Here is a 57,671-nt window from a genome sequence, read left to right on the forward strand (position 1 = left end):
CCTTGTTCGGAGGCGTCAACCACAAAAACCCAGTAAAAATACCCTTCACGCCCACAAAAACCATAAGACGCTGATTACAAAGAAAAAGACAAAATAAAAATCGATTAACTTACAACCAGCGCCGGCGCGAAAAACCAAATGCAATACCCACCCCTATCACGCCCATGACCGCCAAGACCGCAAAATAGCCCCAGCGCCAATGCAATTCAGGCATGTAATCGAAATTCATGCCGTAAATGCCGGCAATCAGCGTTAGCGGCATAAAGATGATGGAGATAATGGTCAGCACCCGCATCTGCACATTCAAGCGGTTGGACTGGATAGAAAGGTATAAATCAAGCATGCCTGCCACCATATCGCGTGAAGCATCCAGCGACTCGAGTAAATGCAGGCAATGATCAAACGCATCCCGTAACCACAAGCGGGTCTCCGGCCTGAACTGCGGCAGATCACCACGCGTCATCTGGTTGAGCATATCGCGTAGCGGCAACAGGGCGCGGCGCAAACGCATGCCTTCATGCTTAAGCCGGTGAATACTGCGTAGTACACCACCACTCTTGTCCGCCAGCAGCTGGCGATCTATCGACTCCACCCGGTTACCGAAATCATCCAGCACGCCAAAGTAATCATCAATGACTGCGTCAATCAGGGTATAAGCCAAAAAATCGGCACCATGCAGCCGCAACATGGAGTCGGGCTTTTTCAGCCGCTCGCGCACGGCACCGAAGACACCCAGCGGGTGCGGCTGGAATGTCAGCACAAAGCCCTGCCCCACCACCATATACATGGGCTCGGACTGCAAACGGCGCTCTTCACCCGCCAGATAGTGAAATACGCGTGTCGCCAGAAACAAGTAGCTATCGTACTCTTCGACCTTCGGCCGCTGCCGCACACTGAGGATGTCTTCCTGCACCAAAGGATGCAGACCGAAGCGCTGACCGATGGCCTGCATCAAGCCGGGATTGGCCAGGCCGTACACATTCAGCCACAACACCTCCGCCTTGGCTTGATAGGCCAGGCCTTCCGCCACACTGGAAAACAGTGTCTCGTGACAGCCCTGCGGGCCATACTCGATCAGGGAAACCGTTACCTCCCCATGTGGCACCCCATCCGGAACGGCAGCCTGATCCTTCAGCGCGGGAGCATGCATGCTAACGCCTCACCAGTTCCAGCTTGAAGCCGATTTTTTGCCACTGTGCGACATCTTGCTCGAAGGCACTGGCCGTCAATGGGTGACCATCCAGCCATGCGCCATCCAACACCAGCGCAAAACCCCGCGCCCGTGCCTGCAAATCAAGTTGCGCAGGCAAATCCAGCACCACGCGCCGACGGTAAAACAACACCGCCAATCGCAGCGCCACTACGGCATACCAATGGTCAGGCTTTTCCACCAAGGCCTGCATCTTGCCCATATCCCCACGATGCCCCAACACCAGCGTCGCCAACTCAGACTGCTCTCGCCGGGAAAAACCGGGCATGTCGGCATTTTGTAGAATGTAAGCGGCATGCTTGTGATAAGCCGTATGCGCAATCGTCAAACCGATTTCATGCAGCCGCGCCGCCCAGCGCAACTGCCTGAGCGTATCCGGCTCACAATCCTCCCCCGACAATTGCCGGTAAAACTGCTCGGCCAAAAACTGGATCCTATCAGCCTGCGCCACATCGACATGGTAACGCCGGGCAAAGGCTGCCACGGTCAGCTCACGCTGGTCGTGATCGCGCTGCCGACCCATCAGGTCATACAGCACACCATCACGCAACGCCCCCTCGCCCACGCTCATGACTTCGATGCCCAACTCTTCGAAAATAGCCAGCATAATCGCCAGCCCGCCCGGCATCACCGGCGCCCGGTCAGGTTTAAGGCCATTGATCGCCAGTGCATTAATGCGACCCGCGCGAATAAATGCCTCGCTCAATTGCACCATGCCGCCGTGAGTAATATCGCGCACCGACCAGTCATTCAGCTCCAGCATATCGCGCAGCGAACGGGCGGTACCGGAAGTGCCGATAGCGAGTTGCCACTGATCCCGGGTGTAGATATGACTGATACGCTGAATTTCATTGCGCGCCCCCAGCACCGCCGAGCGCATGGCTGCGCGGGTGATGTTTCCGTCGGGGAAATAGCGCATGGTGTAGCTGACGCAACCCAGTGGCAGACTTTCAGTCACGCGGGCACTGAACTGGCTACCCAGGATAAATTCGGTAGAACCACCTCCGATATCGACCACCAACCTGGACTCCGGCGTATTGGGCATGGCATGTGCGGCCCCCAGATACACCAGACGAGCCTCTTCACGCCCGGCAATAATTTCGATCGGAAACCCCAGCAAGGCCTCCGCTTCACGCATGAATTCGGGCGCATTACGCGCCACGCGCAGGGCATTGGTCCCCACCACACGCACCTGAGCGGGCTCGAAGCCGCGCAGACGCTCGCCAAAGCGGGCAAGACAGGCCAAAGCCCGCTGCCGTGTCGCTTCATCCAGTACTTTATCCGCATTAAGCCCGGCCCCCAGCCGCACGGTCTCTTTTAAAGAGTCCAGCGTAAACAACTGGCGGTCAAGCACACGCGCAATTTGCAGACGAAAGCTGTTCGATCCCAGATCGGCGGCAGCCAGTACGGTATAGGGAGAATCGCTAGGGGAGAGAGGCAAAACAGCGTTCCAAAAGTGGCGAAAATAAAAAAGCGGTAACCATGTTACCGCTTTTTTTCAGCCTTTGGCGTATCTAGCCGGCCGTCAGGCCGATTTCACGCTTGATCTCTTCAATCGAGGTATGGCGTATATCCTTGCCTTTGACCAGATAAACCACATACTCGGAAATATTCTTCGAATGGTCGCCAATGCGCTCAATGGCCTTGGCAATAAACAGGGTATCGATGGACATGCTGATCGTGCGCGGATCTTCCATCATAAAGGTCATCAACTGGCGCAGCTCGGCAGTAAAGTCTTCATCCAGCCCCTTGTCCTCCTCTGCCAGCTCGAGTGCCGCGCTGGCATCCAGCCGGGCAAAAGCATCCAGCGCGCGGCGCAACATATTGACCGCCACCTCGGCCATCTTGCTGACCTCGCGAAAACGCGGCAGCTGGTAGCGCTCCGAGGTGTAGATGATCTTGCCCATGCGCGCTATTTTCTGCGCCTCATCGCCGATGCGTTCCAAATCGGTAATGGTCTTGATCACCGAAATCACCATGCGCAAATCGCTGGCGGCCGGCTGACGGCGGGCAATAATGTGCTGGCAGTCTTCATCAATCGCCACTTCCAGAGCATTGACCAGCGCATCATTCACAATCACTTTGTCAAAACGCTCGATATCGCCAGTAAGCAGCGCATCAATAGCGGAGAGGATCTGCTGCTCAACCAGCCCACCCATTTGCAACACACGGGTACGCACGGTCTCCAGCTCAAGGTCAAATTGCTTGGAAATATGATCAGACATGAAAGACTCGCAACGACAGATACAGAGGGCTGCATGCTAACAAGTCAACATGACAGCCCTATTACAGGAAATTAACGCAAGACCTCAACACCACTCTCGCGGGCCAGCAACAAAACATCGGCACGACGGCGGGCAAACAAGCCGCAAGTCACGACCCCGGCCAGATGATTGATCAGCTCTTCCATTTCAACCGGCTTGGCAATGTGCAGGCCATACACATCCAGGATGATGTTGCCGTTATCGGTGATGAAATCAGGGCGCAGTTCGGGATGGCCACCCAGTTTGACCAACTCGCGCGCCACAAAACTGCGCGCCATCGGAATCACCTCGATCGGCACCGGAAACTTGCCCAGCACATCTACATACTTGGAAGCGTCAGCAATGCAGATAAACTCCTGAGCGGCTGCGGCTACAATCTTTTCCCGCGTCAGCGCACCGCCACCACCCTTGATCATATGCAGGTAGTGGTTCACTTCGTCCGCACCATCGATGTAAACCGGGATCTCGTCCACGCTATTGAGATCAAACACCGGAATATGATGTGCCTTGAGGCGTGCCGTACTGGCTTCAGAGCTGGAGACCGCCCCCTTGATGCGACCCTTCATGGTCGCAGCCAATTCTTCGATAAAGATATTGACCGTACTGCCGGTACCGATACCGATGATGGCGTCCTCGGGCACGAATTCCAGCGCTTTTCTGGCCGCAGCCAATTTCAATTGATCAGGGGTAAGCATAGAAGGCTCCGTAGCGGGTTATCTAGTCACTTCAATTATTCCACACCCAGACATTTATGTCGTACTAATGTGCAGCCATCAGTAAACAAACCGCTTGCGCCTCTATGGCCTCACATCGTCCAAGATAGCCCAAAGTCTCGTTGGTCTTGCCCTTGATATTGACGGCACCGACATCAATGGCCAGATCCGCAGCAAGATTAGCGCGCATGGCATCGATATGCGGTGCCAGTTTCGGCTGCTGTGCAATCAGCGTGGCATCCACATTCACCACTTGCCAACCGGCTGCCCGCACGCGCGCCAGCGCCTCGCGCAGCAAAATCCGGCTATCCGCCCCCTTGAAGGAGGCATCGGTATCGGGAAACAAGCGACCGATATCACCCAGCGCCGCAGCACCCAGCACCGCGTCGGTTACCGCATGCAGCAAAGCATCGGCGTCGGAATGACCAAGCAAACCTTTATCATGCGGTATTTCCAGTCCGCCCAAAATCAAGGGCCGCCCCTCGACTAAACGGTGTACATCGTAACCCTGTCCGATACGGAACATTCAACCCTCCTTGCCAGCTGCGAGAATGGCACGCGCCAGCGCCAGATCAGCCGGATACGTAACCTTGAAGTTTTGCGCCTCGCCCTCGACAAGACGCGGCTGCAAGCCCAGCATTTCGATCGCCGAGGCTTCGTCCGTGATCGCCGCCTCAACGCCATTTTTCAGGGCGCGCAACAATTGCGCACAGCGGAACATCTGCGGGGTTTGCGCCAGCCACAAGCCTTCGCGCGGGATGGTCTTGCTGACATGGCCATCGGCCGTCGCCCGTTTCACCGTATCGGCCACCGGCAAAGCCAGCAAACCACCGATCTCGTCATCCGCCACGCGGGCAATCAGCCGCTCCACCATGGCGACCGTCAGACAACAGCGCGCAGCATCGTGCACCAGCACCCAATCCTCTCCGGCAGCGGCAAGCGCAGCCAGACCGTTGTGTACACTGGCTGCACGGCTAGAACCGCCGACCCGCAACACTTCCAGTTTGGGAATATCCCAGTCAAAGCTGTCAAACCAGTCGTCTTCCGGTGAAATCACCACCACGACCCGCGTCATGGCGGGCACGGCAGCCAGCACCGACAAGGTGTGCCACATCAGCGGCTTACCCAATAGCTGCAAATACTGCTTGGGACTGGGCGCACCAAAGCGGCTGCCCGATCCGGCGGCCGGCACCAGCGCAATATAAGCACTCATGCCTGCGCCTCCGCTTCCAGCTGACGCCAGACACATACCCCCTTGACCGACTTGTCCAGCGCATCCAGATACTGCGCATGTTCAGCCAGTTCATTCTCGCTGGCGCGCAAGACCGGAATGGGCTTGCGTTCATAGTTCAGCAACGCCAGCGTCTCAAGCCCGCTCTCCTCCTGCTCGACATCCATTGCCAGACTTTCCTGGCCACGCGTCATCCACAGATAGACTTCTGCCAGCAACTCGCAGTCGATCAGGGCACCGTGCACCGTCCGGTTGGAGCGGTCGACATCAAAACGGTCACACAAGGCATCCAGGCTATTGCGCTTGCCCGGGAACTGGTCGCGCGCCATCACCAGCGTATCGATCACACCGGCACATTGCGCTGCGGTCATCGGCAAGCCGGCACGCTCGAACTCGGCATTCATAAAGCCGATATCAAACGGGGCGTTGTGAATGATCAGCTCGCCATCGGCGATAAAGTCGGAGATTTCAGCCGCGACATCGGCAAAACGCGGCTTGCCCTCGAGGAACTCGAGCGAAATACCGTGCACGCGCTGTGCATCGGGGTCAATCGCCCGCTCCGGGTGCATATACAGATGCAAATGGCGCCCGGTCAGTTTGCGGTCGACCATTTCCAGCGCAGCAAATTCGATAATACGGTGCCCTTGCGACGGCTCAAGGCCGGTCGTCTCGGTGTCGAGAATAATCTGTCTCATGGGAAATTCCGGATGGCCGTGCTGTATCAGCCACGGCTTGTCTATCAGTGTGCTAGCGTCACGCCGCGATTGGCCAACTCGTCAGCCCGCTCGTTGAATTCATGGCCGGCGTGGCCTTTGACCCAGCGCCAGTCCACCGACAAATGCCGGTTGCGCTCGGCATCCAGCGCCTGCCACAGGTCGGCATTCTTGACCGGTGCCTTGGCGGCCGTTTTCCAGCCACGCAGCTTCCAGCCGTGTATCCACTCGGAAATGCCTTTTTGCACATATTGCGAATCGGTATACACCACGACATGGCAAGGCCGGGTCAGCGCCTTAAGCGCTTCGATCACGGCCAAGAGTTCCATGCGGTTATTGGTGGTCCCCAACTCGCCGCCACACAACTCTTTCTCCTTGCCCTTAAAGCGCAACAATGCGCCCCAGCCCCCGGGCCCGGGGTTGCCCTTGCAGGCACCATCAGAATAAATTTCAACCTTATCTTGCGTCATAGTGTCTCATCGTGAGGATTATCTACTGCATGGCGCCGGTCACCCAGCACCGCGAGATTGGCCACCGGCACGCGCGCTTGCCAGCGCGGCTTGATCAGACGCATACCGCGCTGGCGCTTGATCGCACTGATGCCATAGACCCCCGCGACCAAAGGCCAGCAACGATGACCGACCCGCTCCATAAATTGCCAGTGGGCCAGCCAGTCCTGCCGGTCAAGCGGCGGGGCATAGCACATGAATACGCTGTCGGACAGCTCGAAGCCCAATAATTCGAACCAGTCCTTCAAACGGGACAGGCGCAGAAAATTTCCGCTCCACGGCACTTTGCTGCGTCCTTGCAGCAGGCGACGCCCACCCCAAGCCGAGAACGGGTTAAAACCGGTCAACACCAGCCGCCCCTCAGGCACCAGCACCCGTTCGGCTTCGCGCAACACCTGATGCGGATGGGCGGTAAAATCCAGCGTATGCGGCAGTAGCAACAAATCCAGGCTGCGGGAGTCGATAGGCAATTGCGCGGCATCACAACGTACGGCAACGGATCCCGAGTCACCGACACAGGTGCGCCACGGCATACGGTTGGCGCGCAGAAAATCATGACCGGGCGCACCAAACTGCAGCGCACGAAAGCCGAACGCATCGGCAACCGCCGCGTCGAAATAGGCCTGTTCGCTCTGCAACAGATACTGCCCGAGCCCGCCCTCATCCAGCCAGCTTGAAAATGTGCTCATAACCGATTGCTTAAACCGCGTGAGTCGCGCGTGCCCCGCGGGCATGCATCAGGTCATTATATCCGAAGCTGCCGTGCGATCAGCCGCCCTGCGGCGGCGAAGCGACACCGGCGCATCAGATGGCTTGTCCCTGCAACCAGGCGCCGACCTTGGCCGCCGGCTGCTTTTGCAGCTTGCACAGCAAACGATGCGTCACCTCGGTCAGCCCATAGTGCTGCTGCAGATGTGAGGCCAGATAAAGCGCCAGATTGGCCGCCATTTCGGTGTCAGCCAAGGCGCGGTGGGCGCGGCCGGTGTCGGGCAGACCCAGATAGCGGTTAAGCGTACCCAGCTTATGATTGGGTGCTTGCGGCAGCAAACGGCGCGCCAGCAACATCGAGCAGGCGAAATCCTGCGTGCGGCTTAGCCCCAGCAGGCCCAATTCGTAATCCCAGAATTTTTTGTCGAACGAGGCATTGTGCGCCAGCAAGGGCGTAGAACCGACAAAGCGGGCCGCTTCCTGCATCACCTCGCGCGCAGGGGGTGCGCTTTTAAGCATCGCGTTGCTAATGCCGGTCAGGCGCTCGATATCAGACGGAATCCACACGCCGGCATTCATCAGGCTTTGGTAGCGATCCACCATCTTCCCGTTTTCGACCAGTATCACCGCGATTTCGGTTGCCCGGCAGCGGGAGCCAGGGGAGAGTCCGTTGGTTTCAAAGTCGATGACGGCAATACGTTCCATACTGTATGGGTATCCAGAAGCAAGGCAAGAGCCGGCACTATGCCGCCTCATGCAGTAAAAGGCAAAGACGCCACGCTTGCCAGCGTCCCGACTCCCGACCAAACTGCATCACCGCTAGCGCAAACGAAAGTACATCATGCCTCTGATCCGGTTAAGCGATCCCAACGCTCCTCTTTCGTCCGAGATCACCCCGCAGGCGGTGTATCTGGACCGTCGCCGCTTTCTGGCGACTGGTGCCGCCGGCGTAGCGGGCCTGCTCTTGCCCGAGGCGCACGCCGCCACGCTCAAGGCGCTGCCCAGCGCCTATTCGCTCAAGGAAAAGCCCAACTCGCTGGACGAGATCACCCACTACAACAATTTTTACGAATTCGGCAGCAGCAAGACCGACCCGGCCAAGTATGCAGGACAACTGGTGGTCGACCCGTGGACACTGAAAATCGGCGGCCATGTCGCCAAGCCGCTGACGCTGGACTATGACCAGCTATTTCGTATTGCGCCACTGGAAGAGCGTATCTACCGTCTGCGCTGCGTCGAGGGCTGGTCCATGGTGATTCCGTGGATAGGCGTGCCGCTGGCCAGCCTGCTCAAACAGGTGCAGCCAAGCAGCAAGGGGCGCTTCGTGCAGTTTGTCACACTGGAGCGCCCAAGCCAGATGCCGGGCCAGCGTACCGATTTGCTGCCGTGGCCTTATCGCGAAGGCTTGCGCATCGATGAAGCCATGAATCCGCTCACCTTGCTGGCCGTCGGCCTGTATGGCGAAACCCTGCCCAAGCAGAACGGCGCGCCCATCCGCCTGGTCGTGCCATGGAAGTATGGTTTTAAAAGCATCAAGTCCATCGTCGCCATCAATCTGGTCGAGCAGCAACCCACCACCACCTGGCAGCAGTTGGCGCCCAATGAATACGGTTTCTTTGCCAATGTGAACCCCGAAGTCGACCATCCGCGCTGGAGTCAGGCCAATGAGCGCCGCGTGGGCGAGTTTTCACGGCGCAAGACACTGATGTTCAACGGCTATGGCGAACAAGTGGCAGGGATGTATTCGAAACTGGATTTGAGGCGCTGGTTCTGATGGCCGCCCGCCCCTTGCCCTTCTGGGCCAAACCTTTGCTGTTTGCCTTGTGTGCGCTGCCGCTGCTACACGCCGCCTGGCGGGTTTACCAGGGCGAGGCCGCCGATCCGGCCGATTACCTGACGCGTGAAAGCGGCTGGTGGGCACTGACGCTCTTGCTGGCAACACTCACCATCACGCCGCTGGTCAAGCTGGGACACTGGCCGCAACTGATGCGCCTGCGCCGCATGCTGGGCCTGTATGCGTTTGCCTATGCCAGCGTGCATCTGGCCATTTATCTGCTGCTTAGCGGTGGCGACCTTGCCATCATCGGCGACGACATCATGAAAAGCCCGTATATCGTGGTCGGCTTTAGTGCCTGGCTGTTGCTGCTGCCGCTGGCCATCACCTCGACCGATGGCTGGATGCGCCGCCTCAAGCGTCGCTGGAGCCAGTTGCACCGGCTGATCTATCCGGCAAGCATGCTCGCCGTCATCCATTTCTGGTGGCTGACCAAGTCGGATATGCGCCAGCCGCTGCTGTTCGCCCTGTTGCTGGGTGTATTGCTTGTCTGGCGCGTATGGCGACGCCGCGTACCGGGGGCGCGCAGCGCTTAACCGGCGCGCACGCCGTTGGGCACGGCAAACTCGGGCTGGGCCAGCGCCGCCGGTAGCAAACCGTCGGCGTAGCCGATATCGAACATCATGCCTTCCGACATCACGCCGCACATCTTTTTCGGTGCCAGATTCACCACAAACAAAGCCTGCAGCCCGGTCAGTGCCGCCGGGTCAGCACGCTCTTGCTTGATGCCGCATAAAATGGTGCGCTGAAAATCGCCAAAATCGACGGACAACTGCACCAGTTTATCGGAGCCGGCCACATCACTCACCGCGCGAATCGTACCGCAACGGATATCGAGCTTGTCCAGATCGGCCAGCGTAATCAGGGGTTTGACGGCAGCACTCATGATCATGACCTCATCGGTAACAACGAATACCCCGACCTTAGCACGGCCTGCCACAAACAACCCGTTTGGTATATGCTGTGGCACAAAAAAACACGCCACACCAACGCAGCAGCACGCCAACAAAACACGGGGAATACGATGCACACCAGCATGATCAATTTTGAAATCCGCGACAGCATTGCCTGGCTGACACTCACCCGCCCGGCCGCCTTCAATGCCCTGAATACGGCGGGCATTATCGAACTGAGCGAAATCGCCAACCGCCTGTCGCACGACAAGAAGGTGCGGGCACTGGTGATCACCGGCAGCGGCGACAAGGCTTTTTGCGCCGGCGGCGATGTCAGCACTTTTGTCGAGCAATCGGCACGGGTGGGCGAATTACTGCAGGAAATGACCGACCCCTTGAATATCGCCGTTGCCCGGCTGATGCGGCTGGATATCCCGGTGATTGCCGCAGTCAACGGCGTGGCCGCCGGTGTAGGGCTGAGTCTGGTCGCGCTGGCCGATATCGCAATTTGCAGCGACAACGCGCGCTTTACCACTGCCTACACCCAGATCGGCTATACGCCGGATGGCGGCTCCAGCTGGCTGCTGCCGCGCCTGATCGGCCAGCGCCGCGCCATGGAGCTTTACCTGACCGGACGCACCCTCTCTGCCGCCGAAGCACTGGACTGGGGCCTGGTCAATCAGGTGGTCGCCGCAGACGCACTGGCCGACACCGTAGCCCATCTGGCACGCCGCCTGGCACAGGGGCCGACCCGCGCCTATGGCAAGGTCAAGGCCCTGCTGCTGGAAACACATCAAAATACGCTGGAAAACCATCTGGCACTGGAAGCACGCACCATCATCGCGCAAAGCCAGACCCTTGATGGCCATGAGGGCGTGCGCGCCTTTGTCGAAAAGCGCAAACCCGACTTTCGCGGCGAATAAAGCGTGAACGACAAGCATGATGTGCAACAGCAGCATCGCTCGCGTACGCTGCGCATCTTGCTTGCCGCCTGCGGCTGCCTGGCCTTGCTGTTAGGTCTGGCCGGCGTCTTTCTGCCTTTGCTGCCGACCACGCCCTTTGTCTTGCTGGCCGCCGCCTGTTTTGCCAAAAGCTCGCCGCGCCTGCACCGCGCGCTACTGGCGCACCAGCTGGCGGGCCCCATTATCCGCGAGTGGCAGACGCACCGCAGCATGCCCCCCGGCGTCAAACCCTGGGCGCTCACCCTGATCTGTCTGTCTTTCGGCAGCAGCATGCTGCTGGTGCCTGGCAACGGACACCGCCTGCTGCTGGCGATTATTGCCGCCATACTGCTTGGCTTTTTGCTAAGAATACCCGTACGCGCAAACGCCGAGCGCCCGCAAGCCGGACCGATTCTGCGCTTACTGGACAGCCATCTATTCGCGCTTGGGCGCGAAATGCGCATCAGCTACCTGCCCCCTTTGATGGTCTATGTCGCCGCCGGCATTCAGGGGCTGACCGGCATCGTCGGCACCTTTTTCGTCAAGGACTACCTCGGTCTGTCGGCCGAGTTTCTTGCGGCACTGGGCTTTTGGGCGGGCATCCCCTGGGCGTTGAAAATGCCGCTAGGCCATCTTGTCGACCTGATGTGGCGGCACAAAAACTGGCTGGTCTATCTGGGGGCGACGCTGATTGCCATCAGCCTGTCCATCATGGCGCTGCTGATCGGCCAGCGCGAAGCCATGGCGGCCATCATGCATGTCAATGCCTGGTATGTACTGGCCAGTTTGCTGGCGCCCATCGGTTATGTGCTGCAGGACGCGGTCGCCGATGCGATGACGGTCGAGGCCGTGCCGCACATCCATAGTGATGGCAGCCCTTGCCTACCCGAAGAAATACGCCGCATGCACACCACGATGCAGACGCTGGGACGGGTCGCCATTATCGGCGGCAGCATTTTGGTGGCGCTGGCCAATCTGTGGCTGTTTGACGGCAGTGCCGCGCTGGCACGCGCCGAACAGGCCGTGCTTTACCGCGATATTTACCTGATGGCGCTGGCCATTCCGCTCATTTCGGTCGCCGGTGTCCTGCTGGCAGGCCAGTTACAGCGCCAGCGGGTGAAAAAGCTGCGCCGGCACGGCCTGTCCGATCAGGCCATACGCGAACTGACGGCACACAGCAGCGGCTCCACCGAGATCAACTGGAAGCTACTGGGGGGCAGTGCGGCATTTGTGGCGTTTACCTTGCTGATGGGCATGTCGGAGGCGACCTACGGTCAAGAGGCCATTTTTACCGGTTCGCTACTGATTATTGTACTGCTGATGGCCCGCCTGACTCGCGCACTGGCACCAGAGGCAAGGCGCACACTGCTGGGCACTGCGCTGCTGATCTTTATGTTCCGGGCCGCCCCCGCCCCCGGTGCCGGCGTCACGTGGTGGAGCATAGACACGCTGGGCTTCGATGCCCACTTCTTTGCCACCTTGTCGCTGATTGGCAGCGTACTGACGCTGGCCGGCATGTTTGCCTTGCGCCGCTTTATGGCCGAGCGCTCGATGCAATACATTATTGTCTTTCTCACCCTGGCCCAGCTTCTGCTCTCGCTGCCGACGCTGGCGATGAGTCTGGGGCTGCACCAATGGACGGCAAGCTTAAGCGGCGGCATCATCGATGCCCGCTTTATTGCGCTGATCGACACCGCCTTGTCCTCGCCGCTGGGACAAATCGCCATGATTCCGATGCTGGCATGGATAGCCAACTCGGCGCCGGCCGAACTGAAAGCCACCTATTTTGCCGTGATGGCCTCGTTCACCAATCTCGCCCTATCGGCCAGCGAACTGGGCACCAAATACCTGAACCGTATCTTTACCCTGACACGCGAGGTACGCAACCCGGCCAATGGCACGCTGATCACGCCCGCCGACTATAGCGAACTGACCGCGCTACTCCTTGCCGCCATGCTGATCGGCGTACTGCTGCCGCTATTGGCAATTGCCACCACCCGCTGGCTGCGCCTGAAAACCGAGTAAGCTCCGGCAAAAACCGCTATGCCGGCTGATGGCGCGCGCGCGCATGCGGAAAGGTCAGCCAGTAGTAATAGAACTCCCGCGAGATCTGCAAAAAATCATCACCCCATGCCTGTACCCCTGGCTGCAGCAGCATGCCGTCCACCGCCATACGATAACTGTCCGCATGATGCGGCTGATCCCGCAGCAAAAATAGCAAAGGCTTGATCAGCGCCTCATACTGTTCCAGCAAACGGGCATCGACACCATTTTCATACAACTCGCCCAGATAGATTTCCAGCGCTGGCGGAAAATCAGCAAAGCCGCTTTGCACCATCTGGGCTTGCAACTCGGATAGCGAACCGGCCAGGGGTACGCTCGGGTGCAGCGTGGTAAAAAAATCGCCGCGCGCATTTTTGCGCGCCAAGCGCGCCACATCCCCCAGCCAGAAATAATAGTACTCGCGTACCGTCGCCAGCACGGCCGGATGCTCTGCCGCCGCGCAATGCGCAAGCAGCGCATCCACCGCCAGCCGGTAATGATCCGGCTGCAAAGGCAGGCCTTGCAAACGGGCATTTAATATCGTCAGCAGCACGCGGCGGCGCGCACACACGGCAGGCTCCGCGCCCTTGCCGGCCAGAAGCTGCAAATAGGCCTGCAGCGCGGCCGCCAGATACGCCTTATCCACTGCCTTCCCTTCCGCTCACACCCAGTGTCAGGCGCATATCCGTCCCCACCTGGCGCGCATCACGCCAAACCAGTTGTTGCTTATCCGCCAGACTTTGCAATTCGGGCCAGGCAAACAGGCCGCGCGCCGCATCACCGATCAGGCAAGGCGCCAGATACAAAACCAGCTCATCCACCAGAGCGGCCGCGATCAGGGCACCGCCCAAACCGGCGCCGGCTTCGACCATCAACTCGCCCACGCCGCGCGCCGCCAGCACCGCCATCAGCGCGGCAAGATCAACCCGCCCTTCCGCCCCCGGCAAGGCCAGAACTTCAACCCCATGCGCCAGCCACGGCTGATGGCGCGCCACATCGCATACCGCGGTCACCAGCAGGGTCGGCGCATCCGCCGCATAAATACGCGCCGCCGGCGAAGTTTGCAAAGACCCGTCCACCACCACGCGCAAGGGCTGGCGCGCGGTAGCAATTTCGCGCACCGTCAATTGCGGGTCATCGGCCAGTACCGTGCCGCTGCCGGTGAGAATGGCGCAGGAGCGCGCACGCAGCGCCTGCACATCATGACGTGCCTGTGGCCCGGTAATCCACTGGCTTTGCCCGTTCAATAGCGCCGTTTTGCCATCCAGCGAAGCCGCGGCCTTAAGCGTGACCCATGGCCGGGCACGGCTGACACGCGATACAAAGCCCTTGTTCAGCGCTGCCGCTTCGCTGGCCAGCAAACCAGAGGCGGTGTCGATACCGGCTGCCGCCAGCATGGCCAGGCCGCGCCCGGCCACCTCGTGATACGGATCGACCATGGCCGCCACCACGCGCGCAACACCGGCGTCGATCAAGGCCTGCGCGCAAGGCGGGGTGCGCCCGTAATGACTGCAAGGCTCCAGCGTGACATAGGCGGTGGCGCCACGCGCACGCGCCCCCGCTTCGCGCAAGGCAAATACCTCGGCATGGGGCTCGCCGGCCCGCACATGCCAGCCCTCGCCCACCACTTCCCCGTCTCGCACCAGCACGCAGCCCACGCGCGGATTGGGGGTGGTGCTATTCAACCCCAACGCAGCCAGGCGCAAGGCCTGCTGCATATGCAAATGATCGGCAGCGCTAAACGACATGACAGCTCCCGCGACCGGACTTAATCGGCCGACTTCTCGATTTCCTTGATGGCATCGGTAAACTCGGAGATATCCTGAAAGCTCTTGTAGACCGAGGCAAAACGCACATAAGCCACCTTGTCCAGCTTGGACAACTCGTTCATCACCATCTCGCCTATTGCACGCGAGTCAATCTCGCGCTCACCCAGTTGCAACAGCCGCTGGCAGATGCGGTCGATCGCGGCGTCCACCAGCGTGGTCGGCACCGGCCGTTTGTGCAGCGCGCGCAAAAAGCTGGTTCTCACCTTGGCCACATCAAATTCGGCACGATGGCCACCGCTTTTCACGACCTGCGGCATACGCACATCGGCGTTTTCAAAGGTAGTAAAGCGTTTTTCACACAAGAGACAACGGCGGCGGCGGCGGATGCTGGTGCCATCCTCGTTTACCCGCGAATCGATAACCTGGGTGTCGGCATGGCCGCAAAATGGACATTTCATGGTTCAACAACCCGCTTAATTGCAATACGCGAATCTTATCAGTTATATCGGCATGCCCCAATGCAGATCAGTCCGCATTGCATACAGCATGCAAAATGCCGCCCATGAAGGGCGGCAGCAGGACAGGCAAAAGCAAGTCGTCCGTTAATTCGGCCGTAAACGAGCGGTAAAGTGACGCAAGATGGGCGGTTCATATTCAAAATCCAGCCCGCGCACCGAATCTGCCCGCGCCAGCACATCGATCAGGCAATCGGCAATGTAATCCATATGGTCATTGGTGTAGACGCGGCGCGGAATGGTCAGTCGCATCAGCTCGAACGGCGACGCTTCCTGCTCGCCACTTTGCGGATTGCGCCCCAGAAGCAGCGAGCCGATCTCGACCGCACGGATGCCCCCTTCCAGATACAGCTCGCACGCCAGGGCATGCGCCGGAAACTGGCCAGCCGGAATATGCGGCAGCATCTTTTTTGCATCGACAAACACTGCATGCCCGCCGGTCGGCGTCTGGATAGGTACGCCCCCCGCAGCCAGCCGCGCCCCCAGATACGCCACCTGAGCGATACGGTAATCAAGATACGCCTGCTCCATACCCTCTTTCAGGCCGATGGCCATCGCCTCCATATCGCGCCCGGCGAGCCCCCCATAAGTGACAAAGCCCTCCATCGGCACACAGCGCACCTGCACCGCACGAAACAGATCGACATCATTTTTAAAGCAGCACAGCCCGCCGATATTCACCAGCGCGTCCTTTTTGGCCGACATGGTAAACATATCGCCGTAGCCGAACATCTCGCGCACGATGTCGGTCATGGCGACATCGCGATAAGCCGGATCGCGCGCGCGGATAAACCACGCATTCTCGGCAAAACGCGCGGCGTCTATCACCACCGGCACGCCGCGACTGCGGGCCAGGGCCGCGGCGTCACGGATATTGTCCATGGACATGGGCTGGCCGCCGGCGCTATTGCAGGTAATGGTAATGATCAGGCCGGCAGCATTATCGCCCGCCTCGTCCAGCACATGGGCCAGACGCGGCAAATCGAAGTTGCCCTTCCAGTCATACGGTGTCGTGGTGTCGAATGCGCGCGCATCCAGCACATTCAGCGCCCGCGCGCCGGCCATCTCCACATGCGCCTTGGTGGTGTCGAAGTGATAGTTGGAAACGAATAGCGGCGCAGCGCCACGGCAGCGCTTGACCAGCTCGGGAAACAGGATCTGCTCGGCACCACGCCCCTGATGGGTGGGAATGGTATGGGCGTAGCCGAACACCTCGGCGACCGTCGCCTGCAAATGCTTGAAGTTGCGGCTGCCGGCATAGGCTTCGTCGCCCATCATCAGGCCGGCCCACTGCCTGTCCGACATCGCGCCGGTGCCGGAGTCGGTCAACAAATCAATATAGACATCTTCCGCATCAAGCAGGAACGGATTCCAGCCTGCCTCGGCCAGTTTGGCACGGCGATAGTCGGGCGTGGTCTGGCGGATGGGCTCCACCATCTTGATACGGAAGGGTTCGGGAATGCGTCTGGCCATGCGTTTCTCCCTGCCGCACGGTTTGTGCGGTCAGTCTGTTTGTGTTTGGGTCAAGCGGGGCACGGCGCTCGCGCCGTCAAACGGGAGGAAACTCAGGCGCGCGGAAAATCATCGGCCAGCATCGGGTCTAGAGTGACCCAGCTAGGCGCGAGGTAAGCGGATGGCAAAGACAGGGAAGACGAAGCAACAGCGTTCATAACCCTTCCTTTTTGATTGGTATCTGCATGCGCAAAAAATAGCGGGCAAGCAAATATGACCAAGTAATCATGCCGGCAAACCGGCCGCTCTGTCAAAGAAAGCAAAGTACGGCAGGATGAATAGAGGGGGAAGTTGCAGGGAAAAGCAAAAATACCACTCGCCCCGCTTGCGCTGACTATGGCCACTCGCGCGCCGGGGGGGGTACGGGGCGGGCAAGCTATTGGATTGAGTGTGCAACAACGGATGGAAGGAGGGGGCAATGAAAAGTGCCCCCTCCTTACCTGAGCACTAGTTTTTGTAGCTTCTTGGGTTTTTTGTTAATGGCATTTTTGTAACGCTCAATATACTATACCCCCCTATCCTATTTTTAAGATAAGAGGTATGTGGTGAGTCACACCATGCGTGAGAAATCAAAGTTGTTAGCACGAGTTCGACGCATTCGTGGGCAGGTCGAAGCATTAGAGCGTGCCCTTGAGACGGATAAGAGCTGCACCGAAGTCTTGCACCAAATCGCCGCTGTGCGCGGGGCAATGACGGGCTTGATGATCGAAGTACTGGAAGGCCACATCCACACCCACATTGCCGACCCTGCGATCACCAGCGCAACAGAACGCCAACAAGGAGCCGATGAGCTCATCGGTGTCCTGCGTACTTACCTCAAGTGAGAACTCAATGCACACCGAACAGATGTCCAGATGGAAACACGATCATGTCTTTGACGGCGGTAACGCTGCAGCCGAACGTGGTACGCGGATGGTGATGTGGATTACGGCGACCACTATGTTGGTCGAAGTCAGTGCGGGCTGGTGGTTTAACTCGATGGCGCTGCTGGCGGATGGCTGGCATATGAGCTCACATGCGCTGGCCATCGGTTTATCTTCTATGGCGTACGCAGCTGCGCGGCGCTATGCGCACGACTCGCGCTTCGCTTTTGGCACATGGAAGATCGAGATTCTCGGTGGATTTGCCAGTGCGATCTTCTTGCTAGGCGTCGCGGCAATGATGGTGGTCGGCTCGGTCGAACGGATTTTTTCGCCTGAACCTATCCAATACCGTGAGGCCATTACGGTCGCGATACTCGGGCTGGCGGTGAATGTCCTTTGCGCGCTCATCTTGGGCCGTGCCCATCACCACGGTCACGGCCATGCGCACGGACACGGACACGGGCATGATCACCATGGTCACGACCATCACCACCACGACCTCAATCTAAAGTCGGCGTATATACACGTAATCGCCGATGCGGCAACTTCTGTACTCGCGATCGCCGCGCTGATCGGCGGCTGGCTGTATGGCTGGTCATGGCTGGATCCGCTGATGGGTATCGTAGGCGCGCTACTGGTTGCCATCTGGGCTAAAGGACTGATTCTCGAAACAGGCAAGGTGTTGCTTGACCGAGAGATGGATCATCCGGTGGTCAATGAAATCCGAGAGGAGATAGAAGTTAATACCGGGGCAGGTGTGTCGCGTGTCGTTGACCTGCATGTCTGGCGGGTCGGGCAGCAGTCCTATTGCTGTGCCTTGACCGTTGTCACGCCAGACCTAAGCTTGACTCCGTGCAAGGTGCGGGAGTGGATTTCCATACACGAGGAAGTCGTCCACTCAACGATCGAGATTCACTATGACCAGACAATGTTCAAACAGGAGCAACTAGGAGCTCAAGATGAGAAGCAACTCAAGCCTATCCAATAGACGATTCTTTGAGCGCTGAGCCAAATACACCCTCGTCAAGCAAGCTGCTGCCGCACGTAAAAAGCGCTGTCCTGATCCCATGCCCTGTCTGCCAGCATGGCACTAACACATGCTGGCATCAGCAAGACAGCCGGTATTACAGCAAGGATGATTGGGGATGGGTGGATTGAAACCGGTATAAGGCAGGGCAAATGGGCCTTGCCCTATCGAGTAGTCAATTGAAACGTATTTGTATTTTTTGCAAAGGCCGCCTGAATTTGGCGCGAAGCTGAAATAGGCGAAATAGCATACTGAATGCCATTTTAGAAACAGTAAAAACAAAAAAGCCCTGACAAGTCAGGGCTTTAAAGTAGGTACTGGCGGAGAGATAGGGATTCGAACCCTAGTGCGGCATACGCCGCCCACTGATTTCGAGTCAGGGCCGTTTAGCCTCTCCGGCATCTCTCCGCGATCAGTAGGGACGCATTATAAGCAAGCAGAATTGAAGGCGTCAACCATTTTTTCAAATTGGCTTTCAATTGTTTTTTATCGCACCTGACTCGACTTGCGCTCACGCCACAAGGTCACCCCGGCAAGCAAGCCCAAAGCCAGCGTCACCAAGCCCATGCCAAGCCCCTCGGCCAACGTCGGCACCTCACCCAGCGCCAGCCATGCCATCATGACTGCCACCGCAGGAACGGCCAGAATATTCAACCCGGCCATACCCGCTGACAAGCGCGTGAGCAGGCTCATCCATGCCAGCCAGCCCAACCCCCCCGCCAGCACGCCGGCAAACAAAGAGACCCATAGCAAGGGCCATGAAAACACCAGCGGCTGCGCCGGGAATAGCGGCAACAGGAGCAGCAAGGGCACGGCTCCCCACAGCATTTGCCAGAAGGTCAGCCCCAGCGTATCGACCTGATGCCGGGTTCTGAGTTTTTTGGCGATGATGGCCGCAACGGCCCAGACCAAGCCGCCACCAATGGCCAGCACATCGGATAGCCAGCCACCGGACAGATTCCACGGCTCGAGAATCGCCAGCAGGCCGACAAAAGCCAAGCCCACGGCCAGCCATTGCACTTTCAACAAACGCTCGCCCAGATAAACACGCGCAAGCAGCAGCGTCCAGAACGGCATGGTGTAGCACAACACCGACACCTTGCCCGCCCCGCCGGCAGCCAGCGCCAGATTAGTCAGCAGCACAAAGCCTGCGGTCTGGGTCAGCCCCAGCAAAAAAGTCGGCACAAAAGGCGGCGGACGCAGCGGGCGTTTACTTAACAGCAGAATGACACCCAGCGTCGCAATCGCCAGCACGGTACGCAAGAGGCCTAGTTGGGCGGCGCTGGCATACGCCAGCCCCAGCTTGGTGACAATCCAGTTACCGCCCCACACCAGCCACAAAAAGGCGAGAGTCAGCACACCGGACATCGAATAACGCTTGGACATGAATGAAATACACAATAAAAAGGACGGGCCATGCCCGTCCGGGGTTAAGCGGCCACCTAAGCTAAGGTGGCCGGCATCAATCAGACATCCAGATTCTTGGAGACGATTTCGTACACATCGCGCGACAATTCGGGCTGCGCCAGAATACGAGCAAGCTCGGTACGCATCAGCGCGCGCCGCTTGGGCTCGAGCTTTTGCATGCGGTTAAACACCTGAACCAGACGGCTGGCCACTTGCGGATTAAAAGCATCCACCGCCAGCACCTGATCAGCCATAAAGCGGTAAGCCGAACCATCGGCTGCATGAAATGCCGCCATATTACGCCCGAACGTACCCAGCAGGCTTCTGGCCTTATTCGGGTTCTTCAGCGAAAACGCAGGATGGGCCAAGGCCGCCTCGACCTGTTGCAGGGTGTCCGGCCGCTGCGCGCTGGCGATAAAGGCAAAATACTTGTCCATCACCAGGGCTTCCTGCCGCCACTGCCGGTCAAAAGCCTCCAGACACTCGCGTCGCGCCTCACTGTCATGATCACGCAAGGCGTTCAAGGCGCCGATCTGGTCCGACATATTGTCGGCCACCAGATACTGCGCCTTGGCGCTTTCCACCGGCCAGGCATCAGGCAGGCGGCACAACATGGCCAGTGCCAAATTTTTCAGCTGACGCTGGCCGGCGTCTTGCGGCCGGTAGCTACGTGTCTGGTTCAGCTTCAGCGTTTCATGCCACTCGCCGCGCAGCGACTTAGCCAGCTGCGTCAACACGCTCTCGCGCACCGCATGGATATGCGCAGGATCGGCCTCGTCCACCATCTCGAGAATATCCGCTTCGCTAGGCAAGCTCAGCATCAGCGCTTTAAATGCCGCATCCAGCGTCAGATCCGTCAGGATGGTCCGCATCGCCGCCACCAGGCTCTCAGGCAAGTGCAGTTCACGCCCGGCTAACGCATCGGCCAGCAGGCGCACGAACACCCGCTCGGACAGCTTTTGTCCGGCTTCCCAGCGGCAGAAGCTGTCGCTGTCGTTTGCCATCAAAAAAGCCAGTTCGTCGTCACGCCAGTTGTAGTCCAGCTTCACCGGCGCGGAAAAACCGCGCAACAGCGAAGGCACAGGCTCGCTGTCTATGCCGGTAAAACGGAAGCTCTGGCTTTGCGCCTTGATATCCAGCACCCGTGTGCCGGCCGTCGCAAGCGCCTCGCCCTCCAACTGCAAGGGCAGGTCCTGGCCATCGCGCCCTACCAGAGCCAGCGCCAGCGGAATATGCAAAGGCAAAGCATCCGCCTGCCCCGGCGTATGCTGCTTCACCGTCAGGCTGTATACCCGGTCGGCCGCATGATATTGACTGCTCACGCTCACCACCGGCGTACCGGCCTGGCTATACCACAGGGCAAACTGCTCCAGATCCACCCCGCTGGCGTCCGCCATGGCCGCGCGGAAGTCGTCACAGGTCACCGCCTGGCCATCATGGCGCTTGAAGTAAAGTGCCATGCCCTGCTGGAAACCCTCTTCACCCAATAGGGTGTGGTACATGCGTACCACTTCGGCGCCCTTCTCGTACACCGTCATGGTGTAGAAGTTGTTCATCTCGATATAAGACGCCGGGCGAATAGGGTGGGCAGTCGGGCCGGCATCTTCCGGAAACTGCAACGCGCGCAATGACTTCACATCCTCGATGCGTTTGACTGCGCGGCTCCCCAGATCGGCCGAGAATTCCTGATCGCGGAACACCGTCAGCCCTTCCTTGAGCGACAACTGGAACCAGTCGCGGCAGGTCACGCGGTTGCCGGTCCAGTTATGGAAATACTCGTGGCCGATCACCGCCTCGACACCCTCGAAGTCGGCATCGGTCGCAGTATCCTGACGCGCCAGCACATACTTGGTATTGAAGATGTTCAGGCCCTTGTTCTCCATCGCTCCCATATTGAAGTCGCCAACGGCCACGATCATATAGATGTCGAGATCGTACTCGAGCCCAAAGCGCTGCTCGTCCCACTGCATGGCGTGCTTAAGCGAAGCCATGGCGTAGTGTGATTTATCCAGATCGGCCGGTTCGGTCCACACTTCCAGCGCAACGGCACGGCCACTACGGGTAGTAAAGCTGTCTTTCAGTACCGACAGGCGACCGGCGACCAGAGCAAACAGATAGGCCGGCTTTTTATAAGGGTCAACCCACTTAACCCAGTGGCGCCTCTTGTCCAGCATGCCCTCGCCCACCTTATTGCCGTTAGACAAAAGCACGGGATAAGCCTGCTTGTCGGCGATGATGGTGGTGGTGAACTTGGCCATCACATCCGGCCGGTCAAGGTAGTAGGTAATCTTTCTAAAGCCCTCGGGCTCACACTGGGTAAACAGATTGCCGCCGGAAGCATACAAGCCCATCAGGCTGGTATTGGCAGCGGGTTCCAGTTCGGTTTCCACTTCAAGAATAAAACTGTCCGGCACATCAGTAATCGCCAACGTCTCGCCTTGCAGGCGATAGCGCGACGCATCCAGCCTGTCGCCATCCAGCATTAACGACACCAGCTTGGCAGAGCCGTCCAGCACCAGCGCCCCACCTTGCTCACCGCCCGCTTTGCGCCGCATCACCAGACGCGATTTAACACGCGTGGCCATTTCGCCCACATCAAAAGTCAGGTCGACCTTGTCGATCAAAAAATCCGGTACCCGATAATCGGCCAAATACTTGATATCTCTTTGTGTACTCACGCTTTGTCTCCCGCGCTGTTGACGCGCTTGTTATTCCAGCCAGCTGCCACCGTCGTTTTGCAACAGCAGGCGGCAAGTATCGGCAACCCCACCTTGCAGGGCAAGTTCGAATTCCATCAGTTCATCGCGTCGAAACGCATGGATAGAGACTTTGTCACCTGGGCGATAGCGCGATAGCGCCTTATCCAGATCACTCACCTTCAAGCCATCCAGTGCCAGCAGCACATCACCGGCCGACAGGCCGGCCGCTTGTGCCGCACCCCCATCCCAGACCTGCTGCAGGCGAACCCCCAAAGGATCGGACACGGATTTTACCCCGAGAACGGCACGCAAGGATGAGTCAGGCATGGTTTCCACCACCTCGCCACGATCGCTCGCCGACGCTGACGGCGTCAGCATCAGTGCAATCCCCGCGTCGGCCAACAACTCGGCCAGAGGCAATTCGGCAGTACTTCTGAGCGCCAGATCAAAGAACTGTTTCAGATCCAGGCCACTCACTTCGCTGGCCAGCGCTTCCCACTCCGTTTCGCCTACGCCCTGACCATCTTGCTGGTGGCGCCCCCATAAGGCGCGCATCACATCATCCAGCGAACAGCGCCCTGCCGTATCGCGCCGGATCAGCAAATCCAGCGCCAGTGCGACCAGCGCACCTTTGGCGTAATAACTGACGATGGCATTGGGGCTGTTTTCGTCTTGCCGGTAAAACTTGGTCCATGCATCAAAACTCGACGCTTCCAGTGTCTGCTTTAAGCGGCCACTGCCACGGGCAACAGCCGTTACGGTCTTGGCCAGCCCGCCCAAGTAACGCTTTTTATCAATCAGACCGCAACGCACCAGCGTCAGATCATCGTAATACGAGGTCACCCCTTCAAAAGCCCATAGCAGGCGGGTGTAATTTTCCCGGGTCAGATCATAAGGCGTAAAGGCGGCCGGCTTGATGCGCTTTACATTCCAGTTATGAAAGTACTCGTGACTGATCAAGCCCAGCAACTGCACATAACCGTCACTCAGGCTGTCATCACCCAGCAACGGCAAATCATCGCGCCCTGCCATCAGCGCAGTGCTATTGCGATGTTCCAGACCACCATACACATCGCTGCCAACAAATAGCATAAAAAGATAGTCGGCAAAGGGTGCCGGTGTGCCGAACAGGCGTATCTGATATTCACAGATCTGCTGCGTATCGCGCGCCAGCCGAGCAAGGTCGGCGTGATGGTGGCGGCCGGAGAGAATAAAACGGTGCGGCACGCCGCAGGCGGTAAAGCAAACCTCCTCGAAACATCCCATTTCGAACGGGTGGTCAATCAGCGCATCATAGTTGTCCGCCTGATAACAGCCGAAACCGGCCTGATCGACAGCCAGGGCAGGCAAAGCGCTCGCCAGCTTCCAGTTGCCGGACGCCGACTCGGGCGCGCTCACCTCCAGGTGGTGTGGCTGCGACTCCTGCCCCACCACGGCCAGACACAGACTGGACGCATTAAAAAAACCACGCTCATGGTCAAGGTAGGCACCACGCACCGACAGATCAAAAGCATACACCTGATAATTCAACACCAAGGGACCGGCACAAGGCTCGACCTGCCAGCTGTGCTTATCCAGCTTGGTCACGCTCAGTGCACGCTCACCGCTATGCGCACTGAGCGTGACGAGATGACGGGCAAAGTCGCGGATCATGTAACTGCCGGGTATCCATGCAGGCAAGCGCAGCAGCTGTCCGTTTGCCGCAGGCTTATCCACGTTCAGCGTCACAGCAAAAAGATGAGCGGCAGGCTGGGCGGCAACGATGCGGTAATAAATGGAAGACGTCATGGATTAAAAATTCCTGTGACAGGTAAGGAATAAGCCCAGCTGGCGGGCCACCGATGCAAAAGTTTGACCTGCATCAAAGAGTAGACAAAATATGACAATACAATTCAAATTGTTTTATTGCCGGGTGATTTTGGATTGTCTTGCAGATAAAGGCTGAAAACAGCTACTGCATTGCACAAACCAGTCTGGCCGGAAGCTTGCCAATTGGATAGAATGTCGAACTGTTACAAGGCATCCCTTTGTACTGTCTGGGGCAATATCACCCAGGCCAGTACACCGGCAAAAGCAGGGCATCGCACATAATGGCAACATTAAGCATAAACGTGAGACGCATAGCTTAATGGATGACATAAAAACGTTTTAGTTCGCAACTTTGGAGAATCGTTAATGGAAACGCAATCCACTTATAACTATAAGGTGGTGCGCCAGTTTGCCATCATGACCGTCGTGTGGGGTATCGTCGGCATGCTGGTAGGCGTAATCATTGCGGCCCAACTTGTCTGGCCAGACCTGAATATCGGACCCTGGTTACACTTTGGCCGCCTGCGCCCCCTGCACACCAATGCCGTGATTTTCGCCTTCGGCGGCTGCGGCCTGTTTGCCACCTCGTACTATGTCGTACAACGCACCTGTAACGTCCGCCTGATTTCGGACAAGCTGGCTGCCTTTACTTTCTGGGGCTGGCAAACCGTCATTGTTCTGGCTGCCATCACCCTGCCCCTGGGCATTACCCAGGGTAAGGAGTATGCAGAGCTGGAATGGCCTATCGACATTCTGATCACCGTGGTCTGGGTTGCCTACGCCATCGTGTTCTTTGGCACCATCGGCATCCGTAAGGTCAAGCACATCTATGTTGCCAACTGGTTCTACGGCGCATTCATCCTGGCCGTGGCGCTGCTGCACATCGTCAACAGCATGGCGATTCCGGTCAGCCTGACCAAGTCCTACTCGGTCTACGCCGGTGCCGTCGATGCCATGGTGCAGTGGTGGTATGGCCACAATGCCGTGGGCTTCTTCCTGACCGCAGCCTTCCTCGGCATGATGTACTACTTCGTGCCTAAGCAAGCCGGTCGTCCGGTGTACTCCTACCGTCTGTCGGTGGTGCACTTCTGGGCACTGATCTTCACCTATATGTGGGCGGGCCCGCACCACCTGCATTACACCGCCCTGCCTGACTGGACCCAGTCTATCGGTATGGTGTTCTCGCTGATTCTGCTGGCACCTAGCTGGGGCGGCATGATCAACGGTGTGATGACCCTGTCCGGCGCATGGCACAAGCTGCGCACCGACCCTATCCTCAAGTTCCTGGTGGTATCGCTGTCGTTCTACGGCATGTCGACTTTCGAAGGCCCGATGATGTCGATCAAGACCGTCAACGCGCTGAGCCACTACACCGACTGGACCGTCGGCCACGTGCACTCCGGCGCACTGGGCTGGGTAGGCTTTATCACGATCGGCTCCATGTACTACCTGATCCCGCGCCTGTTCGGCCGTGAGCAAATGCACAGCATCAAGCTGATCGAAGCACACTTCTGGATGGCTACCGTCGGCGTGGTGCTCTACATCGCCGCACTGTGGATCTCCGGCGTGATGCAAGGCCTGATGTGGCGTGCGCTGAACCCGGATGGCACCCTCACTTACGCCTTTGCTGAAGTGGTGAAAGTGACCTATCCGTACCACTTCGTACGTCTGCTGGGTGGCGCCCTGTATCTGGGTGGTATGTTCCTGATGGCTTACAACGTGTACCGCACTGCGGTTGCCGGCAAGCCGTTTGATGCCAAGATCCCTGCCGCTACCGCGCAGGCTCACTAAGGGCTGAAGGAAACAACATGGAAAAGATCCAGAAACTGATTGAAGAAAAGGTCGGCTACCTGATCGTACTGACCCTGATGGTCATCAGCGTGGCTGCATTGGTGGAGATTGTGCCGCTGATGTTCCTGAAGCAGACCACCGAGCCTGTGGCCGGCGTCAAGCCTTACACCGCACTGCAACTGGCCGGTCGCGACATCTACATCCGCGAAGGCTGCTACAACTGCCACTCGCAGATGATCCGTCCGTTCCGTGCCGAAACCGAACGCTATGGCCACTACTCGGTTGCCGGTGAATCGGTCTACGACCATCCGTTCCAGTGGGGCTCCAAGCGTACCGGTCCGGACCTCGCGCGCGTGGGCGGCCGTTACTCCGACGAATGGCACCGTGTGCACATGATGAATCCGCGCGATGTGGTGCCGGAGTCGAACATGCCGTCCTTCCCGTGGCTGGCGAAAAACCTGGCTGATGCGGCCATCGTGCCGGGCAAGATGGAAGCACTGCGCAAGGTTGGCGTACCGTACACCGACGCCGAAATTGCTGCGGCAACCGCAGAAGTCGAGGGCAAGTCCGAAATGGATGCGCTGATTGCTTACCTGCAAGGCTTGGGTCTTGCGCTGAAGAACACCCGCTAATCATGGAATGGGTCAATTTTTCTCGCAGCCTGTATACGCTGGCCTGCTTCACGATTTTTCTCGTGATTCTGATCGGTGCCTACAGCAAAAAGTCCAAACAGCGCTATGAAGAGGCAGGCATGCTGCCCTTCATGGATGACGAGCATATGCCGGATAGCCCATCCGGCCAGGCTTCCAAGGGAGTCAAGCAATGAGTAATTTCTGGAGTACCTATATCACGGTCATCGTGGTAGCCGGCATTATCTGGGTGACTTTCGTTCTGTTCACGCAATCGCGACAGAAAGTCAACAAGGCAGGCGAAGCGGAAGACACCACCGGCCACCGCTGGGATGATGATCTGGAAGAGTACAACAACCCGCTGCCACGCTGGTGGATGTGGATGTTCTACCTGACCATCGCCTTCGGTATCGGCTACCTGACCCTCTATCCGGGTCTGGGTAACTGGAAAGGTCTGCGTAACTGGACTTCGGTCGGCCAGTACAAGGAAGAAGTGGCGCAGGCGCAAGCCAAGTACGAGCCGCTGTATGCCAAGTATCGCAGCATGGATGTCAAGGCAGTTGCCGCTGACCCGCAGGCACAGGAAATGGGCAAGCGCCTGTTCCAGACCTACTGCGTACAGTGCCATGGTTCGGATGCGCGCGGCGCCAAGGGCTTCCCTAACCTGACCGATAACGACTGGCTGTGGGGCGGCAGCACCGAAGCGATTCATACCACGCTGGTCGCCGGCCGTCATGGCCAGATGCCGCCATGGGGCGCTGCTTTCGGTGAGGAAAAGGTCAAGGACACCGCCAACTACGTGCTGTCATTGTCGGGCAAAAAGCATGATGCCGAGCGCGCCACACGCGGCAAGGAAGCCTTCAATACTGTTTGTATCGCCTGCCACGGCGCTGACGGCAAAGGCAACCAGGCTTTGGGCGCACCTAACCTGACCGATAATGTCTGGCTGTATGGCGGTACTGAAAAGACCATCATCGAGACCATCACCAACGGTCGCCAAAACCAGATGCCGGCATGGAAAGACTTCCTCGGTGACGACAAGGTGCATGTACTGACCGCCTATGTCTGGGGTCTGTCCAACAACACCAAGGCGCAATAACGGCCTTCAGACAACTGCCCGCTTCGGCGGGCAGTTATTTTTAGCCCATCAATATATATTGCAATATAATAACTAGGCGTTCATCAAGTGGATTGCGCAAAGCCTGTCTGTCAGGCTGGCTTTGCGAAACCCTCTTACAGGAAGCTGAAATGTCCGACTCACTGCGCAAGATCCCGATCAAGGTCGAGCAAGGGACGCCCTCCCCCAAAGAACCGGAAACCCGCTCGCTATACGAAGCCCAGAAGAAGCTCTACCCCAAGAGCGTCAAGGGGGTCTTTGCCAATTGGCGCATCCTGTTCATTCTCGGCACCCAACTGGTTTTCTTCGGCCTGCCTTGGCTGCAGTGGAACGGCCGTCAGGCCGTACTGTGGGACATGGTCAACCGCAAGTTCTATCTGTTCGGCCTGACCATCTGGCCACAAGACTTCGTCTATCTCGCCGCCTTGCTGATGAGCGCGGCATTCGGCCTGTTCGTATGGACCACCATTGCCGGACGCCTGTGGTGCGGCTATGCCTGCCCGCAAACGGTATACACCGAAATCATGCTGTGGATCGAGCACTGGACCGAAGGCGACCGCAATCAGCGCATGAAGCTGGATAAGGAAGCAATGAGCGCACGCAAGTTCCGCATCAAGCTGACCAAGCACAGCGTGATGATTGCGTTTTCCTTGCTGACCGGCTTTACCCTGGTGGGCTGGTTTACTCCCGTTCGCGATCTGGTCGCAGCCCTGCCCACTTTCGACTTCGGCCCATGGGAAACCTTCTGGATCTTCTTCTACGCCGGCTTTACCTACCTGTTCGCCGCCAAAATGCGCGAACAGGTATGCAAATACATGTGCCCGTATGCCCGCTTCCAGAGCGTGATGTTTGACGAGGATACGCTGGTCATTTCCTATGACGAAAAGCGCGGCGAAACACGTGGCGCACGCAAGAAGGGAACTGATGCCAAAGCTGCAGGTCTGGGAGACTGTATCGATTGCAAGCAGTGCATCCATGTGTGCCCGGTCGGCATCGACATTCGTGACGGCCTGCAATACGAGTGCATCGGTTGCGCCGCCTGCATCGATATCTGCGACGAGGTGATGGACAAGATGGGCAGTCCGCGCGGCCTGATCCGTTACACCACTGAAGCCGCACTGGAAGGCAAGTACCCAGAATCGGCATTCTGGAGCCGGCTCAAGCGCCCGCGTGTGGTGATGTATGCGCTGGTGCTGGCCATCGTATTGGGCTCGGCGCTGACATCACTGGCGCTGCGCCAGCCATTGAAAGCCGATATCATCCGTGACCGGGCGTCGCTGGTGCGTGAAACCGACGACGGCTTGCTGGAAAACAGCTACAGCATTCGCCTGATCAATGTCAGCGATGCCCCCCTCAAGCTGGAGCTCGGCGTCAAGGGGCTGGAAGGCATCAAACTGGTCAGTGACCAGCAAAAGCTGACCTTAGCCCCCATGGCCAACGAACTGGTGGCGGTACGGGTACAAGTCGAACCGGAATACGCACCTCGAGGCAGTCACAAGATTCAGTTCGAGATCAAGGCGCAGGACGACTCGTTCGAAATCGAAGAAAAATCCAGTTTCATCGGGGAGTAAAGCAAGCATGCAGAAAACCACCGGGGCCATGCGCCCCTGGTACAAGGAGCCTTGGGCGCTGGGGCTATTCTCCGGACCGGCCATCGTGGTCGTTGCCGGCGTTATCACCCTGTGGTTAGCCGTCGTGTCGGATGACGGCATGGTCAGCGATGACTATTACAAGCAGGGCAAGGAAATCAATATGGAACTGCGCCGCGATGAGGCGGCGGCAAAGCTGGCACTCAGCGCCCAGGTGCTGATCAGTCCGGACATGCGGGCGGTGCGCATCCACACGACCAGTCAGGCGACACTGCCCGATACGCTGCAACTGCGCCTGTTCCACCCTGCCCGCGAAGAGCAGGACCAACTCGTCATGCTCAAGGCCACCGCCCCCGGCCAATATCAGGGCACGCTTAAGCCGGCCAATGCCAACCACTGGTATTTGCGCCTGGAAGACACTGCTAACCAGTGGCGGATACAAGGCGAATGGCGCCCGCTGGAAAGCTACTCCGTGCTGCTGGGTACACCCAAGCTGGAAGCGGTGGAGCCATGATGCGCGGCAAGATCTGGCTTTTGGCGCTACTCATGCCGCTCTTGGCTGCCTGTGCCACGCCCTCCAGCTATCAGGCCGCACAACTGGAAGGCACGGTCGCCTATAAAATCCGTCTGGCCTTGCCGCCAGCCAAAACCCGGGCCGAGATACGTTTACTGGATATCTCGCGTGAAGGTGCGCCTTCGGTGGTATTGGCCGAGCAAATCCTCGAGCAGCCCGAGGGCTTTCCACTGCCGTTCTCTCTGCGCTACGACAAACCTGCCCTGCGCCCGGATGGCCGTTATGTACTGGAAGCACGCGTCTATCTGGACGGCCAGTTGCTGATGAGCAGCAAGCAGCAAGTCGAGGCTTTACCACAAAATGGTCAGCCACCTGTCATCTGGGTAGACCCGGTCGGCAACTGAATCTGTTGCACCATTCACATCAAACGGGGCTTATGCCCCGTTTTCTTCTGCCTTCTAGAGCCGTACAGCACAAACTATCGCACAGCAAAAAATAATATATAAAACAATCTGTTAAAAACCATACCCACCCAAGACTCCCTTATAACCGAGTCAAGCACGCAACATTCAAAACAAATAAATTTTCGTATTTAATTATTTAATGTTGAACTAACAAGTTGAATCATGGTATTTCTGAAAATAGAAGTCAGCGCTATAACACCACACATCAAGCTGGCACATAAAGACACTCAGGGTTAGAGAAAAGGATAAAACAACATGCTTCGCCAGCACCCCAAGGGGCTCTATCTTTTGTTCGCCACAGAAATGTGGGAACGCTTCAGTTACTACGGCATGCGTGCCCTCTTCGTCCTGTTCATGGTTAACGCCCTGATGTACGACAAGGTGCAAGCGTCCGAAATTTACGGTTCGTTTACCGGCTTGGTCTACTTCGCCCCCCTATTGGGTGGTTACATCTCCGACCGCTTCTGGGGCAACCGTCGCTCTATCGTGGTGGGTGCGCTGTTGATGGCCGCCGGCCAGTTCGCCATGTTCACCTCCGGCCTGTTCCACACCAATGCGGCTCTCGCAACGCCATGGCTGTATGGCGGCCTGGGTCTGCTGATTGCCGGTAATGGCCTGTTCAAGCCCAATATCTCGTCCATGGTCGGCCAGCTCTATCCGGTTGGCGACAAGCGCATCGACTCGGCCTTTACCATTTTCTATATGGGCATTAATGCAGGCGCCCTGCTGGCTCCGCTGGTATGCGGCACGCTGGGCGACACCGGCAATCCGGATGATTTCAAATGGGGCTTTCTGGCCGCCGGCACCGGCATGCTGATTTCACTGTGCCTGTTCCTGTTCTTCAAGGACAAACATCTGGTCACCCCCGAAGGCAAAGCCATCGGCATGGCACCGGTGTCCAAACTGGATGCCTCGGGCAAGGCCATCAAGCATGAGCCGCTGACTCACATCGAGAAGCAGCGTCTGGCGGTGATCATGATTCTGGCGGCTTTTGTGATCTTTTTCTGGTCGGCATTCGAGCAGGCCGGCGCATCGCTGACGTTCTTTGCCGCCGAGCAGACCAACCGCAATGTGCTGGGCTTTACCATTCCGGCCTCTTACTTCCAGTCGATCAACCCGATTTCCATCGTATTGTTCGCGCCGGTATTTGCCTGGCTGTGGACCAAACTGGGCAATCATGGCGTAGAGCCCAACTCGCCGATGAAGATGGCCATCGGTCTGCTGTTCCTAGCGCTGGGTTATCTGGTTATCGCCTTTGGTGTCAGCGGTGTCACACCGGACACCAAGGTCAGCATGATGTGGCTGGTCAGCCTCTATATGCTGCATACCTTTGGTGAGCTGTGCCTGTCGCCTATCGGCCTGTCGCTGGTGGTCAAGCTCTCGCCTGCCCGCCTGACTTCGCTGATGATGGGTATCTGGTTTGTGTCCAACGCGGCCGCCAACAAGTTTGCCGGCATGCTGTCCGAGCTGTATCCGGAACCGGGCAAGCCGGTACCGCAGTTGCTGGGCTATGCAGTCAACAACCTGCATGACTTCTTTATGTTGTTCGTGTTCATGGCCGGCACCGCCGCGCTGATTCTGTTCGCGCTGTCCAGCACGCTGAAAAAGATGATGCATGGCCTGAGTTAAGTCCGGCAGCGGCCTTGCCGTACCGACTAAAAAAGGGGGAGGCGCAAGCCTCCCCCTTTTCATGCTCCCGATTTAGCCGTGCCGCTCAGGCAAACACCAGCACCCCGTCCTTGGCGTCGATATGCACCACCGACTTGGGCAGATAGCGCCCCGCCAGAATGGCCTTGGAGAGTGGGTTTTCCACCTCGCTCTGGATTGCACGCTTAAGCGGACGCGCACCATAAACCGGATCGAAACCGGCTTCGGCCAGCAGGCTCAGGGCACCATCCGACACCTCCAGCCCTAGCTCCAGCTTGGCCAGGCGCGCCTCCAGACTCTTAAGCTGGATACGGGCGATGGACTTGATATTTGTCTCGTCCAACGCATGGAACACCACCACCTCGTCGATACGGTTGATGAATTCGGGACGGAAATGCCCTTTGACCTCGGCCATCACCGCCAGCTTGATCACCTGATAGTCATCGGTCGCCATCGCCTGAATCTGCTCGCTGCCGATATTCGAAGTCATCACCACCACCGTGTTCTTGAAGTCCACGGTACGTCCCTGACCATCGGTCAGACGGCCATCATCCAATACCTGCAGCAGAATATTGAACACATCCGGATGCGCCTTCTCCACCTCGTCCAGCAGAATCACGCTATAAGGCTTGCGGCGAACCTGTTCGGTCAGATAGCCACCCTCCTCGTAGCCGACATAACCCGGAGGTGCACCGATCAGGCGGGCAACCGAATGCTTCTCCATATACTCGGACATATCGACGCGGATCAAATGATCTTCACTGTCGAACAAAAAGCCGGCCAGCGTCTTGCATAGCTCGGTCTTGCCGACCCCGGTCGGCCCGAGAAACAGGAAGGAACCATAGGGTTTGTTCGGATCGGACAGGCCGGAGCGCGAGCGGCGGATGGCATCGGCGACGGCCGTCGCGGCTTCATCCTGCCCCACCACACGCTGGTGCAGCACATCTTCCATATGCAGCAGCTTGTCGCGCTCACCCGTTAACATCTTGGAGACGGGGATGCCGGTCATGCGGCTGATCACTTCGGCAATTTCATCGGTTCCCACTTCGGTACGCAGCAGACGGTGGGCTTCGACGGCCTTGTCGCTCGTTTCTTCCGCGACTTTAAGCTGCGCCTCCAGCTGAGGCAGACGTCCGTATTGCAGCTCGGCCAGCTTCTGCCAGTCCCCCTTGCGCTTTAGCTCTTCCATCTCGTTTTTGAGCTTGTCGATTTCTTCCTTGATGCTCTGGCTACCCTGCTGCGAGGCTTTCTCTGCCTTCCATATCTCCTCAAGGTCGGAGTATTCCTTAGAGAGGCGCGCAATTTCCTCTTCGATCAGCGCCAGACGGCGTTGCGAAGCTTCATCGTTCTCGCGCTTGACCGCCTCGCGCTCGATCTTGAGCTGGATCAGGCGGCGATCCATCTTGTCCATTTCTTCCGGCTTGGAGTCCAGCTCCATCTTGATCCGGCTGGCCGCCTCGTCAATCAGATCGATGGCCTTGTCCGGCAAGAAGCGGTCGGTGAGATAGCGATGCGACAACTCGGCAGCCGCCACAATGGCCGGATCGGTAATATCGACCCCATGATGGATTTCGTATTTTTCCTTCAGGCCGCGCAAGATGGCGATGGTGTCTTCCACGCTAGGCTCGTCCACCAGCACCTTCTGGAAGCGGCGCTCCAGTGCGGCATCTTTCTCGATGTATTTGCGGTATTCGTCCAGCGTAGTCGCGCCCATGCAGTGCAGCTCGCCACGCGCCAGCGCCGGCTTGAGCATATTGCCGGCATCCATCGCGCCCTCGGCCTTACCCGCGCCGACCAGCGTGTGGATCTCGTCGATAAAGACAATGGTGTTGCCTTCATCTTTGGCCAGATCGGTCAGCACGGCCTTTAGCCGCTCTTCAAACTCGCCACGGAACTTGGCACCGGCGAGCAGACTGGCCAGATCCAGCACCAAAAGCTTCTTGCCGCGCAGGCTGTCCGGCACCTCGCCATTGACGATACGCTGCGCCAGGCCCTCCACAATGGCGGTCTTGCCCACTCCCGGCTCACCGATCAGCACCGGATTATTCTTGGTCCGACGCAGCAAGACCTGAATCGCACGCCGGATTTCATCATCACGGCCGATAACCGGATCCAGCTTGCCGGCGCGTGCGCGTTCGGTCAGATCCAGCGTATATTTCTTCAGCGCCTCGCGCTGCCCTTCTGCCTCCTGGCTTGCCACATTTTCGCCACCGCGCAGCGCCGAAATCGCCGCATTCACCGCCGCCGGCGTGGCACCGTACTGCTTGAGCAGCTTGCCGGTTTCACCTTTGTCTTCCAGCAGCGCCAGCAAAAACATCTCGCTGGCGATATATTCGTCACCACGCTGCATCGCGGCCTTGTCAGTCAGGTTGAGCAGCTTGTTCAGGTCGCGCGATACGGTAATCTCGCCATCACTACCTTGCACCTTGGGCAGCCGCTCCAGCGCCTGCTGCAAGCCTGTTTTCAGGCCCATTGCATTCACGCCGGCACGCGACAACAAGCCGGACATGCCGCCATCACTATCCTCCAGCATGGCCAGCAACAGGTGTTGCGGCTCGATATACGCATTGTCGCCCGCCAGCGCCAGACTTTGCGCATCGGCCAGCGATTGCTGGAACTTGGTCGTCAGTTTGTCAAATCGCATCATGCTCTCCTGGGTGGATCTTATTGACTGGTACGTGGGGAATAAGCCGTTAAATTTCAAGCGGATAATTCGCACCGGCATCACCTATGCTGACAGACATGTCGTGCAACACACATTCCACAAGGCAAACCCGATGAAAACCACACGCCTGAATTTCATCCTGCCACTATGGCTGCTTTCTGCGCCGCTTGCCGCCGCACCGGCACTACTGATTTTTGGCGCCTCCCACCACGGCAGTTGCGACAAGCAACGCTATCAGTGCGACCTGCACGACTTCAACCCCGGACTGGGCTTGGAATGGGGGTTTGAGCAGATGCTCTCAGGCGGACAACTATTAGCCCGTGCCGGCGCTTATCGGGATTCATACGCCAAAACAGCTGCCTTTGCCGCCGCAGGCTGGCGCCGGGTATGGCCGCTTGGCGGAGACTGGGAGGCCGGCGTGGTTTTGTTGGGCGGCTATTTGCACGGCTCCGGCATCGATGGCCTGATTGCCCTACCCCTGCTCACGGCAGGCACACCGAAGCTTGCGCTCGAGGTTGGCTATATTCCCAAAGTCAAAGCAGGCGGCTACCAAGGTCAGGTCAGTGCCACCACCTTCAATCTGCGCTATGCCTTTTAGCTCGAACATAGAGCCCCTTCACGCCTACACCACAAAGCAAAGCCCCGCCCGGCCACGATGGCTGGGCGGGGCTTGCAAGTAAGCAGCACTACTTTACTGATGCTTCACGGATACGCGCATCTATACCGGCCACAACGGCGGCTCAGACAGCAGTGCCACTTGCTCGCGCAAGGTCAGGATCTGCTCTTCCCAGTAACGCTGGGTATTGAACCAGGAAAATGCAGTATGAAATGCGGGATCATCCACGCGGCGCGCCAGCCACGCCGAGTAATGCAGCAGGCGCAAGGTGCGCAGCGCTTCGATCAGATGCAGCTCGCGGCTGTCGAATTCGCAAAAATCTTCGTAACCGGCCAGCACATCGGCCAGCTGCCGGCTCTGTTCGGTACGCTCGCCCGACAACAACATCCATAGATCCTGCACCGCCGGCGCCATGCGGCTATCGTCCAGATCGACAAAATGCGGGCCGGCATCGGTCCACATCAGGTTGCCGGCGTGACAGTCGCCATGCACGCGAATCAGCGCCACCTTCCCGGCGCGCGCGTATGCAGCCTCTATGCCTTGCAGACATTGCTCGGCCACCGTACGCCACGGCGTCAGCAGTTCGGCCGGCAGCAGGCCGCTCTCCAACAAAAAGCGCACTGGCTCGTGGCCGAAACTGTCCGCATCCAGCGTCGGACGCTCGGCATAGGGCGCAATCGCGCCAACAGCATGGATACGACCAAGAAAACGCCCCAGCCATTCCAGCACCTCGGGGTCTGAGAGCTCCGGCGTGCGCCCGCCACGGCGCTCAAACAAGGCAAAGTCAAAGCCCTGCCACGATAACAGGCTGGCGCCATCAAACAGCAAAGGAGGCACCACCGGCAGTTCGCGCTCGGCCAACTCCAGCGAAAACGCATGCTCTTCCAGCGTTTGCGCCCGGCTCCAGCGCCCGGGACGGTAAAATTTGGCGATCAGGGGTGGGCCATCCTCGATGCCGATCTGGTAGACGCGGTTCTCGTAGCTATTGAGTGCCATCAGGCTGCCGCTGGCGCGCAGGCCGGTGCTCTCGACCGCGTCGAGCAAGAAATCCGGCGTCAGCCGGGAAAACGGGTGCAAGGTATCCATGCGTCGATTATACGCGAGCCCTTACTTAACCATGCGCAAGACTGGACAGCAAGGCGCCGGCACTGCATCCTCGACCCTTTTGCTTCAGACTTCCCTGCCCGACTTCATGCATACGGACACGCCACCTTCCAAGCCCCGCTTCAATCTGGGCAGCTTTATGCGCGCAGGCTGGCGCCTGCTGCAAAGCAAGCCTTTACGCGTACGTGCTGCGCGCCGCCTTGCGACGCGCCCCTTGCCTGAGAAACTGTGGACACTGACGCTGGCGCCGCTGCTCTGGCTGTTTTTTCACGCCGCGCTCGCCTTTTTGATCATTCTTTTCCTGTTGATGCCGGTTTTCTGGCTCATCGACCTGAGCTGACCGATGGATACTCGTACTTTTTACGCAGCCTTGCCCAGCATGGATCGCCTGATCTCCAGCACCGAATGCGCGCCACTGGCCACACGCCACGGCCGCCATGCACTCACCCAGTGTGCGCGCGCCCAACTGGATGCCGCCCGCGCCCATATCGCGGCACATGCCGCCTTGCCCGACTGGGCCAGCTCGCAAGCCAAACTCGCCGCCCGTATCGCAGACAAGCTGGAAGCCCGGCAGCACATGGCGCTACGCCCGGCATTCAACCTGACCGGCACCGTGCTGCATACCAACCTTGGCCGGGCGATTCAAGCCGAGGTGGCGGTAGAGGCGGTCACGGCGGCCATGCGCGGCGCAGTCACACTGGAATACGATCTGGATGGTGCCGGCCGCGGCCACCGCGACACGGCTATCAGTGAATTGCTGCGCGAACTCACCGGAGCCGAAGCGGCTTGTGTCGTCAACAATAATGCATCGGCCGTGCTGATTACCCTGTCTGCGATGGCAGCCGGGCGCGAAGTCATTGTTTCACGCGGCGAACTGGTTGAGATCGGCGGGGCATTTCGCATACCGGATGTGATGCGTCAGGCCGGCTGCCGTCTGCTTGAAGTCGGCGCCACCAACCGCACCCATCTGAGAGACTACGAGAGCGCCATCAGCAACGACAGCGCGCTGTTGATGAAGGTGCACACCAGCAATTACAGCATCGAAGGCTTTAGCAAAAGCGTCAGCGAAGCCGAACTCGCGCCCTTGGCACACGCACGCGGCGTGCCGCTGGTGACCGATCTTGGCGCCGGTGCGCTGATTGATCTGAGCGCTTACGGCCTGCCGGCCGAGCCGATGCCACAAACCATGCTGGCAGCCGGTGCCGATATCGTCACCTTCTCTGGCGACAAACTCTTGGGCGGGCCGCAAGCGGGGCTTATCGTCGGCAAAAAAGCCTGGATAGACCGCATTCAGGCGCACCCGCTCAAGCGTGCGCTACGCTGCGACAAGCTGACGCTGGCGGCACTGGAAGCAACGCTCAGGCTGTATCTGGAACCGGATTTGCTGGCACAAAAGCTGCCTACCCTGCGCCTGCTGACCCGGCCGCAAAGCCAGATGCGCGAACAGGGCGCACGCCTGCTCGCACCACTGCAAGCCATCGCCGGCGCCGGCTTCGAAGTCAAGCTGGAAGACTGCGCCTCCCAGATAGGCAGTGGCTCGTTGCCTATCGACCGCCTGCCAAGCGTCGCGCTGACCTTTAGCCCGCGCGACGGCAAGGGCGGAACGCTATTGGAGCTCGCCAATACCTGGCGCGCACTGCCACAGCCCCTTATCGGCCGTATCAGCGAAGGGCGTTTATGGCTGGATCTGCGCTGTCTGGAGGATGAAGCCGGGTTTATTGCCAACTTCTGCGCTTAAAGCGTCGGCACGTACGCCGCTGTATGTGGCGTAAGGTGCCGGACACCACCGCAAAGAGGCAGCAGCAAACCTTCAAAATGCTACGAATGGAAACGAGCGACATCCACGTGCTGCGACTCGCTCTGCCGGTAACCGTCACGCCCGCCTGCCTTAGCCTGCAACAGCGCCAAGTCGGCGCGATGCAGCAAGGCCTCCAGACTGGCATCGTCAGCCATACGCTCGGCCACACCCACACTGATCGAGCAAGGAATATGCTCACCCTGCCACATAAACGCGTGCGAACGAACCGCTTCGCACACCTGCCGGGCAAACCAGCAAGCCTTGGCAAGCTGCTGTTGGGGCAAAACAACAGCAAACTCCTCACCGCCGCAACGTCCAACAAGATTGGTGCGGCCAAACACCGTTTGCAAGCGCGCCCCAACCAGGCGCAGCACCCCATCCCCTGCGGCATGCCCCCAGCGATCATTAATGCGCTTGAAGTGGTCGATATCAAGCATCAGTACCGATAGCGGCATATCTTGCTCAAGCGCCAGGCGGAATGCATCCTGCCCCTGCTCGAAGAAGTGCGCGCGCGCAAAGACGCCGGTTAGCGCGTCATACATCGCGATCTGGCGCAGGCGGGCATTGACGGCCTCCAGTTCGGCGGTACGTAACGCCACCCTTTGCTCCAGTTCTTCGTTGGCAAGACGCAACACATTCTCGGCCTGATGCAAGGCGGTCACATCGCGGCTAATACCAAGAATGAACTCAACCCGCCCATCGGCACCGTGGGCCGGCACCAGCAAGGTCATCCAGTAGTACACCGCATCACTACCCTCGATCGCACCACTTTCCTCATAGGTTAGCGCCCTGCCGCTTGCCACGCATTGCCGGTAGCGCTCAAGCACGGTCTCGCGATAAGGGCCTGCCACAAGTTCACGCACCCTCCTCCCCTGCGTTTGCGCCGCAGGCAGGCCGATAAACGCCTGCTGGGCAGGATTGCAGTCCGCAAGCCAAAACTCGCCATCCCTGTCGCAGGCAATCAGAAAAACATTGTCCGGGAACTCCTGCCACAGGCTCTCGAACGCGGGAAAGCGGCGGCGCAGAATCCGGATCCAGCCGCTAGACATCGCAGGGGTTGAAAAGGCTGAAGGCGACACGGTCGCTCCAATATGCCAAAAAATGCATTTTGCCACCTTTCAATGCCATTTGAGTGAAACTTTAAGATGAAAACTAAAGAACAGCACGGTGACAATTAAAATTTTGAGCACTACCAAATTCGAAGACTGGCCTGCGAGTACATCCCTTCCGCTCAGGTGGTGGGTATCCGGATCGTGGTCGTAAAAAAACCGGAGCTCATCGCTCCGGTTTTTTGGCTAAACGCATACACGCTCAGAACGTGTACATCACACCGGCGCCCAGACGCTTAACTTCGGCATCGTAGAAGTCGATGTCGGAGTCGGACTTGCCATAGGCGACGTTCACAAAGCCGCTGACATTCTTGTAACCGAACAACTGATGACGCATCAGATTGGATGCGATCACAAAATCTTGAGCATCGGCCTTCTTGAAACCAAACAGTGGGTTGCCGGCATCGTACTTCTGCTCACCCAGATACAGGTTGGCAGTCAGGGTATACAGGCCGCTACGGTAGCCGTAGTCGAGCTTGAAGCCGGTGGAGTCGTTGCTCATCGCCTTGCCGTCCATGTCGTGCTGGCCGATGACCACACCCGGGGCCAGGAAGTGGCCCGGCGCGAATTCCCAGTCGTAGGACAGGTTGAAACGAGTGGTGTTGCCGTTACGGTCCAGCAAGGCATAGCCACTCTTCTCGTCGTCCAGCTCGACCTTGCGGCGGGTAACGTCGGCGCTGAAATTGCTACCCATAATGCCTTCCCAACCCAAACGCACGCCGCTGGACTTGCGCTTGGTTTCTTCGCGCTCGGTACCCAGTGCATACGGGTTGGCCCATACGTCCTTGCTGCCGAAACCGCTGAACACCAGACCGGCAGACACAATACCGTTGTCGCCGATTTCCTGACGCACACCCAGCTGCTGGGTGAAGTCCAGACGCAGCGCGTCGTGCACCTGGTTGCCCAATACGAACTGGGTGCGGCTGTCGGCCAGGGTGTAGCGCAAGTCCAGCATCAGCAGCGGGTCGGTTTCGCCGTGGCTCTCTGGCGCAGCAAAGTTATTGATGCGGCCGTTGTCGTCACCCTTATACATATTGGAAGCGACTTCACCGCTCGCCACGCCGATACTGAGCGCACCAGAGAAACCATTGGTGGTCGGAATCGGGTTGATGGCAGCCGAAGCGGCGCCGGTCAGCAGCAGCGCGGCCGAAGCCAGTGCGATTTTTTTCATCTTGTGTCCCTATTTACGCAAAAATCGCTCTGCCAGCTCTCTGACAGAGGATTAAAATCAAGTTCTTGTTCCGTCCACTCATGAAAGACGGTAAAGGTTTATCTAATTGTCGCATGAAGATATCAAGCAATACCTAATCGTGTGCATTAGTTCACACCATGGCATCAATCTTTCCTGGCGCTCTTAAGCCAAAATTAACCATCCAATGGCATCATTGAGCCATTTAAATTAAACAAAAGCATACTTATGCCCCAAGACAAACGCCTGCCGGATCACGATAAAGTCGACGAACTGGCACGCTACGCCGCCGCCAAGAAAAGTACGCTGGTCAGCATCGTCATCAACCTGATCCTGACCGTGCTGCAAATCGTCGTCGGCATCTTTGCCCGTTCGCAAGCGTTGGTGGCAGACGGCATCCATTCGCTATCCGACCTTCTGGCCGATTTTGTCGTGCTGTTTGCCAGTCACCACGGACGTAAGGGGCCGGATGACGATCATCATTACGGCCACCAGCGCTATGAAAATGCCGCTTCCCTGGTGCTGGGCCTGCTGTTGCTGGTGGTCGGTATCGGCATGCTGTTTTCCGCTGCGTCCAAATTCAACGATCCGGCATCCATTGCCCAAGTGCACGCCATCGCACTATGGGTCGCGGTGTTTACCTTATTCTGCAAGGAAGGCCTGTTCCGCTACATGCTGAATATTGCCAAGCGTGTGCGCTCGACCATGCTGGTGGCCAATGCCTGGCATGCGCGCTCGGATGCGGCCTCGTCGCTGGTGGTAGCGCTGGGCATCGTCGGCAACCTGATGGGCTACCCGCTGCTGGACCCCGCCGCCGCGCTGATTGTCGGCCTGATGATCTGCAAGACCGGCGGCCAGTTCGCCTGGGAGGCGCTATCCGATCTGATGGATAAGGCCGCCGATGAAGAAGAAATCGCAAAAATACGCGCCACCTTGCTCGCAACCCCCGGCATTACCGGCTTGCACGACCTGAGAACACGCAAGATGGGCGATATGATCATGGTGGATGTGCATCTAGAAGTCGACGGCCGGCTGAATGTGCGCGAAGGGCACAATATCGCACTGCAGGCGCGCGCCAGCGTAATGGCGGAACATCCGGTGTTGAATGTGATGACCCACGTCGATCCGGTCTAGCCTAAACAGCACTCACCCTCTACCATGGGCGGCTTTGCAACAAGGAAAGCCGCCCATGATCATCGCTACCGCCGGTCACGTTGACCATGGTAAGACTTCGCTATTGCATGCCTTAACCGGCACGAATGCCGACCGTCTGCCTGAAGAGCAGCGTCGCGGCATGACGCTGGATCTGGGCTACGCCTTTCTTGAGCACGCCAATGGTACACGCATCGGTTTTATCGATGTGCCCGGCCACGAGCGCTTCCTGTCCAATATGCTGGCCGGCGTTGGCGGCCTGGATCACGCGCTACTGGTCGTCGCCTGCGACGACGGGGTGATGGCGCAAACGCGCGAACACCTCGCCATCTTGCGCCTGGCCGGCGTGCCCGCGCTCACGGTAGCCTTAAGCAAAAGCGATCTGGCCACGCCGGCACGCCTTGCTGCACTGCAAGCCGAGATCGAAGCGCTATGCGCAGCCCACCAACTCCCCCTTGCCGCCGTACTGCCGGTATCCAGCCATCGCGGCACCGGAATCGATGCCTTGCGCAGCCATCTGGCCAGCTTAACACCCGCGGCACATCGACCGCAGCAGCGCTTTCGTCTGGCGATAGACCGCGCTTTTACCATCAAGGGCAGCGGTCTGGTCGTCAGTGGCACGGCTTTATCCGGCAGCGTGAATGTCGGCGACACCCTTTACCTGAGTTCAGATAAGCGCCGTGTACGCGTGCGCGCCCTGCATACGCAAGGACAAGCCGGCGATACGGCCAGCGCCGGCGAACGCATCGCACTGAATCTGGCCGGCGACATCAGCAAAGACGACATCCGCCGTGGCGACTGGCTATTTAGCCAGGAAGGCCGCAGCAGCGCGCGCATCAGCGTACAGCTTGAGCTGCTGCCGGACAGCCCACCGCTTAAACACTGGCAGGCGGTCCATATCCATCACGGTGCACGCCATACCACCGGCCACCTGGCGCTATTAGGCGACGACAGCTTCGCCCCTTGCGCCGAACTGGCGCTGGATGTGCCGCTTTATCTGGCCGACAACGACAGGCTGATTGTGCGCGATGCCAGCGCCCGCCATACGCTGGCCGGCGCACGCGTACTGGAGCTATCCCCGCCCAGCCGCGCCAAGCGCAGCGCGGCGCGACTGGCACAATTGACCGCGCTCTCACAGAGCGGGTCGGATGACAAGCGCTGCCTGCAAGTGCTGGCCGCAGCCGGGCGCGTCGATCTGGATGCCTTTGCATGGGCGCGCCAGCGTAGCGATGACGCCAGAGTCCTGGTCGGGCAATTGCAACTGGTCACGATAGGTGCGCTCGCCTATTCGGCCGACTACTGGCAAAGCCTTAAGCACACGCTGTTGCAACGTCTGGCTGAACTGCATCTGGCCCAGCCCGACCAGATGGGCGCGGCGCGCTCGCGCCTCAAGCGCCTGGCGCTCCCCAGCGAAGACACGGCCACGGTGATGCATGCCATCGATCAGCTGCTGCAAGCCGGGCTGATGTGTGAAACCCGCGGCTGGCTACACCTGCCGCAGCACAGTCTGGCCTTCACGCCGGCAGAAGACGCGCTATGGCAGCGCCTTGCCATGCATCTAGCCAGCGACGATGCACGCTGGGTGCGCGATCTGGCGCAAGACGCCGGCAGCGACGAAGACAGCGTCCGCCCCCTGCTGAAAAAAGCCGCGCGTCTGGGGCATGTGATCGCCATCGTGCCCGACCGCTATTATCCGAGCACACGCATGCACGAGATGGCCCGGATCGTACGTCAACTGGTTGCCGAACACGGCTTTGCCGACGCCGCCTCGTTTCGCAACCGGATCGGTGCCGGGCGCAAGCTCTCGATCCAGATTCTGGAATTTTTCGATAAAAGCGGCCTGACCCGGCGTCAGGGCGACCGCCATCTGCTACGCGATGGCACGCAATTTGGTTAAGCCTATTCGACGCCTGCGCCAGGCTCGCTTATAATCGCCCTCCTTGCGGAAGATCAACATTCCCGGTGGAATGGCCGGTCTTCAAAACCGGAGGGGGCCGCCAGCGGTCCCGGGCAGGTTCGACTCCTGTGATCTTCCGCCATCGCCGTTTGCCATAGGGTCAAACCCGATAGCAAAAATCCGGCCGCTACGCTTTAATTCGCCCATGCCCACATGCAGTGCGAATCCATGAAAATCGGTCTGTTTATTCCTTGTCACGTCAACGCGCTGACGCCGCATATTGCCATTGCCACGCTGGAACTGCTGGAAGCCTACGGTCTGGATGTCGACTATCCGCTGGCGCAAACCTGCTGTGGCCAGCCGCTGTTCAATAATGGCGACCTTAAGGGGGGGGCGGCAGCGGCACAACGCTTCAGCCAGCTGTTTGCCGGCTACGACTATGTCGTATCCCCCTCAAGCAGTTGCGTCAGCCACACCGCCTGCCATTACCCGCCGCACACACCCGGCTATGCGACTTTGCAGCCGCGCATCTATGAGATCGTCGAATTCCTGCAGGACGTACTCAAGGTAAGCGCGCTACCCAAGCCGGTCTATTTCCCGCACAAGGTTTCCATCCACCAGAGCTGCCATGGCCTGCGGCAACGCGAGCATGCTACCGCCTCCGAACTGATGCTGCCCTACCAGTCACGGCTGGAGCGCATTCTGGCACTGGTCGACGGCATCACCCTCACCCAGCCTGAGCGGCGTGACGAGTGCTGCGGCTTTGGCGGCACATTCTGCGTGGATGAGGCGGATGTCTCGGTCGCCATGGGCCAGGACCGCATTGCCGGCCATGCCGCGACCGGCGCCGAGTTTATCGTGGGGGCCGAAGCGTCGTGCCTGATGCATATGGGCGGCATCCTGCGCCACCAGCACGGCACGCTGCGCACCTTGCACATTGTCGAAATCCTGAACGGAAAGGCCGCGGCATGAAAGACGATAGCGTCAACCACGCCCGCGCCGCACACGACTTTTTACAAGACCGTGCCCACGCCAGCTGGCACGACTCGGCCATCTGGTGGGTCAGGCACAAGCGCGATGTACAGGCGGCACAGCTGCCGGAGTGGGAGGGCTTGCGCGAACTGGCGCGCCAGATCAAGGCGCATACACTGTCGCATCTGGATGTGTATCTGCAGGAATTCGAGGCCAAGGCCCGCGCCAATGGCGTAACGGTACACTGGGCGGCAGACGCGGCAGAACACAACCGCATCGTGCACGGTATTCTGGCTGCGCATGCAGTCAAAAAACTGGTCAAGTCCAAGTCCATGCTGACCGAGGAGTGCGGACTCAACCCCTATCTGGAAACGCGCGGCATCGAGGTGATAGACACCGATCTGGGCGAGCGCATCGTGCAACTCAGGCATGAGGCGCCCAGCCATATCGTGATGCCGGCCATCCATCTGAAAAAAGAGCAGATTGGCGAGCTGTTCCAGCGCGAGCTGGGCACCGAAGCCGGCAATAACGATCCTACCTATCTCACCCACGCCGCACGCGCCAATTTGCGCGAACACTTTCTCAGTGCCGATGCAGGGCTGACCGGCGTCAATTTCGCCATCGCCGAAACCGGCGCGATCGTGGTGTGCACCAATGAAGGCAATGCCGACCTGGGCGTCGCCCTGCCGCCGCTGCATATCGCCAGCATGGGACTGGAAAAAGTCATTCCCAGGCTCGAACATCTGTCCGTGTTTACCCGGCTCTTGGCACGCTCGGCCATTGGCTCGCCCACCACCACCTATACCTCGCACTTCGAGCGCGCCCGTCCCGGCGGCCAGATGCATATCGTAATCGTCGACAACGGCAGAAGCGACATTCTTGGCCGCGCCGATTTTTACGAATCGCTGCGTTGCATACGCTGCGGCGCCTGCATGAATACCTGCCCGGTGTACCGCAGAAGCTCGGGCTTTAGCTACAGCTACATCATTCCCGGGCCGATAGGCTCGACGCTGGGCCCCAGTCGCGACATCAAAAAGCACGCCAGCATGGCTTTTGCCTGCACCACCTGCGGCTCGTGCAACAATGTGTGCCCGGTCAAAATTCCGCTGGCCGACCAGCTGGTCGCACAGCGCGCCCGCGCCTTTGACGCCGGCGCCATGGGCAAGGGCAAAAAGGGCGGCGTACTGGCACTGCGCACCTTGCTTGGCCACCCCAAGCTGTTTGATCTGGCCGGTGGTGCCATGCGCAAAATCGTCCCCATCCTGCCCGAACGCCTCAATAGTGCCATCCCTTACAGCCGCCCCGGACGCGAATTACCTCAAATGCCGGCGCAAAGCTTTAAGCAGTGGTGGCAGCAGAACAGGAAAAAACCATGAGCCGCGATGCCATCCTGGCGCGGATACGCGCCGCCCGCCCGCCAGAGAGCGCCCTGCCCGACATTCATGCGCTGCCTTTCGTGCACTACGACGACCGCTATGCGGCCTTTGCCGGCCTGATCGCCAACCTAGGCGGGCAGGCGCTGCAACTGGCAGAAAACCAAACGGTCAGGCAGGCCGTCGCGGCGCACTTCCCCAATCACGGCCGTCTGGTCGATTTAACGCAAGCCGGACACGAGGAAGCCGATAGCCCGCACGCCTGGCATGATGTCGATGTCGCAATCGTCCCCGGCCAGCTCGCGGTTGCCGAGAATGCCGCGGTCTGGGTCAGTACGCCCCACAACCGCTACCGTTCGCTGTATTTTCTGACGCAAAAGCTGGTGCTGGTCGTGCCGCGCCCGCAGTTGGTCGACACCATGCGCGACGCTTACCGCCGCATCAGGATCGAAGAGCATGGCTTTGGCTGCTTTATCTCCGGCTCCTCACGCACGGCAGATATCGAGCAAAGCCTGGTGATGGGTGCACACGGCGCCATGGCGGCACTGGTGGTGTTTGTCTAGCGAGAGGCAAGACGCAAAAAAGCCGGCTCGCCTGAGCCGGCTTTTTTCGTGCTAACGAGGCCTAAGAATTAGGCTTCGGCTACCACGGTGATCACAACGTTCACGACTACGTCGTGATGCAGTGCGATTTCCAGATCGTATTCGCCGATAGCCTTCAGCTGGCCATTAGGCATACGCACTTCGGAACGGATCACAGCCACGCCGGAAGCGGTGATGGCTTCGGCGATGTCGGCGTTGGTCACGGAACCGAACAGACGGCCATCCACACCCGCCTTCTGGGCGATGGTGATGTTGGCGCCTTCCAGCTTCTCGCCACGAACCTTGGCATCGGCCAGGATCTCGGCTTGCTTGGCTTCCAGTTCGGCGCGGCGGGCTTCAAAAGCTGCCAGGTTGGCGGCGTTTGCACGCTTGGCCTTGCCTTGTGGTACCAGGAAGTTACGTGCGTAGCCGTCTTTAACGGTTACAACATCACCCAGGTTACCCAGGTTAGCGACTTTCTCGAGGAGAATGATTTGCATTGTTTATCCTTTCTTCTCGGTTTAGTGCTGGTCGGTGTAAGGCAGGAAAGCCAGGAAACGAGCGCGCTTAACAGCGGTCGTCAGCTGACGCTGATAGCGTGCCTTGGTGCCGGTGATACGGGCTGGGATGATCTTGCCGTTTTCAGCAATGAAATCCTTCAGCAGGTCGGTTGCTTTGTAATCGACATGCTTGATGCCTTCTGCCGTAAAGCGGCAGAACTTCTTGCGCTTGAAGAGTTGACGAGCCATTTTGTTAACCTTTTACAAATTCTGCGGATTCGATATGTAGCACTAACCGGGGGTTGCGCAAGCTGCGCTGGCAAAGAAAACCGCTGACGGTCAACTCCTGCCCGGCCACGCGTCCGGCCAAGGCCCGACACGCTTCGCCCACCATGACGGACTGGATTTCACAGATCACATCACGCTCGGCCCCCGCTTCGGTCTGCCGTGATTGGTGTCTGAGCCACATTTCCAGCACCGGCACGCCGGCGGGGGTGTATCTCAGTACATCTTCACGTTCAACCGTCGCAGTCAGTACCAGTCTGTTCTGCAAGGTGTTACCTGAAATCAGGCAGCAACCTCGGCTTCAGCAGCCGGCTGGGTTTCCAGCAGGCTCTTGGCCTTTTCATCCTTCATCATCGGGGACGCTTCGGTGATCGCGCTGTCCATCTTGATAGTCAGGTGACGCAGAACGGCATCGTTGAATTTGAAGGCGTGCTCGATTTCAGCCAGGGTTTCAACCTTGCACTCTACGTTCATCAGAACGTAGTGAGCTTTGTGAACTTTCTGGATTGGGTAAGCCAGTTGACGACGACCCCAGTCTTCCAGACGGTGGATCAGGCCTTCGGCGCCCAGGACCATGCCCTTGTAGCGTTCGATCATGGCCGGAACCTGCTCGCTCTGGTCCGGGTGGACGATGAACACGATTTCGTAATGACGCATGTAAACTCCTTGTGGCTGTGAAGCCTTTCGCCATGCGATAGCAAAAGGCAAGGGTTAAAGCCGGCGGATTGTACGCATTTCTGCCGCACATGGCAAATGCACAACCGCCGCTTATGGATCAGGCTACAACTTCAAAACCGGCGTCGGCAATGGCGTCGACAACTTCTTCACGCGAAGGCAGCGCGCCGTCGTACTCGACTTCGACCCGGCCGCTGGACAAATCAACCGTCACGCCATGCACGCCATCGAGCGCTTCGACCGCACGGGTCACCCCGGCGACACAACCGCCACAGCTCATGCCGGCAACCTGCAGAACCAGTTTTTGCATCTTGCGACTCCTTTATTTGCCGGCCAGTACGCGCTGGCGACGGCTTTCGGACAATACCATGCCGGAGGAGACCGACACGTTCAGGCTTTCAACCGTACCGAACATCGGGATGGACACCAGCACATCGCACAGATCGCGCGTCAGGCGGCGCATGCCCTCGCCCTCATTCCCCATCACCCAGGCCAGTGGACCGGATGCATCGAAATGGTAAAGGTCGGTTTCGGTTTCCATGGTGGTGCCGGCTATCCATACGCCCATATCCTTCAGGTCGCGGATGGTGCGCGCCAGATTGGTGACGGTGATATAAGGCACCACTTCGGCCGCGCCACAGGCGACTTTGCTGACGGTCGCGTTAATGCCGGCCGAGCGGTCTTTGGGGGCAATCACCGCATGCACCCCCATGGCGTCGGCGACGCGCAGGCAGGCACCGAGATTGTGCGGGTCAGTCACGCCATCGAGGATCAGCAAGAGCGGCGGCTCGCTGATATGGTCCAGCACATCGTCCAGATCGACATAATTGCGGCTGGCATCGATCACGGCCGCCACGCCCTGATGACGGGCATTGCCGGTCATGCTGTCCATGCGCGCCTTGTCAACAATGTGCAGCTTGACGTTTTCGGCGCCCGCCTTGTCCAAAACCTCTTTGGTACGCGCATCCTGACGGCCGCCGGCCACATAAATTTCAATCAGGCTTTTCGGGTTCTGCCACAGGCGGGCATTCACCGCGTGAAAGCCATGGATAAGTTTGCGGTTGCTCACCTGATGTCACTCCCTACAAAACGGCGCATTCTACTCCGGCTCGCGCCCTGACCGCCACGGCATGGCGTGAAAAAAACGCCTCCAGCTCGGCAACCGGCAGCGGCCGGCTGTAATAATAGCCCTGCAGGATATTGCAGCCATTACTGCACAAAAAGTCTCCTTGCTCGGCCGTTTCTACGCCTTCGGCGATCACGGTATAACGCAGCTTGCGCGCCATGGCGATAATGGCTTGGGCAATGGCGCCACTGTCTTCATCTCCCGGCAAACCTTCGACAAAAGAACGGTCTATTTTCAGGTAGTCCAGCGGGAAACGCTTCAGCATGGACAAGGAAGAATAACCGGTGCCAAAGTCATCAATCGACAGTTTTACACCCAGCATTTTGAGCTGATTCAGAATACGGACTGCCTCTTCCGGCCTTTGCATCAGCATACTCTCGGTGATTTCCAGCTCCAGACGTTCCGCATCGATAGCCGCAGCCTCCAGCGCCGCATCCACCACGGCTAACAAATCCGCCTGTTCCAGCTGACGCGGCGACAAATTCACCGCCACCCGCGGCACCACCTGCCCGGCCTCATCCCAGCGCGCCAGCTGGCGGCACGCCTCTTGCAACACCCAGGCACCGATCGGCTTGATCAGGCCGGTCTCCTCGGCCAGAGGAATAAAGCGGGCCGGCGACACCAGCCCGAGCTGCGGATGACGCCAGCGGATCAGCGTTTCAACACCGACCAGTTGCAGGGTATTGCTATCCACCTGCGGCTGGTAGTGCAGCTCGAATTCGTTCTTTTCCAGCGCTTGGCGCAAGGCATTTTCCAGCAATAAGCGCTCAACCGACTGCGTATTCATATCCGCATCGAAGAACTGCCAGGCATTCTTGCCGCGCTCTTTGGCACGATGCATGGCGGCATCGGCATTTTTCAGCAAGGTATGCGCATCCTTGCCGTCATGCGGATACAGGCTGATACCGATACTGCCGGTCACAAACAACACCTGTCCCTCGACCTGCAAAGGTTTGGCCAGCTCGGCTTGCACTTCTTCCGCAATCCGGCCCAACTGCTCCAGGCCCTCATACTCCTCGACGATCAGGGTGAACTCATCGCCGCCCAAACGCGCGACCATGCCATAACGTCCGGACACATAGGTCAGACGACGGGAGATCTCGCACAAGATATCGTCACCCGTGCGATGGCCAAATGAATCATTAATCAGCTTGAAGCGGTCAATATCGATAAACATCAGCGCCAGACGGAAGCCGTCATCGCCGCCCCCGCCGAGCGCAGTATCCAGATGACCGATCAGGTGCGAGCGATTGGGCAAGGTCGTCAGCGGGTCGTGATTAGCCAAAAAGTGCAGGCGCTCTTCAGCCTGCTTGCGCTCGGTAATATCGGCAAAAACGCCTACATAATTAAGCATCCCGCCATCACTATCTTGCACGACCGAAATGGTCAGTTCGGCCGGATACCATTCGCCATTCTTGCGGCGATCATACATTTCGCCCTGCCAGTGTCCGCTGCGCGCCAAGTCTTCACGCAAACCGCCATTGACATCCAGATCACGCAGCATGCGCGAGCAGCGCCCCACCGCCTCCTGCCGGCTGTAGCCGGTTATGCGGCTGAACGCCTCGTTGACGGTAACAATCGTACCGTTGGCATCTGCAATCAGGATGCCTTCCGCCGAGTTTTCGAACACCTTGGCCGCCAGACGCAGTTCGCCTTGCGCCGCGACACGATCGGTCACATTGATCGCCACGCCGATAAAGGCCATGCGGCCACCATATTCGATCAGCCGGCTATGAACCTCTATATCGATGGCGGATCCGTTTTTATGCTTCAAACGGGTTGGAAAACACAAAATTTCCAGATTGGCCTGCTGTCGCTGAATAATCTGCTGGTTAATGCGCTCAACTTCATCCTCGACCAGCATCGAGTCAAGCGGCACGTTCTGCAACTCATCGACGCTGTACCCTCCCATCTGGGCCAGCGTCGGATTCAAATAGATCAGCAAACCATCTTGCTGGATAAAAATACCCACCAGCGACTGCTCAACAACGGCACGGTACTTCTCCATACTCTCGCGCTTCTGCTTCTCCTCCTGATAACGCAAGCTGATATCCGACCCTATGGTGCCGATCCCGGCCGGATGGCCATGACTATCAAACAATGGGAACTGGCTCACCAGCAAGGTTAACTCCTGCCCGCCCACCAGCATGGTCGCCTCGGCCTCGCACGGAGCCAGGCTAGCCAGCACCTGCTCACCTAGCGCATTAAGCTTATCGGCCTGCTCGGGGGGAAACAGCTCTTCCGGCGTCTTGCCTACCATCAACTCGGGGCTGGAGCCGACCAGATATGCGCAGGCCTTGTTAACCATCAGGTAACGACCCTGCATATCCTTGAACGCAATAATATTGGGACTTTGATCGATCAGTGTTCCGACACGGGAACGGAAATCCTTGAGCGCTTTTTCTTTCAGACGCCGCCCCTCCAAAGCCACCGTTAAGGCCAAGGCTGAGGCGAAACACAACATCTGCATAAGCAAAATCGAGAGCGTACGGAACTGCGGCGCGAACGAGGAAATAAAACCGGCACCGTTCGCAAGGGGCAAGACACAAGCCAATAAGCCGACAACAGCAGGGCCAGCGATACCAAAACGGCTGCCGGCCCACAAAAACAGCGGAAAATACAGCAGCTCCACCGGGAAAAATACGGCATGCGCCGTATTGAAAAAACTCCAGAGTACTAACTGCACCCCCACAATCAACATCAGGTCCAACAAGGATCGCACACTGGGAAGACGCTGATAGGCAAAGCTGGCCAGCATGGCGATCACCAGCGCAGCCTGCCCCCATTGCAACAAGCCATTAAGCAACCATGCCTGATGAAATCCATCACGCCACCCTGCCAATGCAAACATGGGCAAAACAGCCGACAAGGCGGGAAGCAAGGCCAGGCTAAACACCAGCGGCAACAACTCGTCAGCAGAACCCAAGGCATAATGGCGCAGCCGCAAGACAAGCTGCAGGCTCGCCATGACAAGTAGCAAGGAGCTACACCACAGCAGCGCATCGGCCAGCGGCAAACGCCATAACGACAACAAGGGCAGCGCGCCCAGACACCAGTAGACCCCTAAGCCGCGCCCGGGCCTATCCTGCTGCCGGACAAGCAATAGGTACACAATGACACCATGCACCAGCCACTGCGCAGCACCTGCGGCAAGCCCGGCCCCACCCTGCCACAAGCCGCTCAAAGCCAGTAAGGCCGCGGCACCGATTCCGGCATTCAGCTTGAAACGTGCACCCACACACACCCCTTTATTATTTTTGCGTCTTCCCCAGCAGAGGCCCATATGCAGCTGCCCCTTTGACATATCAGGCTTATAATAAACGCTTACCCTTGAATGTATAGCTTTATGTCATTAAAAGTCCTGCAAAGTGCGCCAGCTGCCGGCCAGAAAACCCGCATCGCCGCCTTGCCGCAAAGTGCCGACTCGGCCTGGATCGCGGCACAAGCGCATCCCGGCCAATGCCTGCTGGTACTGTGCGCATCGGCACAAGCCGCCCAGCGCCTGAAAACCGAGATCGCCTTTTTTGCGCCGACCCTGCGCGTCGCCTTGCTGCCGGACTGGGAAACCCTGCCCTATGACCATTTTTCGCCGCATGCGGATCTGGTGTCCGAACGGCTGGCCACGCTATGGCAAATACGCAACAAGGCGTGCGAGGTGGTGATTGCACCGGTGGCCACAGCCATGGTGCGTCTGGCGCCGCCCTCCTTTCTGGCCGCCCATACCTTCTTCCTCAAGACCAAACAAAAACTGGACGGCGAAGCGTTGCGCACCGATCTGGTCGCCGGCGGCTATCAGCATGTGTCGCAGGTGATGGCGCCGGGCGAGTTTTCGATACGCGGCGGGCTGATCGACCTCTACCCCATGGGCTCGAGCCTGCCGCTACGCATCGACCTGTTCGACGACGAAATAGAAAGCATCAAGACCTTCGACCCTGACACGCAGCGCACGCTCTATCCGCTGCCCGAAGTGCACATGCTGCCGGCGCGCGAATATCCGAGCGATGGCGACGGGGTCACCGCTTTTCGCCAGCACTGGCGCGAACGCATGGAGGGCGACCCCAGCCGCAGCCGCATTTACCGCGATGTTTCGGCCGGTGCCTGGCCGGCGGGTATCGAGTATTACCTGCCGCTGTTTTTTGCCGAAACGGCCACCCTGTTCGACTACTTCAGCCAGCCACCGCTAGCCGTGCTGCTGGACGATGTACAGGCGGAGGCGGAGAACGTCTGGCGCGATATCGAGTCGCGCTACCAGATGGGCAAAGGCGACCCCGAACGCCCCTTACTGCCGCCGGCCGATGTCTTTTTGCGCCCCGATGCGCTGATGGGGCAGATCAAGCAACTGGCACGTTTTGAAGCCGGCAGCAGCGACACGCCGGCCTTGCCGGTGCTGCCCTTACCCGCGCTCGCGGTCGAGCGCCGCGCCGATACGCCACTGCAAAAACTGGCGGCGTTTATCGGCAGCACCACCTCGCGCGTCCTGATTCTGGCCGAGAGCCTGGGCCGGCGTGAAACCCTGCTGCAGTTTCTTGCCGACAACGGCATCAAGCCCCAGCCGTGCGAGAACTGGGCCGGCTTTATCGACGGCAAAGCCAAGCTTGCCATTGCCGTAGGCCCCTTATGGGCCGGCTTTGCCCTCACCGCACCAGCCATTGCCGTGGTAACCGAGTCCGAGCTGTACCAGCATGTCACGCGCAGCCATAGCCGGCGGCGCAAGGCTGGCAGCACCGATGCCATGCTGCGCGATCTGGCCGAAATCAAGATCGGCGACCCGGTGGTACACGAGGCACACGGCATTGGCCGCTATCAGGGCCTCATCAATCTTGACCTCGGCGTGGGCGAAACCGAGATGATGCAACTGGAGTACGCCGACGGCGCCACCCTCTATGTGCCGGTGTCGCAACTGGCGCTGATTTCGCGCTACGCCGGCCAAGCCAGCGACGAAGTGCATCTGCACAAGCTGGGCAACCCAGCCTGGGACAAAGCCAAGCGCAAGGCGGCGGAAAAGGCGCGCGACACCGCGGCCGAACTGTTAAACCTGTACGCGCAGCGTGCGGCACGCGAAGGCCACGCCTTTGCCATGAGCCATCACGATTACGATGCCTTTGCCGCCGGCTTCGGCTTCGAGGAAACGCCGGATCAGGCCGACGCCATCAGCGCGGTGATCGCCGACATGACCTCAGGCAAGCCGATGGACCGCCTGGTCTGCGGCGATGTCGGCTTCGGCAAGACCGAAGTTGCGCTGCGCGCCGCCTTTGTCGCGGTGCTGGGCGGCAAGCAAGTGGCTGTGCTGGTGCCGACCACGCTCTTGGCCGAGCAGCATGCCCAAAGCTTTGCCGACCGCTTTGCCGACTGGCCGGTCAAAATCGCCGCGCTGTCGCGCTTTAACAGCGGCAAGGAAACCAAGGCCGCGCTGGCTGGGCTGGCCGACGGTTCGGTCGATATCGTGATCGGCACCCATAAGCTGGTGCAGCCGGATGTGCAGTTCAATCGCCTGGGTCTGGTCATCATCGACGAGGAACACCGTTTCGGCGTGCGCCAAAAAGAACAGCTCAAGCGCCTCAGAGCCAACGTCGATGTGCTGACCATGACCGCGACGCCGATTCCGCGCACGCTATCAATGGCCATCGAAGGCTTGCGCGATTTTTCGGTGATCGCCACCGCCCCTAGCCGGCGGCTCTCGGTCAAGACCTTCGTCAGCCCGACGCGCAACGCGGTCATCCGCGAAGCGGTGCTGCGCGAGCTCAAGCGTGGCGGCCAGGTGTTCTTCCTGCACAATGAAGTCGACACCATAGAAAACATGCGCCAGAAACTGGCCGAACTGGTACCCGAGGCACGCATCGCCGTCGCCCATGGCCAACTGACCGAGCGCGAGCTGGAACAGGTGATGCGCGACTTTATGCAGCAGCGCAGCAATGTGCTGCTGTGCTCGACCATTATCGAAACCGGCATCGACATTCCCAATGCCAACACCATTCTGATCAACCGCGCCGACCGCTTCGGCCTCGCGCAATTGCACCAGTTGCGCGGCCGCGTCGGACGCAGCCACCATCAGGCCTATGCCTATCTGCTCACCCCTGACGGCATGACGCGCGATGCGCAAAAACGCCTCGAAGCGATCCAGCTCTCGGGCGAATTGGGCGCCGGCTTTTATCTGGCCATGCACGACCTGGAGATCCGCGGTGCCGGTGAAGTGCTGGGCGAGGGCCAATCGGGCGAAATGCAGGAAGTAGGCTTTGGCCTGTTTACCGAAATGCTCAAGCAAGCCGTACGCGACCTGAAAAAAGGGCGCGAGCCGGATCTGGATGCCCCGCTTGGCGTGACCACCGAAATCAATCTGTACAGCCCGGCACTGTTGCCCGATGCCTATTGCCCGGGCGTGCATGAGCGGCTGGTGATTTACAAGCGTCTGGCCAGTTGCGAGAGCAGCGAAGAAATCGACGCCATTTATGAAGAGCTGATCGACCGCTTCGGCCTGCCGCCGCAAGCAGTCAAGACTCTGATCGAAAGCCATCTACTGCGCCTGATGGCACGCCCGCTGGGCATCGCCAAGCTCGAAGCCAGCGACCGCGTCATCCAGCTGGCCTTCGTCAAGAAACCCGATATCGACCCGATGAAAATCATCGCGCTGATGCAAAGCGGCAAAGGCTATAAAATGGCCGGGCCGGACAAGCTGCGGGTGGAAGTGAAGCTGGACGAGGTGCCGGCACGCGTGATTAAAGTCAAAGAAATACTGAAAGCACTGCAATGAAACACAAGGGATTAGGCGGACTGGTTTACTCCACCGAACACGGCACCATGTGCCCGCAATGCGGCCAGCCGCAAGCAGTCTGCATCTGCAAGGCACAAGCCCCCAAGGGCGACGGCGTGGTACGCGTACGGCGCGAAGTGCGGCGCGGCAAGGAAGTCACCGCCATTAGCGGCGTACCGCTGCTGGCGGACGAGCTGGCTGCCTTTGCCAAACGCCTGCGCACGCTCTGCGGCGCCGGCGGCACAGTCAAGGACGGGGTGATTGAGATTCAGGGCGCCCACGTCGACAAAGTCTTGCCGCAACTGAGCGCGCAAGGCTGGGTGGTCAAAAAGGCCGGGGGTTAAGATGGATAAGAAAAACGAGGGCCTGGCCCTCGTTTTTGCTCAACGCTGCAGCTAGCAACCGCGTCCACTTACCACTTCAGCGGCACGCCAAAACCACCTGACACCTGAGTTTTGCTACCGCTTACGCCCACACTCAGGCTAAGCGAATGACCGCTATCCAGAGTGCGCCCCAAGGCCAGCGCCAGCGCGCCATGTCCGGCAAAGCTGGACAGGCCCACCCCGACACCCTGAACCTGCATCGCATTGGTTACCGCCGCCGCGTTGGCACCGGCCAGCGAGATACCGGCGCGGTACTCGCGCTGGCTGCTCTTGATTGTGTCTTCCAGATTGTCCATGCGCTGGTCAAACTGGCTGCCCAACTCGCGGGTAAACTGCTGCAATTGTCCCAGATTGACCGCATCGGTCTTGCTGGTCGCATCCGCCACGTTCACGATGCGACGTTCCGCCCCCGCCGCGCCCACGCTCACGGTATCCGATTCTGTCGCTACCGAACCATTACCCAGCGCGACCGCATTGCTGGCATTTTTGTCCACCTTAGCATTATTGCCCAATGCCACCGCATACTCGCCAAGTGCCTTGGCCTCATCTCCGATCGCCGTGGTATTCGTCCCGGCTGCGGCACTATTCACCCCGATGGCAACCGACGACTTGGCATACGAGCCCGAACCGATGGCGATACTGTTGGCCTTGTCCGCTTTTGCGTCGGCACCGATGGCAATCGAGTTCTTCTCACCCGAGCTTTGGGCACCCGCCACGCGTAAAGTGCCTTCCTCCAGCATGCCCAGCGCCTTATCTGCCTTGGTTTCAGCACGATCGGCCGTAGTCTGGGCAGTGGTCGCTTTGACATCGGCGGTGTCTGCTGCGGTCTTGGCTGCCTCGGCTGTCGACTGCGCATTGCTAGCTGCGGTCTTGGCCTCTGTAGCTGCCGTTTTCGCTTCGGTGGCCGTCGTCTTCGCTTCGGTAGCCGTCGTCTGTGCGGTGTTGGCGGCGGTTTTCGCTTCAGTGGCTGCCGTCTTCGCTTCGGTAGCTGTCGACTGTGCGGCGCTGGCGGCGGTTTTCGCTTCAGTGGCTGCCGTCTTCGCTTCGGTAGCTGTCGACTGCGCGGCGCTGGCGGCGGTTTTCGCCT

Annotated in this window: 54 protein-coding genes, 2 tRNA genes and 1 pseudogene (1 of these 57 running past the window's edge); 26 read left to right on the top strand and 31 right to left on the bottom strand. The window is 58.9% G+C overall.

Annotation, left to right across the window (positions count from 1 at the left end; translation table 11 throughout):
- Positions 1-109: 109 nt before the first annotated feature.
- The 10 genes from corA to M3P88_RS10300 form a co-directional block, all read right to left on the bottom strand.
- Positions 110-1,150: a magnesium/cobalt transporter CorA gene (corA, locus tag M3P88_RS10255; protein ID WP_249615955.1), complete on the bottom strand. Its 1,041-nt coding sequence runs from the start codon at positions 1,148-1,150 to the stop codon at positions 110-112.
- A 1-nt stretch (position 1,151) separates the two neighbouring features.
- Positions 1,152-2,651 carry an exopolyphosphatase gene (gene ppx, locus M3P88_RS10260; RefSeq protein WP_249615956.1) on the bottom strand — a complete coding sequence of 500 codons (1,500 nt, stop codon included), beginning with the start codon at positions 2,649-2,651 and terminating at the stop codon, positions 1,152-1,154.
- 73 nt (positions 2,652-2,724) lie between these two features.
- A complete protein-coding gene (gene phoU, locus M3P88_RS10265; RefSeq protein ID WP_249615957.1) occupies positions 2,725-3,435 on the bottom strand; it encodes a phosphate signaling complex protein PhoU in 711 nt (236 codons plus the stop codon).
- Positions 3,436-3,506: 71 nt separating this feature from the next.
- Complete coding sequence (gene rpiA, locus M3P88_RS10270; protein ID WP_249615958.1) at positions 3,507-4,169, bottom strand: ribose-5-phosphate isomerase RpiA; 663 nt, start codon at positions 4,167-4,169, stop codon at positions 3,507-3,509.
- 64 nt (positions 4,170-4,233) lie between these two features.
- On the bottom strand, positions 4,234-4,713 hold the full coding sequence (gene ispF / locus M3P88_RS10275) for a 2-C-methyl-D-erythritol 2,4-cyclodiphosphate synthase (protein WP_249615959.1): 480 nt from the start codon (positions 4,711-4,713) through the stop codon (positions 4,234-4,236).
- A complete protein-coding gene (gene ispD, locus M3P88_RS10280) occupies positions 4,714-5,400 on the bottom strand; it encodes a 2-C-methyl-D-erythritol 4-phosphate cytidylyltransferase (protein WP_249615960.1) in 687 nt (228 codons plus the stop codon).
- On the bottom strand, positions 5,397-6,113 hold the full coding sequence (gene dnaQ, locus M3P88_RS10285) for a DNA polymerase III subunit epsilon (RefSeq protein WP_249615961.1): 717 nt from the start codon (positions 6,111-6,113) through the stop codon (positions 5,397-5,399). Before dnaQ ends, ispD begins: the two co-directional genes overlap by 4 nt.
- A gap of 44 nt (positions 6,114-6,157) precedes the next feature.
- Entirely contained in the window at positions 6,158-6,601 is a 444-nt protein-coding gene (gene rnhA / locus M3P88_RS10290) for a ribonuclease HI (protein WP_124735612.1), read from the bottom strand.
- On the bottom strand, positions 6,598-7,329 hold the full coding sequence (locus M3P88_RS10295) for a class I SAM-dependent methyltransferase (protein ID WP_249615962.1): 732 nt from the start codon (positions 7,327-7,329) through the stop codon (positions 6,598-6,600). The genes rnhA and M3P88_RS10295 overlap by 4 nt, the downstream gene beginning before the upstream one ends.
- 115 nt (positions 7,330-7,444) lie before the next feature.
- The gene (locus M3P88_RS10300) at positions 7,445-8,053 is read right to left on the bottom strand and encodes a 3'-5' exonuclease (protein ID WP_249615963.1); all 609 of its coding nucleotides are present in this window, start codon (positions 8,051-8,053) and stop codon (positions 7,445-7,447) included.
- A gap of 136 nt (positions 8,054-8,189) precedes the next feature.
- Between M3P88_RS10300 and msrP the strand changes: the two genes are divergently transcribed.
- Positions 8,190-9,122, top strand: coding sequence for a protein-methionine-sulfoxide reductase catalytic subunit MsrP (msrP, locus tag M3P88_RS10305; RefSeq protein ID WP_249615964.1), 933 nt, complete (start codon positions 8,190-8,192; stop codon positions 9,120-9,122).
- Positions 9,122-9,718 (top strand): protein-methionine-sulfoxide reductase heme-binding subunit MsrQ, encoded by a 597-nt coding sequence (gene msrQ, locus M3P88_RS10310; protein ID WP_249615965.1) that lies wholly within the window; start codon positions 9,122-9,124, stop codon positions 9,716-9,718. Before msrP ends, msrQ begins: the two co-directional genes overlap by 1 nt.
- On the opposite strand, the gene M3P88_RS10315 is transcribed toward msrQ, so the two are convergent.
- Entirely contained in the window at positions 9,715-10,122 is a 408-nt protein-coding gene (locus M3P88_RS10315; protein WP_249615966.1) for a tRNA-binding protein, read from the bottom strand. The genes msrQ and M3P88_RS10315 overlap by 4 nt on opposite strands.
- A gap of 96 nt (positions 10,123-10,218) precedes the next feature.
- Here M3P88_RS10315 and M3P88_RS10320 point away from each other — a divergent pair, with 96 nt between their 5' ends.
- The 3 genes and pseudogenes from M3P88_RS10320 (at position 10,219) to M3P88_RS10325 (ending at position 13,041) form a co-directional block, all read left to right on the top strand.
- Positions 10,219-10,998 (top strand): enoyl-CoA hydratase/isomerase family protein, encoded by a 780-nt coding sequence (locus M3P88_RS10320; RefSeq protein WP_249615967.1) that lies wholly within the window; start codon positions 10,219-10,221, stop codon positions 10,996-10,998.
- Positions 10,999-11,046: 48 nt separating this feature from the next.
- Positions 11,047-11,331: pseudogene (locus M3P88_RS16090) on the top strand (YbaN family protein); the annotation flags it as partial.
- A gap of 168 nt (positions 11,332-11,499) precedes the next feature.
- The gene (locus M3P88_RS10325) at positions 11,500-13,041 is read left to right on the top strand and encodes an MFS transporter (RefSeq protein WP_502798956.1); all 1,542 of its coding nucleotides are present in this window, start codon (positions 11,500-11,502) and stop codon (positions 13,039-13,041) included.
- A gap of 16 nt (positions 13,042-13,057) precedes the next feature.
- Here the strand turns inward: M3P88_RS10325 and M3P88_RS10330 are convergent, their stop codons facing one another.
- The 4 genes from M3P88_RS10330 to M3P88_RS10345 all read right to left on the bottom strand — a co-directional run bounded on the left by M3P88_RS10330 (position 13,058) and on the right by M3P88_RS10345 (position 16,816).
- A complete protein-coding gene (locus M3P88_RS10330; RefSeq protein WP_249615969.1) occupies positions 13,058-13,705 on the bottom strand; it encodes a hypothetical protein in 648 nt (215 codons plus the stop codon).
- Positions 13,698-14,807, bottom strand: a complete 1,110-nt coding sequence (ribD, locus tag M3P88_RS10335; protein WP_249615970.1) for a bifunctional diaminohydroxyphosphoribosylaminopyrimidine deaminase/5-amino-6-(5-phosphoribosylamino)uracil reductase RibD — start codon at positions 14,805-14,807, stop codon at positions 13,698-13,700. The genes M3P88_RS10330 and ribD overlap by 8 nt, the downstream gene beginning before the upstream one ends.
- Positions 14,808-14,827: 20 nt before the next feature.
- Positions 14,828-15,286 carry a transcriptional regulator NrdR gene (nrdR, locus tag M3P88_RS10340; RefSeq protein ID WP_249615971.1) on the bottom strand — a complete coding sequence of 153 codons (459 nt, stop codon included), beginning with the start codon at positions 15,284-15,286 and terminating at the stop codon, positions 14,828-14,830.
- Between the two features lie 144 nt (positions 15,287-15,430).
- Positions 15,431-16,816 (bottom strand): tryptophanase, encoded by a 1,386-nt coding sequence (locus M3P88_RS10345; RefSeq protein ID WP_249615972.1) that lies wholly within the window; start codon positions 16,814-16,816, stop codon positions 15,431-15,433.
- A gap of 596 nt (positions 16,817-17,412) precedes the next feature.
- On the opposite strand from M3P88_RS10345, the gene M3P88_RS10350 reads away from it, so the two are divergent.
- Together M3P88_RS10350 and dmeF are read left to right on the top strand one after the other, a co-directional pair.
- The gene (locus tag M3P88_RS10350; RefSeq protein ID WP_283773174.1) at positions 17,413-17,679 is read left to right on the top strand and encodes a metal/formaldehyde-sensitive transcriptional repressor; all 267 of its coding nucleotides are present in this window, start codon (positions 17,413-17,415) and stop codon (positions 17,677-17,679) included.
- Between the two features lie 7 nt (positions 17,680-17,686).
- Positions 17,687-18,706: a CDF family Co(II)/Ni(II) efflux transporter DmeF gene (gene dmeF / locus M3P88_RS10355; RefSeq protein WP_249615974.1), complete on the top strand. Its 1,020-nt coding sequence runs from the start codon at positions 17,687-17,689 to the stop codon at positions 18,704-18,706.
- A gap of 357 nt (positions 18,707-19,063) precedes the next feature.
- Here the strand turns inward: dmeF and M3P88_RS10360 are convergent.
- From M3P88_RS10360 to M3P88_RS10375, 4 genes are all read right to left on the bottom strand, one after another.
- Positions 19,064-19,153, bottom strand: a tRNA-Ser gene (locus M3P88_RS10360).
- Between the two features lie 78 nt (positions 19,154-19,231).
- Positions 19,232-20,131, bottom strand: a complete 900-nt coding sequence (locus M3P88_RS10365) for a DMT family transporter (protein ID WP_249615975.1) — start codon at positions 20,129-20,131, stop codon at positions 19,232-19,234.
- An 80-nt stretch (positions 20,132-20,211) separates the two neighbouring features.
- Entirely contained in the window at positions 20,212-22,830 is a 2,619-nt protein-coding gene (pepN, locus tag M3P88_RS10370) for an aminopeptidase N (RefSeq protein WP_249615976.1), read from the bottom strand.
- Positions 22,831-22,860: 30 nt separating this feature from the next.
- Positions 22,861-24,639, bottom strand: a complete 1,779-nt coding sequence (locus M3P88_RS10375; RefSeq protein WP_249615977.1) for a M61 family metallopeptidase — start codon at positions 24,637-24,639, stop codon at positions 22,861-22,863.
- 387 nt (positions 24,640-25,026) lie between these two features.
- Between M3P88_RS10375 and ccoN the strand changes: the two genes are divergently transcribed.
- The 8 genes from ccoN to M3P88_RS10415 all read left to right on the top strand — a co-directional run bounded on the left by ccoN (position 25,027) and on the right by M3P88_RS10415 (position 32,393).
- Entirely contained in the window at positions 25,027-26,451 is a 1,425-nt protein-coding gene (ccoN, locus tag M3P88_RS10380; protein ID WP_249615978.1) for a cytochrome-c oxidase, cbb3-type subunit I, read from the top strand.
- Positions 26,452-26,468: 17 nt separating this feature from the next.
- Entirely contained in the window at positions 26,469-27,083 is a 615-nt protein-coding gene (gene ccoO / locus M3P88_RS10385; protein ID WP_249615979.1) for a cytochrome-c oxidase, cbb3-type subunit II, read from the top strand.
- 2 nt (positions 27,084-27,085) lie between these two features.
- A complete protein-coding gene (locus M3P88_RS10390; protein WP_124735627.1) occupies positions 27,086-27,277 on the top strand; it encodes a cbb3-type cytochrome oxidase subunit 3 in 192 nt (63 codons plus the stop codon).
- Complete coding sequence (ccoP, locus tag M3P88_RS10395) at positions 27,274-28,179, top strand: cytochrome-c oxidase, cbb3-type subunit III (protein WP_249615980.1); 906 nt, start codon at positions 27,274-27,276, stop codon at positions 28,177-28,179. The genes M3P88_RS10390 and ccoP overlap by 4 nt, the downstream gene beginning before the upstream one ends.
- A gap of 149 nt (positions 28,180-28,328) precedes the next feature.
- Entirely contained in the window at positions 28,329-29,768 is a 1,440-nt protein-coding gene (gene ccoG / locus M3P88_RS10400) for a cytochrome c oxidase accessory protein CcoG (RefSeq protein WP_249615981.1), read from the top strand.
- A gap of 7 nt (positions 29,769-29,775) precedes the next feature.
- Complete coding sequence (locus M3P88_RS10405) at positions 29,776-30,300, top strand: FixH family protein (RefSeq protein WP_249615982.1); 525 nt, start codon at positions 29,776-29,778, stop codon at positions 30,298-30,300.
- On the top strand, positions 30,297-30,704 hold the full coding sequence (locus M3P88_RS10410; protein WP_249615983.1) for a YbaY family lipoprotein: 408 nt from the start codon (positions 30,297-30,299) through the stop codon (positions 30,702-30,704). Before M3P88_RS10405 ends, M3P88_RS10410 begins: the two co-directional genes overlap by 4 nt.
- A gap of 315 nt (positions 30,705-31,019) precedes the next feature.
- Complete coding sequence (locus M3P88_RS10415) at positions 31,020-32,393, top strand: peptide MFS transporter (RefSeq protein ID WP_249615984.1); 1,374 nt, start codon at positions 31,020-31,022, stop codon at positions 32,391-32,393.
- An 85-nt stretch (positions 32,394-32,478) separates the two neighbouring features.
- Here M3P88_RS10415 and clpB read toward each other — a convergent pair whose 3' ends face one another.
- On the bottom strand, positions 32,479-35,055 hold the full coding sequence (clpB, locus tag M3P88_RS10420) for an ATP-dependent chaperone ClpB (RefSeq protein ID WP_249616103.1): 2,577 nt from the start codon (positions 35,053-35,055) through the stop codon (positions 32,479-32,481).
- Between the two features lie 133 nt (positions 35,056-35,188).
- Between clpB and M3P88_RS10425 the strand changes: the two genes are divergently transcribed.
- Positions 35,189-35,674 (top strand): hypothetical protein, encoded by a 486-nt coding sequence (locus M3P88_RS10425; protein WP_249615985.1) that lies wholly within the window; start codon positions 35,189-35,191, stop codon positions 35,672-35,674.
- Between the two features lie 120 nt (positions 35,675-35,794).
- Here M3P88_RS10425 and M3P88_RS10430 read toward each other — a convergent pair whose 3' ends face one another.
- Complete coding sequence (locus M3P88_RS10430) at positions 35,795-36,778, bottom strand: serine/threonine protein kinase (RefSeq protein ID WP_249615986.1); 984 nt, start codon at positions 36,776-36,778, stop codon at positions 35,795-35,797.
- 31 nt (positions 36,779-36,809) lie between these two features.
- Between M3P88_RS10430 and M3P88_RS10435 the strand changes: the two genes are divergently transcribed.
- Together M3P88_RS10435 and selA are read left to right on the top strand one after the other, a co-directional pair.
- Entirely contained in the window at positions 36,810-37,136 is a 327-nt protein-coding gene (locus M3P88_RS10435) for a hypothetical protein (protein WP_249615987.1), read from the top strand.
- A gap of 3 nt (positions 37,137-37,139) precedes the next feature.
- On the top strand, positions 37,140-38,534 hold the full coding sequence (selA, locus tag M3P88_RS10440) for an L-seryl-tRNA(Sec) selenium transferase (protein WP_249615988.1): 1,395 nt from the start codon (positions 37,140-37,142) through the stop codon (positions 38,532-38,534).
- 80 nt (positions 38,535-38,614) lie between these two features.
- Here the strand turns inward: selA and M3P88_RS10445 are convergent, their stop codons facing one another.
- Together M3P88_RS10445 and M3P88_RS10450 are read right to left on the bottom strand one after the other, a co-directional pair.
- Positions 38,615-39,673 carry a sensor domain-containing diguanylate cyclase gene (locus M3P88_RS10445; RefSeq protein ID WP_249615989.1) on the bottom strand — a complete coding sequence of 353 codons (1,059 nt, stop codon included), beginning with the start codon at positions 39,671-39,673 and terminating at the stop codon, positions 38,615-38,617.
- A gap of 232 nt (positions 39,674-39,905) precedes the next feature.
- Complete coding sequence (locus M3P88_RS10450) at positions 39,906-40,874, bottom strand: DUF2860 family protein (protein ID WP_249615990.1); 969 nt, start codon at positions 40,872-40,874, stop codon at positions 39,906-39,908.
- 246 nt (positions 40,875-41,120) lie between these two features.
- On the opposite strand from M3P88_RS10450, the gene M3P88_RS10455 reads away from it, so the two are divergent.
- The 6 genes from M3P88_RS10455 to M3P88_RS10480 all read left to right on the top strand — a co-directional run bounded on the left by M3P88_RS10455 (position 41,121) and on the right by M3P88_RS10480 (position 46,849).
- On the top strand, positions 41,121-42,026 hold the full coding sequence (locus tag M3P88_RS10455; RefSeq protein WP_249615991.1) for a cation diffusion facilitator family transporter: 906 nt from the start codon (positions 41,121-41,123) through the stop codon (positions 42,024-42,026).
- 55 nt (positions 42,027-42,081) lie between these two features.
- Positions 42,082-43,941, top strand: coding sequence for a selenocysteine-specific translation elongation factor (gene selB, locus M3P88_RS10460; RefSeq protein WP_249615992.1), 1,860 nt, complete (start codon positions 42,082-42,084; stop codon positions 43,939-43,941).
- Between the two features lie 47 nt (positions 43,942-43,988).
- A tRNA-Sec gene (locus tag M3P88_RS10465) sits at positions 43,989-44,083 on the top strand.
- An 86-nt stretch (positions 44,084-44,169) separates the two neighbouring features.
- Positions 44,170-44,913, top strand: coding sequence for a (Fe-S)-binding protein (locus M3P88_RS10470; protein WP_249615993.1), 744 nt, complete (start codon positions 44,170-44,172; stop codon positions 44,911-44,913).
- Positions 44,910-46,289: a lactate utilization protein B gene (locus M3P88_RS10475; RefSeq protein ID WP_249615994.1), complete on the top strand. Its 1,380-nt coding sequence runs from the start codon at positions 44,910-44,912 to the stop codon at positions 46,287-46,289. The genes M3P88_RS10470 and M3P88_RS10475 overlap by 4 nt, the downstream gene beginning before the upstream one ends.
- Complete coding sequence (locus tag M3P88_RS10480) at positions 46,286-46,849, top strand: LutC/YkgG family protein (protein WP_249615995.1); 564 nt, start codon at positions 46,286-46,288, stop codon at positions 46,847-46,849. The genes M3P88_RS10475 and M3P88_RS10480 overlap by 4 nt, the downstream gene beginning before the upstream one ends.
- A gap of 68 nt (positions 46,850-46,917) precedes the next feature.
- Here the strand turns inward: M3P88_RS10480 and rplI are convergent, their stop codons facing one another.
- The 7 genes from rplI to M3P88_RS10515 all read right to left on the bottom strand — a co-directional run bounded on the left by rplI (position 46,918) and on the right by M3P88_RS10515 (position 52,691).
- A complete protein-coding gene (rplI, locus tag M3P88_RS10485; protein ID WP_124735653.1) occupies positions 46,918-47,367 on the bottom strand; it encodes a 50S ribosomal protein L9 in 450 nt (149 codons plus the stop codon).
- A 21-nt stretch (positions 47,368-47,388) separates the two neighbouring features.
- The gene (rpsR, locus tag M3P88_RS10490; RefSeq protein ID WP_124735654.1) at positions 47,389-47,616 is read right to left on the bottom strand and encodes a 30S ribosomal protein S18; all 228 of its coding nucleotides are present in this window, start codon (positions 47,614-47,616) and stop codon (positions 47,389-47,391) included.
- Between the two features lie 4 nt (positions 47,617-47,620).
- Positions 47,621-47,920, bottom strand: coding sequence for a primosomal replication protein N (priB, locus tag M3P88_RS10495; RefSeq protein WP_124735655.1), 300 nt, complete (start codon positions 47,918-47,920; stop codon positions 47,621-47,623).
- A gap of 14 nt (positions 47,921-47,934) precedes the next feature.
- Positions 47,935-48,309, bottom strand: coding sequence for a 30S ribosomal protein S6 (gene rpsF / locus M3P88_RS10500; RefSeq protein WP_124735656.1), 375 nt, complete (start codon positions 48,307-48,309; stop codon positions 47,935-47,937).
- Positions 48,310-48,427: 118 nt separating this feature from the next.
- The gene (locus M3P88_RS10505; RefSeq protein WP_249615996.1) at positions 48,428-48,637 is read right to left on the bottom strand and encodes a heavy-metal-associated domain-containing protein; all 210 of its coding nucleotides are present in this window, start codon (positions 48,635-48,637) and stop codon (positions 48,428-48,430) included.
- A gap of 12 nt (positions 48,638-48,649) precedes the next feature.
- Entirely contained in the window at positions 48,650-49,396 is a 747-nt protein-coding gene (gene rlmB, locus M3P88_RS10510) for a 23S rRNA (guanosine(2251)-2'-O)-methyltransferase RlmB (protein WP_160796763.1), read from the bottom strand.
- Between the two features lie 13 nt (positions 49,397-49,409).
- On the bottom strand, positions 49,410-52,691 hold the full coding sequence (locus M3P88_RS10515; protein ID WP_249615997.1) for a bifunctional diguanylate cyclase/phosphodiesterase: 3,282 nt from the start codon (positions 52,689-52,691) through the stop codon (positions 49,410-49,412).
- A gap of 108 nt (positions 52,692-52,799) precedes the next feature.
- On the opposite strand from M3P88_RS10515, the gene mfd reads away from it, so the two are divergent.
- Together mfd and M3P88_RS10525 are read left to right on the top strand one after the other, a co-directional pair.
- Positions 52,800-56,201, top strand: coding sequence for a transcription-repair coupling factor (gene mfd, locus M3P88_RS10520; RefSeq protein ID WP_249615998.1), 3,402 nt, complete (start codon positions 52,800-52,802; stop codon positions 56,199-56,201).
- Positions 56,198-56,545, top strand: a complete 348-nt coding sequence (locus tag M3P88_RS10525; RefSeq protein WP_249615999.1) for a translation initiation factor Sui1 — start codon at positions 56,198-56,200, stop codon at positions 56,543-56,545. Before mfd ends, M3P88_RS10525 begins: the two co-directional genes overlap by 4 nt.
- A 68-nt stretch (positions 56,546-56,613) precedes the next feature.
- Here M3P88_RS10525 and M3P88_RS10530 read toward each other — a convergent pair whose 3' ends face one another.
- On the bottom strand, positions 56,614-57,671 hold the 3' end of the coding sequence (locus M3P88_RS10530) for a hypothetical protein (protein WP_249616000.1). It continues 1,240 nt past the right edge of the window; only the last 1,058 of its 2,298 coding nucleotides appear in the window; its start codon lies off the right edge, out of view; the stop codon is at positions 56,614-56,616.

The sequence above is a fragment of the Craterilacuibacter sp. RT1T genome (assembly GCF_023502145.1).
Classification (GTDB): Bacteria; Pseudomonadota; Gammaproteobacteria; order Burkholderiales; family Chromobacteriaceae; genus Craterilacuibacter.

Coding starts and splice junctions, on each gene's coding strand:
- M3P88_RS10415 (WP_249615984.1), top strand. CDS start 31,020: ATGCTTCGCCAGCACCCCAAGGGGCTCTATCTTTTGTTCGCCACAGAA.
- rplI (WP_124735653.1), bottom strand. CDS start 47,367: ATGCAAATCATTCTCCTCGAGAAAGTCGCTAACCTGGGTAACCTGGGT.
- ccoG (WP_249615981.1), top strand. CDS start 28,329: ATGTCCGACTCACTGCGCAAGATCCCGATCAAGGTCGAGCAAGGGACG.
- M3P88_RS10425 (WP_249615985.1), top strand. CDS start 35,189: ATGAAAACCACACGCCTGAATTTCATCCTGCCACTATGGCTGCTTTCT.
- rpsF (WP_124735656.1), bottom strand. CDS start 48,309: ATGCGTCATTACGAAATCGTGTTCATCGTCCACCCGGACCAGAGCGAG.
- selB (WP_249615992.1), top strand. CDS start 42,082: ATGATCATCGCTACCGCCGGTCACGTTGACCATGGTAAGACTTCGCTA.
- phoU (WP_249615957.1), bottom strand. CDS start 3,435: ATGTCTGATCATATTTCCAAGCAATTTGACCTTGAGCTGGAGACCGTG.
- M3P88_RS10480 (WP_249615995.1), top strand. CDS start 46,286: ATGAGCCGCGATGCCATCCTGGCGCGGATACGCGCCGCCCGCCCGCCA.
- M3P88_RS10435 (WP_249615987.1), top strand. CDS start 36,810: ATGCGCAAGACTGGACAGCAAGGCGCCGGCACTGCATCCTCGACCCTT.
- ccoN (WP_249615978.1), top strand. CDS start 25,027: ATGGAAACGCAATCCACTTATAACTATAAGGTGGTGCGCCAGTTTGCC.
- M3P88_RS10525 (WP_249615999.1), top strand. CDS start 56,198: ATGAAACACAAGGGATTAGGCGGACTGGTTTACTCCACCGAACACGGC.
- rpsR (WP_124735654.1), bottom strand. CDS start 47,616: ATGGCTCGTCAACTCTTCAAGCGCAAGAAGTTCTGCCGCTTTACGGCA.
- M3P88_RS10410 (WP_249615983.1), top strand. CDS start 30,297: ATGATGCGCGGCAAGATCTGGCTTTTGGCGCTACTCATGCCGCTCTTG.
- M3P88_RS10295 (WP_249615962.1), bottom strand. CDS start 7,329: ATGAGCACATTTTCAAGCTGGCTGGATGAGGGCGGGCTCGGGCAGTAT.
- M3P88_RS10470 (WP_249615993.1), top strand. CDS start 44,170: ATGAAAATCGGTCTGTTTATTCCTTGTCACGTCAACGCGCTGACGCCG.
- M3P88_RS10475 (WP_249615994.1), top strand. CDS start 44,910: ATGAAAGACGATAGCGTCAACCACGCCCGCGCCGCACACGACTTTTTA.
- clpB (WP_249616103.1), bottom strand. CDS start 35,055: ATGCGATTTGACAAACTGACGACCAAGTTCCAGCAATCGCTGGCCGAT.
- ccoO (WP_249615979.1), top strand. CDS start 26,469: ATGGAAAAGATCCAGAAACTGATTGAAGAAAAGGTCGGCTACCTGATC.
- M3P88_RS10405 (WP_249615982.1), top strand. CDS start 29,776: ATGCAGAAAACCACCGGGGCCATGCGCCCCTGGTACAAGGAGCCTTGG.
- M3P88_RS10390 (WP_124735627.1), top strand. CDS start 27,086: ATGGAATGGGTCAATTTTTCTCGCAGCCTGTATACGCTGGCCTGCTTC.
- nrdR (WP_249615971.1), bottom strand. CDS start 15,286: ATGAAATGTCCATTTTGCGGCCATGCCGACACCCAGGTTATCGATTCG.
- ribD (WP_249615970.1), bottom strand. CDS start 14,807: ATGTCGTTTAGCGCTGCCGATCATTTGCATATGCAGCAGGCCTTGCGC.
- M3P88_RS10325 (WP_502798956.1), top strand. CDS start 11,500: ATGGTCTATGTCGCCGCCGGCATTCAGGGGCTGACCGGCATCGTCGGC.
- msrP (WP_249615964.1), top strand. CDS start 8,190: ATGCCTCTGATCCGGTTAAGCGATCCCAACGCTCCTCTTTCGTCCGAG.
- msrQ (WP_249615965.1), top strand. CDS start 9,122: ATGGCCGCCCGCCCCTTGCCCTTCTGGGCCAAACCTTTGCTGTTTGCC.
- ispF (WP_249615959.1), bottom strand. CDS start 4,713: ATGTTCCGTATCGGACAGGGTTACGATGTACACCGTTTAGTCGAGGGG.
- dmeF (WP_249615974.1), top strand. CDS start 17,687: ATGCACACCGAACAGATGTCCAGATGGAAACACGATCATGTCTTTGAC.
- rpiA (WP_249615958.1), bottom strand. CDS start 4,169: ATGCTTACCCCTGATCAATTGAAATTGGCTGCGGCCAGAAAAGCGCTG.
- M3P88_RS10365 (WP_249615975.1), bottom strand. CDS start 20,131: ATGTCCAAGCGTTATTCGATGTCCGGTGTGCTGACTCTCGCCTTTTTG.
- dnaQ (WP_249615961.1), bottom strand. CDS start 6,113: ATGAGACAGATTATTCTCGACACCGAGACGACCGGCCTTGAGCCGTCG.
- selA (WP_249615988.1), top strand. CDS start 37,140: ATGGATACTCGTACTTTTTACGCAGCCTTGCCCAGCATGGATCGCCTG.
- M3P88_RS10375 (WP_249615977.1), bottom strand. CDS start 24,639: ATGACGTCTTCCATTTATTACCGCATCGTTGCCGCCCAGCCTGCCGCT.
- mfd (WP_249615998.1), top strand. CDS start 52,800: ATGTCATTAAAAGTCCTGCAAAGTGCGCCAGCTGCCGGCCAGAAAACC.
- M3P88_RS10345 (WP_249615972.1), bottom strand. CDS start 16,816: ATGGCCAGACGCATTCCCGAACCCTTCCGTATCAAGATGGTGGAGCCC.
- M3P88_RS10320 (WP_249615967.1), top strand. CDS start 10,219: ATGATCAATTTTGAAATCCGCGACAGCATTGCCTGGCTGACACTCACC.
- M3P88_RS10350 (WP_283773174.1), top strand. CDS start 17,413: ATGCGTGAGAAATCAAAGTTGTTAGCACGAGTTCGACGCATTCGTGGG.
- rnhA (WP_124735612.1), bottom strand. CDS start 6,601: ATGACGCAAGATAAGGTTGAAATTTATTCTGATGGTGCCTGCAAGGGC.
- ccoP (WP_249615980.1), top strand. CDS start 27,274: ATGAGTAATTTCTGGAGTACCTATATCACGGTCATCGTGGTAGCCGGC.
- corA (WP_249615955.1), bottom strand. CDS start 1,150: ATGCATGCTCCCGCGCTGAAGGATCAGGCTGCCGTTCCGGATGGGGTG.
- M3P88_RS10300 (WP_249615963.1), bottom strand. CDS start 8,053: ATGGAACGTATTGCCGTCATCGACTTTGAAACCAACGGACTCTCCCCT.
- ispD (WP_249615960.1), bottom strand. CDS start 5,400: ATGAGTGCTTATATTGCGCTGGTGCCGGCCGCCGGATCGGGCAGCCGC.
- M3P88_RS10505 (WP_249615996.1), bottom strand. CDS start 48,637: ATGCAAAAACTGGTTCTGCAGGTTGCCGGCATGAGCTGTGGCGGTTGT.
- M3P88_RS10430 (WP_249615986.1), bottom strand. CDS start 36,778: ATGGATACCTTGCACCCGTTTTCCCGGCTGACGCCGGATTTCTTGCTC.
- M3P88_RS10455 (WP_249615991.1), top strand. CDS start 41,121: ATGCCCCAAGACAAACGCCTGCCGGATCACGATAAAGTCGACGAACTG.
- M3P88_RS10450 (WP_249615990.1), bottom strand. CDS start 40,874: ATGAAAAAAATCGCACTGGCTTCGGCCGCGCTGCTGCTGACCGGCGCC.